The sequence below is a fragment of the Desulforhopalus vacuolatus genome (assembly GCF_016918505.1).
GTDB classification, from domain to species: Bacteria; Desulfobacterota; Desulfobulbia; order Desulfobulbales; family Desulfocapsaceae; genus Desulforhopalus; species Desulforhopalus vacuolatus.
Window position 1 is genome coordinate 1 of the sequence record NZ_JAFFPZ010000008.1, and the last position, 57,671, is coordinate 57,671.

Below are 57,671 nucleotides of genomic sequence, written 5' to 3' on the forward strand. Positions count from 1 at the left end.
GTTCCCACCCGATTTGCATATTGTTGCTCAAAAACCACATTATACTGTTTGGTTTTGTGCTGAATTCACAGCCGATGGTACGAAAATCAATTTCAGGCCGTTTTTTAGCTCCAACCGGGAATAGCTGCTGAAAGATGTTTCCACCAAGGGAGACGCCCAAGAGGCTTACACCCAGGCGCTCGTCGCTGTGTGGAATGAGGAAGACAAAACCGCAAGTCGCGCTTACAGCGCCCTCATGGGTCAGGGCGAGGGACACGCCCAGCAGATCCGCGTTCTCATCGACCACCACTTTATTTCTGTGTTGAAGAACAACAGGGGCAATCTGACCCTCAAGGCGGTCAAGGATAGACTTGCCGCGACCAGCGAGCCGAAGGAGAGCGCGATACTTACCAGCTATCTCGAAGCGGACAAAGAGCAGAAGGCTGCAACCAAAGAAGCGTCAAAGCTTCTCGCTAAGGCCGATAAGCAATACCAGAAGCGACTGGGGGCCGACCCTCTGCCGGAGAACCTTGTCGATTTGCATGCCACGGTTCGTTACCTGAGCCTTCTTGAAGAACAAAGCGCACTCAAGAGCAAGGTCAAGGAAGCGGATGCTGCGCTGGACAAGCTGGCCTATGAAAAATACCCACAGCTCAGCGTGGACGAGATCAAGACCCTGGTGGTGGATGACAAGTGGCTGACCACGCTGGCCATGGCCGTGCAGGGTGAGCTGGATCGCGTCTCGCAGACGCTTACCACCCGCATCCGTCAGCTTGCCGAACGCTACGACACGCCACTACCGAAATTGGTGGACGAAGTGACGGAGTTGTCGGTCCGCGTCGATGAACACCTCAAGCGCATGGGGGCGGTATGGAGCTAAAGCCGGGATATAAGCAGACTGAGGTTGGGGTGATTCCAGCGGATTGGGGCACTTCGGACTTAGAAAGGATTTCGTTGGTGCCAATGCAAAACGGCCTATTTTACGAACCCAATAGAAAAGGCCGTGGAGTTCATCTCGTTAACGTTGGCGACATGTATACAGCGGCACCGATTTCGATTGAAACACTTGATTTGTTTGATGCAACCACATCCCAAATTCAAAACTTTCGCGCACAGGAAGGAGATCTTTTTTTTACTCGTTCTTCTGTGGTGCCAAGTGGTATTGCTTATTGCAATATATTGCCGGACTGCAAGGAGGCAGATGTAGTTTTTGACAGTCATGTAATTCGGGTAAGAGCTAATCCGAACATAATGGATGCTCGTTTCCTTTACTTGAACTGCCTTGGCGTCCATTCGCGGAAATATCTGGTGTCATCTGCTAAGACAGCAACAATGACCACTATAGATCAGGGCGCTCTTAAGAGATGTCCTGTCTTAGTGCCACCACTCCCCGAACAACGTGCCATTGCCACCGCCCTGAGCGATGTGGATGCCCTGCTGGATGGCCTCGACCGGCTGATCGCCAAGAAGCGCGACCTCAAACAGGCCGCCATGCAGCAGCTCCTCACCGGCAAAACCCGCCTGCCGGGGTTTAAGGGGGAGTGGGAGGTGAAACGGTTGGGAGACATGGGGGGCTTTCTCAAGGGGAGTGGCGTCCGAAAAGATGAAGCGCAGAGCGGTGACTTGCCTTGTATCCGATACGGTGAAATTTACACACACCACAACGACTATGTCCTATCTTACAACTCTTGGATATCTTCCTCGGTCGCGTCGACCGCTGTACGCCTGAAGAAAGGCGACATTCTCTTTGCTGGTTCCGGCGAGACGAAGGATGAGATTGGGAAGTGCGTCGCTTTTATCGACGACCGAGAAGCATACGCGGGCGGGGATATTGTTATCCTGCGACCGCATGAAGCCGACCCAATCTTCATGGGTTACTACTGCAACACAACGCCAGTTAGAAAGCAGAAAGCAAGCAGAGGTCAGGGAGATGCGGTGGTTCACATCAGCGCAACCGCACTTTCCAGCGTTGAGGTGAAGGTACCATCCCTCCCCGAACAAACCGCCATCGCCACCATCCTCTCAGATATGGACGCCGAGCTAGCCGCCCTTGAACAGCGCCGCAACAAAACCAAAGACATTAAACAAGCCATGATGCAGGAACTCTTAACCGGAAAGACGAGGCTGACATGAAGATTTCCACCATTCTTGATCACATTGACAGCGGCCATATGGCCTTACCCGAATTCCAACGCGGTTATGTCTGGAACCGCGACCAGGTGCGCGGTTTGTTCGATTCCCTCTATCGTCGTCACCCGGTCGGCGGGCTGCTCGTCTGGACTACCGAATCCAAAACCGCTGCCCATCGCGGTGACGGATCGCTGGCGGGAGGGATTGTTAAGCTGCTGCTCGATGGTCAGCAACGCATGACCACCGTTTACGGCGTGGCGCGCGGTAAGCCGCCGAAGTTTTTCGATGGCAACGCCCAGGCGTTCACCGGCCTGCGTTTCCATCTGGATTCGGAGACTTTCGAGTTCTTTCAACCGGTCAAAATGAAGGACGACCCATTGTGGATCGACGTAACCGAGTTGATGAAAAACGGTCAGGATGGGCACGAAAAGCTTATCGAATCTCTTGCCGAACACCCGGAGATCGGCACCAAAGCGGTCAAATATTCGGGCCGGATCTCTCGGATTTTGGGGATTCTGGAAATCGAACTGCATGCCGAGGAGGTGACTGGCGCGGACAAAACACTGGATGTGGTGGTGAACATCTTCAACCGGGTGAATTCCGGCGGCACCAAGCTCTCCAAAGGTGATCTGGCACTGGCCAAAATCTGCGCCGAATGGCCGGAGGGCCGAGATGCGATGAAAGCCAAACTCAAGGAGTGGGCCGGGGCGGACTTCCATTTCAATCTCGATTGGTTGCTGCGTTCGGTGAATACGGTGCTAACCGGTGAAGCGAAATTCCAGTATCTGCATGAGAAGACCGCGGACGAGATCAAGGATGCCCTGGATCGCACCACCAAACATATCGACACATGTCTCAATCTAATCAGCGGTCGCCTGGGGCTGGATCACGACCAGGTGTTTTTTGGTCGCTTTGGCGTTCCGGTCATGGCGCGATACCTCGACCAGCGAGAATGCAACAAACTTGGTCCGATTAACGAGAAGCAGCGCGACAAGCTGCTTTTCTGGTTTGCCCAGGCCGCAATGTGGGGCCGTTTTTCAGGCTCCACCGAATCCTACATCGACAAGGATCTGGAGGCAATCGTTAGCACTGATGGCAATCTCGACCCCCTGCTTGAGCAGTTGCGCCTATGGAACGGCGGGCTGCGAGCCGAAGCCGGACACTTCACCGCCTGGAGCCGGGGGGCGCGGTTTTACCCGGTGCTTTACCTGTTGACGCGCATGGGTGAGTCGCGGGATTGGGGCACGGGCCTGCCGCTTAAAGCTAACCTGCTGGGCAAGATGAGCCGCCTGGAGGTGCACCACATCTTTCCCAAGGCCCAGCTATACAAGGCCAAGTGCTATAATTTTCAAAAGCCGGAGGTGAACGCCCTGGCGAATTTCTGCTTTTTGACCAAGGACACCAATCTGAAGATCAGCGACCGGCTGCCGGAGGTCTATTTCCCCGAGGTGGAGGCTGCATACCCCGGTGCGTTGGCTTCGCAATGGATTCCCACCGATCCGGCACTGTGGAGTTTGGACCGATACCGTGACTTTTTGGAGGCCCGAAAGGCGTTGTTGGCCGATGAGCTGAATCGCCAGATGGAGGCTTTACTGCATGGGGATACAAGATGGCTTGCCAGCGGAGCCACCCCGAAGATGGAGCCGGCCATTGTGGTGGGCGGAATCAGCAGCGAGGATGAAGAGGCAGAACTGGAAACGCTAAACAACTGGGTGGCATCTTGCGGACTGCCTCGTGGGATTGTGTCGTACGATTATGCCGATGCCGACTCCGGCCGGCAGGTAGCTGTGTTTGATCTGGCGTGGCCCCAGGGGATGCAAGAGGAGTTGAGCCAGCCGGTGGCAGTGTTGCTCAATGAAGAGCCCGCCACGATCGCCCTGGCCAGTCAGGCAGGGTTTCAGTGCTTTACCGACGTTCAGGGATTTCGACAATACGTTGACCGCTACATGACATCAGGAGGATCCAATGCCTGAAAAACCACGTCCCGAGCGGCTGACCCAGAATCGCGTGGCCGCCCTGTTTACCGACACATCCCGGCCGGACTGTCTTGGCTATCAGTATCTGGGTGATTGGAGCAAACGGGACAACAATAGCCCCATCGAAGCGGAATATCTCAGGGCAAACCTCAAGAAACGCGGATATTCGGATGCCCACATCTCTGCCGCCCTGCTACAATTGGAAACCGCAGCCGACACCACAGGCGTCACCCTCTACCAGGCCAACATGCGCACATATAACCTGTTGCGCTACCCGGTGAAGGTGCTTCTGGCACCTGGGCAGCCGCACGAGGATGTACACCTGATCGACTGGGAGCATCCAGAGGAAAACGATTTTGCCCTGGCCGAGGAAGTTACCCTGAAGGGCGGTTATGAGCGCAGGCCGGATCTGGTGCTTTACATCAACGGTATTGCCATCGGCGTGATCGAACTCAAACGCAGCTCGGTGGAAGTGGCCGATGGCGTTCGGCAATTGATCACTAACCAGGAAGAGATATTTAACATCGGCTTCTTCAGTACGGTGCAGCTTGTCTTTGCGGGCAGCGATTCCCAGGGGCTGCGTTACGGCACCACCGGCACCCCAGAACAATTCTTTGTCCAGTGGAAAGATGAGGAAGGCGGCAGCGCAATGAAGCCCGGCACCTTGCTCGACAAACCCCTGGCTCAGATGTGCGGCAAAGAACGATTGCTGGATCTGATCCGCAACTTCATTGTTTACGACGCAGGCCAGAAGAAGGTGCCCAGGCCCCACCAGTATTTCGGCGTTAAAGCTGCCCAGGAAAGAGTCCGACAGCGCGAGGGGGGCGTCATCTGGCATACCCAGGGCAGCGGCAAGAGCATCCTCATGGTGCTGATAGCCAAATGGTTGATGGAACACGATCCTGATGCACGAATCATGGTCATCACGGACCGTGACGAGTTGGACAAGCAGATTGTGGGCGTGATGCGTAACGCCGGGGTTATCGGCGAGGAGGCACCGTCGCCGCGCATTACCTCAAGGTCACAGTTTGTTGAGAAGCTCGGCGCTACCACCCCGCGCTTACTCTGTGCGCTCATCCACAAGTTCGATCTTGACCTTAAGAGTGACCCGCCGCCGATTCATGGACGTTTTTACATCTTTGTCGATGAATGCCACAGGACCCAGGGTGGCGATATGAACAAACAGATGAAGCGGTGGATGCAAGACGCTATCTTCATTGGCTTCACCGGTACCCCGTTACTGCGCAAAGACAAAAAGACCACCCGTGAGGTGTTCGGCACCTACATTCACACCTATAAATTCCATCAGGCCGTAGCCGACAAGGTGGTACTTGATCTTAAGTACGAGGCCCGGGATGTGCCGCAGCGCCTGACCTCAAAGAAAAAAATCGACGAATGGTTCCAAGAAAAAACAAAAAACTTGAATAATTTTCAGAAAGCTATTGTCAGGAAAACATGGGCAACCATGGAAAAGCTGATGAGTGCTGATGCCCGAAAACGGGAGATCATGGCAGAGATTATTGCAGATTTCAGCCTCAAGCCACGCCTGAACAATGATCGGGGGACGGCCATTCTGGTGGCAGCTTCCATTTATGACGCCTGTCACTATTTCCGGCTGTTCCAGAACACTACTTTTGGTCAGTACTGTGGCATCATCACCTCTTACCAGCCGAACCACAACGCGATTTCAAGAGAACCCGCCAACAGCGATGAGCGCTACAAGTTCGATACCTATACCCAACATGTGCTTAAGAACGGCCAGACGACCAAGCAGTATGAGGATGAAACCAAGCGGCGCTTTATTGAAGAGCCTGCCAACTGCAAATTGCTGATTGTGGTCAGCAAGCTGCTGACCGGTTTCGACGCTCCCTCATGCTCCTATATTTATCTCGATAATGAACTGCACGACCACAACCTCTTTCAGGCTATTTGTCGCACCAACCGTCTTGATGGAGACGATAAGGATTATGGACATATCGTCGATTTCAAGGAGCTTTTTGGGGACGTACAGCAGGCCATTGCTGTTTACAGCTCGGACGAGTTGGACATAGATGAAGGTAGCGGTGAGAGCAACAACATCCATCTCAAAGATTGGTTAAAAGAGGGTAAAGCGAAGCTCGACGGTGCCCGCGAAGCTTTGAAATATCTTTGTGAGCCGGTTCCTGCGCCGCGTGAGGTAGAGCAATATCTGCATTACTTCTGCGGCGATGCGGGTGATCCAAATGCGCTGAACGACACTGAGGCTCTGCGTATTTCATTCTACAAATCAGTGGCCACATTTGTTCGGGCATTTGCCGCTATTTCTCAGGATCTCATTGAGGCCGGATACTCCGCTGCCGAGATCACCTCGCTGAACAGAGAGGTTGAATTCTTCGGTGAGATTCGCGCTGCAATCAAGAAGCACTCCGGTGAAGAGCTTGACATCAAGCCTTATGAGGCGGACATGCGCCACCTCATCAACACCTATATCCAGGCCGATCCCGCCGACCCTTTGGGAGATGTGGATAATTATTCGCTGGTTGAGTTGATCATTGAGACCGGCATCCATGACGCCATAGCAAAGAAGCTCAACGAGAAGGGAAAACTCTCAAAGAATGCTGTTGCCGAGGGCATCATCAACAACGTTCGAAAGACGATTATTCGGGATCAATTGACCGACCCTATATTCTACAAAGAAATGTCGAAGCTGCTTGATGACCTTATCAAGCAAAAACACAATGACACGGAATCCTATGAAGAGTTTCTCCGCAAAGCTGAGGCGTTGGTTAAACAAATGGCCAAAGGGCAAGCTGATGAGGGGATCCCTATGGAACTGATTGGCAAACGTGAAGCGATGGTGATCTATAACAACCTGCCTTCGATTTTTGCCGGAGCCTCTACCACCAATGAGGTAAGAGAGCCACTGGCTGATTATGGTAATAGCCGGCTTATTCTGACCCTGGAAATTGACAAGGCCATGCGTGAAAAGGCGCCGGCAGGCTGGAGAGGTGACGACGCACGAGAGAAACAAGTCCTTAATGCGCTCTTCCCGCTCTTGAAGAAGGACAGAAACGCTACCATGGCCTTGTTTGAACTCATTAAAAACATGCCGGGTTACTGATGAGCGAGATTATTCACATAGGTGATCTTTCAATTGCGGTGACGAGGAAGGACATTAAAAACGTCCACCTTTCCGTTCATCCGCCAGAGGGCCGTGTCACGCTATCCGCCCCGACAGAAACACGCCTTGAGGTGGCCCGAGCCTATGCCATTACAAGGCTTAGTTGGATACGTGATCAGCAGGAAAAGCTGCGCAATCAGGCTCGAGAAACACCACGGGAATTCATCGAACGCGAAAGTCATTATCTCTGGGGTCGTCGACGTCTACTGACCGTGATTGAACGCGACACCAAACCCTGCGTAACAGTCGACCATAAACGGATCACCATGAGTGTTCGGCCGGGCAGCAACCATGCTAAACGTGCGTCGATTATCCACGAATGGCATAAGTCTCTCTTGCATGAGTTTATTCCTACCCTGATCAGCAAATGGGAACCAAAGCTCGGCGTGCTGGTGGCAGCCTATTTCCTCCAGCGGATGAAGACCAAATGGGGGAGTTGCAATCACAAAGCGGGGCATATCAGGTTAAACACCGAACTCGTGAAGAAGCCCAAAGATCTGATCGAATACGTTGTTGTGCATGAAATGCTCCACCTGATTGAGCCAACTCATAGTGATCGTTTTATTTCGTTGCTCACTGAGAATTTTCCGACATGGCGGGAAGCCAGGTCTGAACTCAATGAGTTGCCATTATCCGCAGAAGAGTGGAGGGAGTAAATAGATGTGTGCCGATCTACACCATCACATGCACACGGACAGCAAAATGGGAGACCTCTTGAGCAGTTGAAGATTCGGGGGAGTGAAGCCCGGCGGTACGCCCGCAGTCTTCTCGACCACCTGTCGGAATCGAGTTTAGATGGAGCAATTGCCGATCTTCTGGGGGGTAAAAGGTATTCTGGGGAAAAACAAAAAGCAGGAAGGGAATTCAGGATACGTGTGATCGAAAAGATTTAAAAAATATTAAAAGTATATGGGGAGGGACTATGAGCGGATACAAAAAAAGGCTCCTTGACGACCACGGACAGCCCATTGACAGAAGATACAACTACAAAAGACTCAATGATCGAAATATCGACGAGCTTATCGGTCTATGTAAGGGCATTGTTGCAGACAATCGGGTGAATCTTGATGAAACCATCTTTCTGCAAAATTGGATGGAAAAACACTCTACGAATATCAGCGACCCTATAATTAATGCACTCTACTGCCACATTCACAGTGTCCTGGCAGACGGGATTATTGATGAAAAAGAAGAGAAAGAATTATTCAAAATACTCACTGAATTTACAGGAGAATCAACCGTAAACTCTATTGAATCCATTGCGGCGACTCTTCCTCTCGATAGACCTGAACCAAAAGAAATAATTTTCAATAAGAAAATCTTTTGTTTAACCGGAAAATTTTCTTATGCTCCACGGAAAATATGCGAAGAAGAGACCAAAAAACGAGGAGCCAACACAAGCAAAGGTGTAACGCTAAAAACAGATTATCTCGTTATTGGAACTTTTTGCAGCAGAGACTGGTCTCATACCTCGTATGGTCGAAAAATTGAAAAAGCAGTGGGATACAGGGATCAACGTCGCACGGGGATTCAGATCGTGCATGAAGATTATTGGGCTAATTTTTTGACTGTGTGAGGACTAAATGGATGCTACCCAAAATGGGCCTCGCCGCCCTCGTGGAATAGAGATAAAAGGGGACATTGAACCTCAGTTGGACGAAAAATATCACCAGTATTCTAAGTTCTTTAAGAAAAGGGGTTGGCATCTTATCTACACCGGAAGTTTTCTCGGTCTGACCGTTTCTGATGATGTTTCCATGGGTGCTCAGGAAAATATAAGGATTGTTGATATTTCGTCATTCATTGAATACAACGGTTCCCCTGAGGGAGGGGGAAAGTTCTGGGAGACAAAGACTTACTGGGGAGGCAGACGTGTTTATTCCGAGAATTTTGACGAGGTATGGGATCATTTTTTAAAAGAACAGGGGAATTATGATCCCCGCCGCCTGGCGTGGTCATATCTCGACGATGAATATAGGGCGACACAAAGGATGAGAGATGAAAACAGAGCTCTCGAAATTATCGCGAATATTTTGGGAAAGGATGTCAGCGAATTTAGAATTAATTCGGTCGCTCAACATCTTGATGTGTTCGGCATAGACAGCACAAAATTAAAACGTTTTTGCTCCATTTTCGTTAACCTGCAAAAATGGAAAAATATAAAGCTCTATACCGGTAAAAAGAAAGAAGAGACCATCAAAATTACTGATATTGAAGCCTTGGAAAATCATTGGATGCCGATCATCAATTCCTTCATAAAATACAGCGATACCTTCCCACCAGTCAGAAAAAGTCAAATCCTGGAAAGACCACCCATGCTCTTTCAATTTCCCAGAGCAAGTATACACAGCCGTTGAATACAAAATTGGCAGAAAGGAAAAATGTTTATAACCAATAAAGTAGTTCGATTTTGTTTTTTTTGTGGAGAAGCTTATGGGGAAAGTATGTCCTAATTGCGGATATGAAAGGAAGGAAGAAGACACCGCGCCTGACTATGAATGCCCAAAATGAGGAAGAGTTTATGCGAAGTTTAAGGGGCAGTCTAAAAACATTGATACCAGTTATGATGACTCGCCTCATTTTACTGGCCGGAGTGTGAAACCGAATACCGCAGCGGTGTGGAGAGCTGCGTCGAGTGCGGAGTTCCGCTGATCTCCGGTCAGCAGTTTCTCGACCGTAAACACCAATTGACCGCCGAGTTTCAGAGTTGCTTAATGTTAGATGACCCGGCTGACGTACGCAGGAGAAAGGTCAAAGAAAGGCATATTCTAAACCCTTACAGGTTTTCTCCGGTGTAGATTCTCTCCAGCAATATTTTTAATTTCAGGCTATTGTATGACTACGCTGACGATCTTTTTAATAAAATTGCAAACGACGAACACGGTACATTTTTACAAAAAATATGTGAAAGAAAAATCGGATTATATATAAAAGGAGGAAGACAGGCAGGTTTGCTCTACAATTCCGTGTGTTTAGTGTATTTCGTTCATATTCAATGTTCCCATTATCTTGAAGTAATATCACCTCACGACTCAAATGTATTCAAACAATAAAATTACCTTGTTGCATAATGGAAAGGAGTATTTTCCGGCACTCGAGACAGCTTTTGACCGCGCAACTCAGGAAATATACCTGGAGAGTTATATTTTTGAAAATGATCACACCGGACGCCGTATTGCCGCAGCTCTCAGACGAGCCGCTCTGCGCGGGGTAAAAGCCTGTCTGCTGATCGATGGCTTTGGCTCGCAGGATCTACCAAAAACCATGATTGAGTACCTTGAGGATGGCGGAGTTCTGGTGCTGAAGTTCCGACCCAAAATATCACCGTGGACCCTCAAACGTCAGAGATTGCGGCGCCTGCATCGGAAACTTGCAGTCATAGACCGAAACCTCGCCTTCGTCGGCGGGATGAATATTATTGATGACCGGACCGGTCTGGATTCACCTCAATATGATTATGCTGTACGGGTAGAAGGGCCACTGGTCAAGGTTATCCATGCCTCCGCCCATCGGTTGTGGTCGAGGATTGTCTGGTTACGTCGCCTGGGCCTGGTTTCACCCCAGGTGAAAGAAAGGCCGTCTGCTGTACCACAAGCAGCGGGAAATATGCGCTGCAGTTTTCTGATCCGTGATAATTTCCATCATCGTCGCGATATAGAAAACGCGTACTTGAAGGCAATCGGTCTGGCAAAAAGGGAAATTATTCTGGCCAATGCCTATTTTTTACCGGGCTTGAATTTTCGCCATGCACTGGTGGCCGCAGCTCGGCGTGGCGTCCGGGTTGTCCTGCTCCTGCAGGGGAAAACGGATCACCGTCTGGTCTATTATGCGTCCCGTGCTCTCTTCGGCACTCTCCTTGATGCGGGGATTGAGATTTATGAATATCATCAGAGTATCCTGCATGCCAAGGTAGCAGTGATTGATACCTCCTGGGCAACGGTGGGCTCTTCCAATCTCGATCCTTTCAGTCTCCTGCTTGCTCTTGAAGCAAATGTTGTCGTCGACGATCCGGCTTTTAGTGCAACGCTGAAGGCGAGTCTGAGTGAGGCAATTACCATGGGGGCGAGGCGGATATCAGAGGAGACCTGGAGATCACAGCATATTCTTCTGCGTCTGGTGAGCTGGCTCAGCTATGGATTGACACGATTTATGGTCAGTATAGCGGGATATCTTCCGCAAGGCTGGCCGAAAAAACATATAAATACAAAGAGTTAATAGAAATTAAAACGGAAAGGACGAGAAAAGAAAAAGCAGATTATACCATTCCTATTAAGTTATACCCCGTTTTGTCTCCTGTTTATCTATTCATGGTTACAAACGACAAAAGGAACCACGAATAAACACGAATTATTACTGAAAAAAGCATAAGAGAATGCCCTTGTAAACCACGGAAGACACGGAATATGAGAGCGTAAAACGCTCAACCCCGACTTTCGGATGACGACCAGAGTTGATTAATACTCCTGGTACACTGTACGGTTTAACTTCGGATACACACGAATTATTACTCATTCGTAATCACAAAAAAAGATGTCCACGCAGTCGCGCTCTCTGGTCAATACAAAGTGTAAATGGTATTATAGATAAAAGGTGGAAGACAGGCAGGTTTGTCTGAAGGCTGTTTTTTATTTGACAGTTCACAAAATTTATTTAACCCTTTGCAGTAATTCGGAGAAGGAAAAGTGAAAACCACTGTCATGAAATTGCTGCTCTCAGCTGATGTCTTATTTGCTTCAGGTGCTGTTTCGATCAGGTCTGCAGACCCTCAACAGGGAGTTCCGCATCGACAATGTTGGACTATTCAGACCCTGGGGCGTCGTCATGCTTGAAAAAAAAGTAAAAGGATTGACCAGGCTGATCAGCAAAACTTCCTGCCGCATAGCCCTGCCAACCCTTTGCACTCTTCTCCTTTTTGTCATCGCTATTTTTTTCGTTCTCCTGCCGCAGCTTGAGGAGGGCTTCATCGCTAGAAAGCAGGAAATGATCCGGGAACTGGCGGAAACGACCTGGAGCTTGATTGAAAACTATCATGACCGAGAATTATCTGGTGAATTATCCAGAGCCGAAGCTCAGAAGCGGGCGATCCTGCGACTCCGTACTCTTCGCTGGGGGCCAGAGCAAAAAGACTACTTCTGGATCAGTGACATGGAACCACGGCTGGTCATGCAGCCCTACCGCCGCGATTTGGAGGGCAAGGACGTTTCCGGCTTCCAGGATGTAAAACTCAAATACCTTTTAAATAAATCTCTCAAGATGGTGCAGCAACAGGGAGCGGGATATGTTGACTACCGGTGGCAGTGGAAGGATGACCCCACAAGAATAGTTTCGAAGAGGGCGTACGTCAAAGGCTTTGAACCATGGGGATGGTTTATCGCTACCGGCATGTATCTCGATGATGTCCGTGCCGAGATCGCCGAAATTCGGAAAAAACTCACCACCATTTCCCTGGGTATTTTACTGATCGTCATGTTGCTGGATGTTTACTCTATTCGTCAGGCCCTTGCAGCGGAGCGGGAGAGACTAAAGATCTTTCTGGAGCGGGAGAAACTGATGAAGTCTCTGGAGGAGAGCCTGGAAAAACTGAAGAAAAGTCGGGATGACCTGCATGCAAGCCTGGAGGAAACCGTAACTTCGCTGGCATCCACCGCCGAAAAACGGGACCCTTATACCGCCGGTCATCAGGTACGGGTTGACATCCTGGCGTCTGCAATTGGCAGGGAGTTGGGACTCGAGGAGCAGCAGCTTGAGGGGCTGCACATTGCGGCCCTGCTGCACGATATCGGCAAGATTACCCTGCCTTCTGACTATCTGTGTAAACCAAGCAAACTCACCAGAGAGGAGACGGCTGTCATCAGATGTCACCCCCAGGCAGGTTATGAGATATTAAAAGGAATTCACTTCCCGTGGCCGGTGGCGGAAATTGTTTACCAGCACCATGAACACTTGGATGGCTCGGGCTATCCTCGGGGGCTCACCGAGCGGGACATCCTCCTGGAAGCAAAGATTATTACTGTAGCCGATGTGGTGGAAGCCATGTCATCGCATCGTCCTTATCGCGCATCGCTGGGCATAGAAAGTGCCCTTGACGCAATCCGTGCAGGCAGGGGAACCATCTATCACGCTCCAAGCGTCGATGCCTGCCTGTACCTGGTCAATGAGAAAAAAATAGATATTCGTTCTAAAGACTTGAGTGTTTCCCCTGAGGATCAAGAATACGAGGCATCAGAGTCCTGGTGTCGGATGGCATGAATCTACACAGCCGTGTTGACGGCAATTCTCTATATTTACGTTACCAATAATTGCTATTCTCCAGAGAGAGTGTGTTTTTAAAATTATCGAGCAGGACTTTTTCCCCTGTATTATCACTGGTATTGACTATCTCGGCTCATGCCGCTGGCGTAGAGGGTTCTCACGAAAGAGGTATTAAAGATATGAGCACTGATGGTCTGTTATTAATAATTTATGTACTGCTGGCATTGGTCTTTTCATTTCTCTGTTCTGTAGCAGAATCAGTACTTTTAAGTATTACGCCTTCATTTATCGAAGTGCAGAAAGAAAAGCGGCCAAAGCATGCGACTCTTTTGAAACGACTGAGACAAGACAATGTGGACCGATCACTTGCTGCTATTTTGACACTAAACACTATTGCGCATACGGTTGGCGCAATCGGTGCCGGGGCCAAAGCGACAGTCGTATTTGGAAACGCATGGTTTGGCCTCTTTTCGGCTGTCATGACGCTTTTAATACTTTTTCTTTCCGAAATTGTTCCTAAAACCTTAGGAGCCGTCTACTGGACAATACTTGCAGGTCCGATTTCGTATTTTCTAAATATTCTGATTGTGCTCCTTTATCCAATTGTGTGGATTTCTGAGAGACTCACAAAAATTATTTCACATGGAAAAGATATTCACATTTTCAGTAGAGACGAATTCATCGCCATGGCTCAGGTAGGAGTAGAGACGGGGCATATTCGCGATCAGGAATCGATGCTTATCCGAAATATATTTCGATTCGAGTCACTCAAAGTAGACGATATCATGACACCACGTACTGTTATCTCCGCATTACCCGAGGACATGAAGATTATCGATTCGTTGAAACACGTTACCCAAACCCCTTTTTCACGTCTGCCGATCTATACGACGAGTATTGACGATATAACTGGTTTTGTTCTTAAAGAGGATGTTCTGATTAACGCAACTCAGGAGCGATGCTATCAAAAACTCAATTCATTGAAACGTAAAATACTTACTGTCCCGGATTCGGTATCGTTGACAGTATTGTTGGAGCAGTTTCTTAAGGATCGTCAACACATCGCTATAGTTGTCAATGAGCATGGAGGGACAGATGGGCTGGTGACACTGGAGGATTTAATCGAGACGATTATGGGGATGGAAATTATGGATGAAACAGACGATGTTGAAGATATGCGTGCTCTGGCACGGAAACAATGGGATAAACGTGCCAGGGTAATGGGACTTGATGCTGATATCTTTGACCAAATAAAGACCGAACAAATCAATTCAGACGACGCAAAAAACCGCGCGGCTGATTAGCAGGTGAATATTAAAAAAAAGGAGAAAGAAAAAGGGAGACGGGAGGCAGGAAAAAGCAAAATTCGTGTCCATTCGTGGTTACAAACGAAGGCAGGCAGTTCAGATGCCCTGTAAAAAATCCGCAAACAGGGCGTAATGGTTCGGCAGGGTGCGGCGGGCGGGAAGAACAATGTAGAAATCACGTTTCATGGATACGCCGGGAATTTTTACCTGGCGCATTACTCCCGACTGCAGCTCCTGCTCAACGGCGTGGCTGGAGATAATAGTGACACCGAGTCCAACGCGTACCGCTTCTTTGGCGGCGGCACTGGAACCGAGGGTGGCAGCGATATTAAGACGGGCCGGGTTAATACCAGTTTCCTGGAGCTTGCTCTCAAAACTTTTACGGGTACCGGAACCTGATTCGCGTTGAACAAAGGGAGTCGCATACAGCTGCTCCGGAGTGATTTTATCCGGCAGTGTACTGTCTGCAGAAGTGACGAGAAGTAATTCGTCTGTCTCCAGAAAAGAGTACTTCACACGCGAGCTGGTGGTCTGTGCTCCGACAATTCCCAGAATGAGTTCATTGTCCGCCACCTCTTTCACCACCTCCGCAGAATCTGAAACACGGATCTCAAAAGATATCTGGGGATATTTCTTTTTGAACTCTGCGGCTCGTGCAGGAAGCAGCCAGGTTCCGGGAATACTGCTCGCCCCGATGATCAATTCTCCGGCAACGGTTTCTGCGGAGCGGCTGACCCTCTCCTGCAGCATTTCTATATCTGAGAGAATCTTTTTTGCTCCCTCGTAGAGAATTTCAGCTTCCGCCGTAGGAATGATGGTGCGGCCGAGGCGGTCAAACAGCTGTACCCCAAGCTGGTTCTCAAGATTCTGAATATGCTCGCTCACCGTTGGCTGGCTGGTAAAGAGTGACTCCGCAGCTTTGGTAAAGCTGCGGTGACGGAAAACGGCAAGAAAAACTTTGAGATGACGGGTTTCCATGGATATCAGGAGAAAAGCGGAGTGCTCAGGTAGCGTTCTCCGGTATCGGGGAGGATAGTGACAACGTGTTTTCCCCTGTTCTCCGGCCGGGCAGCCACCAGTGCCGCCGCAGCAGCTGCTGCTCCGCTTGAGATACCACAGAGGATACTCTCCTCAGTGGCGAGTCGTTTCGCCATGGCAACAGCCTCTTCAGTGGTAACGGTGATGATCTCGTCGATCAGATCTACATTGAGCAGTTCGGGAATGAAACCTGCGCCAATTCCCTGAATTCCGTGGGGGCCGGGTTTTTTACCGGAGAGAACGGCTGACTCAGCCGGTTCCACGGCAATAATTTTAATATCAGGATTCAGCTCTTTGAGCCTTTCACCAGCACCAGTAAGAGTCCCGCCGGTGCCAACTGCAACCACCAGAAAATCAACCTTTCCATCACTGTCGCGCCAGATCTCTTCAGCGGTTGTCTGGCGGTGTGCCTCGGCATTGGCCGGATTGGCGAACTGGTTCAAAATGATGCTGCCGGGAATCTCTTTCTGCAGTGCCTCTGCCTTGTTGATAGCACCTGTCATTCCATCGGCGGCAGTGGTGAGAACAAGCTCTGCGCCGAGGTGCGTGAGCAGTTTGCGCCGCTCAAGGGACATTGATTCCGGCATGGTGAGGATGAGTTTGTACTGCAGCTGACTGCAGACCAGGGCGAGACCGATTCCGGTATTTCCGCTGGTCGGTTCAATGATGGTTCCGCAGGGGGCGAGGCGTCCCTCTTCAACGGCTGCCCTGACCATGAAAAAAGCCGGGCGGTCTTTTATACTGCCGCCCGGATTCCGTGACTCCTGTTTGGCCAGAACCTCAGCGCCACCGGGAGCGATGGAGGAGAGGTGAAGGAGCGGGGTTGAGCCGATGGTATCAAGAATAGTTTTCATCGTTATGGCCTTTTTTTACTGGAATAAATGAGTTCCGGTTTGCGCACCAGTACCCGGGTTCCGGGGTCGACACTTTCAGTGAGCCAGTTGTTTCCGCCAATGGTTGCACCCTCACCGATAACAGTTTCACCGCCGAGGATGGTCGTATTGGAGTAGATGATGACATTGTCCTCAATAGTCGGGTGACGTTTTGTGTTCTTCATTTTAGCGCCTGCATCCGGTCCGAGAGAGAGAGCTCCCAGGGTTACACCCTGGTAGAGACGAACGTTGTTGCCGATAACACAGGTTTCACCAATAACGACGCCGGTTCCGTGATCTATAAAAAAACCTTCGCCGATGGTTGCGCCAGGGTGAATATCGATTCCGGTGAGGCTGTGGGCGTGTTCTGTCATGATACGCGGAATGGTGGGAACTTCAATCTCATGGAGCACATGGGCGATACGGTAAATCGAGGTTGCCAGCAGGCCGGGATAGCAGAAGATGACCTCGTCAGGACTTTTCGTTGCCGGATCTCCCTTGAGGGTTGCACGGATGTCAGAGGCGAGGATTTCTGCGATTTCCGGCAGAGTGTCAATAAACTTCAATGCCAGCTCATGGCTCAAAATATCGCTGTTCTTACAGGTACGGTTATGCCGTGAGCAGTCGTGACGGATGGTGACATGAATCTGCTCTACTACTTCGTCGTAGAGTTCATTTGTCTCCGAGCCGATATGAAACTCAAGATTGGTGGGGTGGAGCCGTTTCTGGGTGAAAAAACCGGGGAAGAGTATCTTGCGGGTCCTTTCTATAATTTCAATAATCTTTTGCTTACTTGGAATAGGTGTTGAACTGATGTGTTCATAGCAGCTCTTACTGCTCCACGATTCAAGCAGACGTTTCACCACGCCCGGCACCTGATTATGCAGATGATCGGTGGGGCAGTCTTTGGGCTTGCCGTAATTTTCCTTGAACACCGGCAGGTTGTTGTCGTGTTTTATAGCCATCTACTTCTCCCTTCCGGCTCAGGCCGGTTTTTCAATAACATATATACCGTAGGTCGCCCGCAGCGTTTTCAGCCAGTGAATAATTTCTCCGCAGGTGGCAGCAGGGTCCGTTTTAATTGAGATCTCTTCCACAATATTGTAGCCGACATCGCGGGTAAACCTGCGGAAATCGGCAATTGTGATAACCCGGATGTTGGGCGTGTCGTACCAGTGGTAGGGCAGCTCCTCACTCACCGGGGCTTCTCCCTTGAACAGGAGATGGAGACGGTTTCCGTAGTGACTGAAATTTGGGAAACTTACCACTACCCGGCGGCCAATACGGGAGAGTGAGTGCAACAACTGGGCGGGTTCATAAACCTGCTGCAGCGTCTGGCTGAGAATAACGTAATCAAAACTGTTATCCGGGTAGTCATTTACCTCACGATTAAGATCGCCCTGGAGTACAGAAAGGCCGCGGCTGATGCAGTGCGCAGCCTTCTTCTTGCTCATCTCGATCCCTGTGCCACGCACGCCCTTGTGTTCACTGAGCCAGGCAAGGAGATCACCATCACCGCAGCCGAGATCGAGAACGGAACTTCCCACGGGTATCTTCTCGGCAATGGTGCGCAGGTCAAAACGAATTCTGTCAGTAAATTCCTCGTTGGTCATGGTGTTACTCCGGCAAGAAAGCCACGTATCAGTTTGGGCAGAGTTGGTTCTGGAATGAGGAAGGCGTCGTGTCCGCAGTCGGATTCCATCTCCACAAAACTCACGTTCTGACTGGAACGTTTGAGAGTATGCACCAGTTCTCTGGACTGATAGGTGGGATAGAGCCAGTCCGTAGAGTAAGAGATCACCAGATATTTTATTGCCGCCTTGCGGCCGCCGGTGAGAGGACCGCTGGCCGCAAGGCGCTCAGCGGCATTGAAGTAATCCGCCGCACGGGTGATATAGAGCAGCGAGTTGGCGTCGAACCGGTTGACGAACTTGGTCCCCTGGTGGCGCAGATAGCTTTCCACCTGAAAATCGGCGTCGAAACCGAAGCTGAATCCTTTTTTATTCTGCAGACGGCGGCCGAATTTGCGTCGCATGGCGTCGTCAGAGAGGTAGGTGACATGTCCGACCATGCGGGCGATGGCCAGCCCCATTGAGGGGTGTTCGCCCTCGTAATAACTGCCATTATTCCAGTGCGGATCGGCCATGATTGCCTGACGGGCAATTTCATTGAAGGCAATGGCCAGCGCAGAGTGTCGCATCGTCGTCGCGATTGGCACGGCCGCATCTACCATTTCCGGGTAGCGTACACACCACTCAAGCACCTGCATTCCGCCTACAGAACCACCAATAACGGCGCGCAGACGGGTAATGCCGAGGTGGTCAACAAGTATCTTCTGCGCTTTCACCATGTCGCCGATGGTAAGCATTGGAAAATCCAGCGCCCAGGGCTTTTTTGTGGCGGGATTGATGGAGGCCGGCCCTGTGGAGCCCATGCAGGAACCAATAATATTCGGACAGATGACACAATATTTGCTGGTATCAATGGCACGGCCGGGGCCGACAAGGTAATCCCACCAGCCAGGCTTTTCATCTTTTCCGTCAGTGGCGTAGTACCCTGTAACATGAGAGTCTCCGGAGAAGGCATGGGCGATGAGAATGGCATTATCGCCAGCCTCGTTCAACTCACCAATACGCTCCCAGGCCAGGGTTACGGGGGAGAGCGTTGAACCGGAATCCAGCTGCATCGGTTCATCTTCGGCAAAAGTGAAGGACTCTTTTTCAACGATCAGTCGGTTCATTGAGCGTTTTGCTGCTGTTCAGCTGCAGTGATGTCAGCTTTAGTCTGGGCAATTATTTTTTTCAACGGAGTACCATTGTGTACGGTAGCTTCGGGGGCGAAAAGGAGAACTGCCTCCCAGGTCTTTACCGCCTCTTCAGACTGGTGGAGGTCATAGAGCTGGACCGTACCCTTGTTGAAAAATGCAATTGTATGCTGCGGGTCGCGTTGTATCGCCTTATCAAAAGATTCAACAGCCTTTTCCGGTTGCCCGGAACGGCGGTACATAACGCCAAGGTCTGTGAGAATGTTGGCGTCAACCCTGCCGAGAGAAATGGTGTGGGTATAGGCGTCAATAGCTTTGGCGGGGGCATTGACGTCAAAATAAAGGTTGCCGAGTTGCAGCCAGGCCGAAGCATTCGCTGGTTCGGAAGCAACAATTTTCACCAGCTCGCTGACAGCAGGGGGATTTGTCGATTGAAGACCGGCAGCGCTGACGGGCATGGTATCGCCGGAGCTGTTGGTTTTCCATACAGCAAATCCTGCTCCGCTGAGAAATCCGAGTACGAAGATAATGATTGCGTAAATGATGAGGGAGGTCTTTTTCTTTGCGTTTTGCATAGCGGGTATCCGTTTGAAAAACTCTAAATGTGTAAGTACATGATAATAGAGGTGTGCAGAAGGGTTCTGCAGTTGAAAAAAAACGGGTTTCGGAGTTTAATTTCCTCTTGTATCAACATAACAATTTCCACACAGTAAACTTGGCCGGTTCTTTTTGCAATATCGCGGATGCGGAATCTTGTAGATATCATGGTTCCCGGTGGCTGTCATTACCTGGCCCTCAGTTGTGGGAGTCTGATGCTTTCTCCATTACTGAGGTAAATCTGAAAAGTACCGGCGGATATCAAGTGATAATCTGTGCTGGTGCCGTTGATTTGAAGAGTACGCGGGTGAATCAGACAGCAACAGATTTTGTATTATTGCTGGTAAAATACAAAAAAGTTATGGATACCTGTGGACGCCTCCGGCGTCTCTCAGCAAGATCAAGGCAAATATGGAGGACGCCATGGCTCCAACAAAGGCATTTCTAGAAGCGGAAAATGAAATTGAAGAAAATCGGCCTGAGGCTGGCAGCAGGGAGAATGTAGAGAGACTCAAGAAAAGTGTCCTCCATCACCTGCTGAGTTTTCAGGGCCGTGATCCCGAGCGAAGTGGTGAAGAGGATGTCTACCGTGCTCTGGCTTATACCATGCGTGATCTGATGGTTGAGAAGTGGATAGAGACCCAGAAAGCGTTCTACGCAAAGGAGCAAAAGCGTGTCTATTATCTCTCGCTTGAGTTTCTGATCGGCCGCTCCCTGCGCACTGCAGTGACTAATCTTGGGCTCTATCAGGATGTGCAGAAGGCTGTGACAGAACTTGGCTTTAAATTCGACGACCTGCGGAATGAGGAAGAGGATGCCGCCCTCGGAAACGGTGGTCTCGGTCGTCTTGCGGCCTGTTTTATGGACTCCATTGCCACTCTGCAGGTTCCGGGCTTCGGCTACGGGATTCGTTATGAATACGGCCTGTTCTATCAGAAGCTGATAGACGGTTATCAACGTGAAATTCCTGACAACTGGCTGGAAAACGGTTCCCCCTGGGAGTTTGACCGCTCCGTGCCGCGTTTTCCCGTGCAGTTTTTCGGTGATGTTCTCAGCTATCAGGATGATGACGGCAGTTACCGTGCCAAATGGATAAATACGCAGAAAGTTATGGCCCGCGCCAGTGATATTCTCGTCCCGGGGTATAAAAATGATTTTGTCCTTAACCTGCGTTTATGGTCCGCCCACTCCTCACGAGATCTCAATCTGGCTGAATTCAGCAGGGGAGACTATATTGGAGCGGTGCAGGAGAAGGTTCACTCTGAGACCATCTCCAAGGTGCTCTATCCACCGGACCATAACTATGCGGGACAGGAACTGCGCCTCAAGCAGCAGTATTTCTTCGTGGCTGCCACTTTTCAGGATATCATGCGCCGTTTCACGAAGCGCTGCGTAAATTTTGACCAGTTTCCGGATGAGGTTGCAGTACAGCTCAACGATACCCATCCCTCCATCGCCATTCCCGAATTGATGCGTCTGCTGCTCGACATTGAAGGCCTCTCCTGGGAGCAGGCGTGGAAGATTACCGTCAACACCTTCGCCTACACCAACCACACCTTGATGCCTGAGGCTCTGGAAAGGTGGAGTGTTGACATGATGGGCCGTGTTCTGCCCCGTCACCTGCAGATTATCTATGAAATCAACGTCCGTTTTCTCAAAGAGGTTTCCGAGCGTTATCCCGATGATACTGCACGGTTGAAGAAACTTTCTATCATTGAAGAGGGTAATCCGCAAATGGTGCGCATGGCGCATCTCGCCATAATCGGCAGTCACAGCGTCAACGGCGTAGCCAAGCTGCACTCCGAATTGCTCAAAGAGCGGCTTTTCCCTGAGTTTAACGAGTTTTTTCCCGGCCGTTTCAATAACAAGACCAATGGAATTACTCCCCGTCGCTGGCTGCTTGATGTAAATCACGAGCTCTCTCTGCTGATCAGCGAGAAGATTGGTTCCGACTGGGTAACCAATCTTGACCAGCTCCGCGGTCTTGAGGTCTATGCCGACGATCCTGGCTTTGGCGAAGCCTGGAAGCAAGTGAAGCTTTACAAGAAGAAACAACTTGCCAGGTATATCTACGATGAGGTTGGGGTAAAGGTTGACCCGACTGCGATGTTTGATATTCAGGTGAAACGGATTCACGAGTATAAACGTCAGCTTCTTGCGGGTATCCATCTTGTGCATCTCTATCAGCGGATTGTTCGCGGTGAGGCAGAAGGGCAGGCGCCGCGGGTGGCAATCTTTGCGGGTAAAGCCGCACCATCCTACTGGCGGGCGAAGTTAATCATCAAATTCATCAACTCCATCGGAGATGTGATCAACAGTGATCCGCGTGTTGGCGATCGCTTGAAGGTGGTTTTCCTTCCCAATTACAACGTTTCCCAGGCGGAGATTATCATGCCGGCAGCTGACCTTTCCGAACAGATCTCCACCGCCGGAACGGAGGCCTCAGGTACCGGGAACATGAAGTTTTCTCTCAACGGGGCGCTGACTATCGGCACGCTCGACGGCGCCAATATTGAGATTCGAGAAGAAGTGGGGGATGAGAATATCTTTATCTTTGGCATGACTGCTGAAGAAGTAGCGTTTGAGAAGAAAAACCCCAGCCGCACGCCGGAACAGGTCTGCAGCAAGAATAAAGGGATCTCAGACGTTATCAACTGCATCCGCGAGGGTGCTTTCAGTAATGGGGATACAGAACTTTTCAAACCTCTTGTCGATTCGTTGATGGATCCCCATGATCCCTATCTCCTTATGCTCGATTTTGAGTCTTATCTCGAGTGTCAGAAAAAGGTGAGCACGGCGTTCCTCAAGCAGCGGGTGTGGACGAAGATGTCTATTCTGAATGTGGCGCGAATGGGCAAGTTTTCTGCCGACCGTACCATCCGTGAATATGCTGAGGATATCTGGAAGGTTAAAACGAAGTGATGGATATTCAAGATACCCATCACTCAATTTTCGGTTTTATGATACGTATTGTTTTTTTCTTTTTCTTGATGCTTTTTCCTGCGGCGAATACCCTTGCAACGGAGCAGGTCCGGAGTGTTGATTATTTTCTCAAGCATTCGCAGGAGGCACGACTTACCCTGTTGCACTGCGCTGTTGATGCTACGAGAATAACACTCAGCATGGGTGTGACCAGTCGTGCAAAAATCTCCGGATATGTCAGGCACTACCTGATGCAGGAGAAAACGTGCAGGAATGCGGCAGGTGCTTTTTATGACCTGAAGAGGGAAGGGGAGGTTGAATCTCTCGGTGTTGAAGAAATTTATGTCGGGCTGGATGCCGGGTATGGTTATCTGCAGAAACCTCAGGAAGCGCGGGCGAAGATGCTGCAGTGTATTGTCGATGCCAACCGCATGGCGGTGGATGAACATCAGCAGGATCTCGCAGCGATAAAGAAAAGAGCGGAAATGATCTTTTTTACCCGTGAACGGTGCATTTCGGCAGCATCAGCCGTCAGTTACTTTGAATCTACGGGGAAGATTAAAAAAATCCGTCTTGAAGAGATTGTCGAGACAATAAAGAAGAGTCGGATACAGCAGTAGTGCAGTTGACAACAGAGAATAAAAAAAAGGGATTACGGATGTTCCGTAATCCCTTCGAATTTCTGGAGGCGACGATCGGAGTCGAACCGATGAATAACGGTTTTGCAGACCGTTGCCTTAACCACTTGGCCACGTCGCCATCATTGAAACGATTTATTTACCATAATAAGAAAATTTGACAAGGAAAAATTTGCAATGGGTGAAAATATAGAGTCTCTTGTGCGCCGCAATAAGGTTCGTCTTGCGGAGCTTGAAGAGGTGTTGCATTACCGTTTTACCAATCTGCGTATTCTGCAGCGAGCGTTGATTCATTCTTCTTTCGCCTTTGAGAATGATGTGCAGGGACATGATAATGAACGCCTTGAATATCTGGGCGATGCCGTTTTTGACCTCATTGTCGGGCACTTGCTGATGCGCAGTTATCCTGAGATGCATGAGGGAGAACTTACCCGTTTGCGTGCTTCAATGGTGAATGAACATTCCTTTGCTTCTCTCGCGCGGCGGATTAATCTCGGCAGTTTCCTTGAACTCGGCAAAGGCGAGGATATGAATCAGGGAAGACAGAAGCCCCGCATCCTTTCCTGTGCCTGGGAGGCGGTAGCCGGTGCAATTTTTATTGATTCCGACTATGCAGCCGTAGTGGAGGCGCTGGAGCGTTTCTTTCTGCTGGATCTCAATACGAAAAAAGAGGAGATGTTCATCGCGGATTCCAAGAGTCGTCTGCAGGAAGATTTGCAGGAGAGATTCAGTGAGGCACCAACCTATCTTCTTGATGAGGAAGACGGGCCGTCACACGCGCGGGTTTTCACTGTTTCTGTTTGTTTTCACGACGATGTGATTGGCAGGGGAACGGCCGGTTCCAAAAAAGAAGCGGAACAGCGGGCCGCCCATGATGCCCTCACAACAAAATTGTGGCTGCAATAACCGCAAACGGAGCAGAATGGTGAAAGATCTTCTCGTTATCCCCATCTTTATTCCCCATCAGGGATGCCCGCACGTCTGTATCTTTTGTAATCAGACGCGCATCTCCGGCAGCTCGCGCTTACTGATTACTCCTGAGGCTGTGCAGCACGAAGTAAGACGCTGGCTGGTACGGGAAAACGCTCATGGAAACCTGCACAGTGAGGTGCAGGTGGCATTCTTCGGCGGTTCTTTTACCTGCCTGCCTGTCGAGACGCAGCAGGGACTCCTCGCGGCCGTTCAACCTTTTATTGCCAGAGGGGAGGTCAATTCAATCCGTTGTTCCACCAGACCGGACTGCATCGATTCACAGCGCCTCGCCGTGTTGAAGCAGGCTGGAGTGAGCACGGTGGAACTCGGGGTGCAGTCGATGGATGACGAAGTCCTGCGCAGGGCTCGCCGGGGCCACAATGCCGAGGATACCCGGTGTGCAATCACTTTGCTCAAGGAGACCGGGTTTACCACGGGGGTTCAGATCATGCCTGGTTTGCCCGGTGAGACCTTCGAGAGTTTCATGGAGGGAGTGAAGGAACTTACGGAACTCGGGCCAGATATTGCCCGCATATATCCGCTGCTGGTGGTGGAAGATTCTGGTCTTGTCAGCCCCTGGCTGCTTGGCGACTATCAGCCACTCAGTCTTGATACTGCGCTGGACTGGTGCAGTGTTGCCCTGTCATTTTTTGAAAAGGCCGATGTTCGGGTTATCCGTATTGGACTGCAGCCTGCACCCTCCCTTGAAGGCAGTATTCTCGCTGGTCCCTGGCATCCCGCCTTTGGCGCAATGGTGGAATCCCGCCGCTGGTTTTACTATTTAGAAAATTGTCTGAAGCCACTGAAGGAAGGTGAATGGATGGATGTAACTGTCTCCCACCGTGATATCTCCTCAGTCATTGGTATAAACAAAGAGAACAGAAAGCGGCTTGATGCCCTTGGCTATGCGGGACGTTACCGCATCACGGCTGACCGCTCTGTTGCGAAAGGAAGTTTTTATGCTGTCTGTAAACAATCTTGATGTTCGTTTCGGGGACAAAGTCCTCTTCAAAGATCTCTCCATCCAGGTCTACCGCGGTAACCGTATTGGCCTCGTGGGGGTAAACGGCGCCGGAAAATCGACGCTGCTGAAAACCATGGCGGGGCTGGAACATACGGAAGACGGCGTGGTGAGCCAGTCCCGTCATTTTACCATCGGTTATCTCGCTCAGGAATCAGCGGAACTTTTCGCTGAGCACTCATTGAAAAAGGATGCGGAGAGTGCCTTTGCTCACCTGATTGATCTGCAGACGGAACTTGATGATATTCACGAAGAGATGGCGCGTGGCGGGGATCCGCATTCCCCGGAATTTACGGAGATGGTTGAGCGCCAGGGAGAGATTATGTATCGCCTTGAAGGAAGCGATATTTACACCCTTGACGGTAAAATTGAGCGGGTCCTGCTCGGCCTTGGTTTCTCTCGTGAGGATATGGAAAAACCGGTCTGCTCTTTCTCCGGTGGCTGGCAAATGCGGCTCAAACTGGCGAAAATTCTCCTTGCAGAACCCTCGCTGCTGCTCCTCGATGAGCCGACTAACCACCTTGACCTTGTATCACTGACCTGGGTAGAAAAATTTCTCAAGAACTACAGCGGCTCCCTTGTGCTGATCTCCCATGACCGGATGTTTCTCGACAAGACCACTGAGATTACCTGGGAGCTGGGCTTCGGGAAAATTAACGTATATAAGGGCAACTACAGCTGGTATCTCAATGAGCGGGAGGAACGTCGGGCAATTGAGCGCGGCGCATGGAATAATCAGCAGGCGAAGATCAAGCAGACGATGAAGTTTGTGGATCGCTTTCGTTCCAAAGCCACCAAAGCACGCCAGGTACAAAGCCGGGTGAAGCAACTGGAGAAGATGGAACGAGTGGAGCTTACGGAAGAAGAGAGCTCAATCCATTTTCATTTTCCACCAGCCCCGCCTTCTGGACGGGATGTCCTGATAGTGGAGGGGTTGAGTAAGAGTTTTGGCGGAAAAAAGGTCTTTTCCAATGTCAATCTCCTCTTCAGCCGTGGTGATAAAATAGCTGTGGTCGGGGTGAACGGCGCCGGAAAATCAACGCTGCTGAAGATCCTTGCCGGTCAGATCAAGTCAGACAGCGGGGACCTTCGTTTCGGTGCCAATGTCCGTATGACCTATTTTGGACAGCATCAGGCGCAGGAACTCAGCCCGCAACTCACTGTCCTTGATACCATGGCGCTTGCCGGGGAAGATCTTACCATCACCGCCCAGCGTTCACTTCTCGGTGCATTTCTTTTCAGGGGAGAAGCGGTGGAGAAAAAGGTCGCGGTTCTCTCTGGCGGAGAGAAAAGTCGTCTCGCTCTGGCGAAGATGATTGCCATTCCGGCCAACTGCATGCTGCTTGATGAACCTACCAACCACCTCGACATGAGTTCGCAGGATGTACTTCAAGAGGCGATGAATCAGTATGATGGCACCATCATCGTCGTCAGCCATAACCGCTATTTTCTTGATGGCTTTGTCAATAAGGTGCTTGAGGTGCGGGACGGTCACATTACGATGCATGAGGGAACTGTGGCGGAATACCTGCGCTGGAAGGAAGAGCAGGAGACTGCAGGAGCACAGGCGGAGAAGGATAAAGCCGGACAGAGCAGCAGCGGAGGAGACAAGTCTGCCGCTGGCAGTCGTAATGACCGCCGCGAGCAGAAGCGGGAAGAGGCGAAACAACGTCAGGAACGCAGTCGCCGTATCGGAAAATGGAGCAAACAGCTTGAAGAAGCTGAGGAAAAGGTTGAAAAGTTGGAAAAGGAGAAGGAGGAGCTCGAAATCCTCATGGCCGACCCGAAGCTTTACAATGATCAGAAAAAATGGAACGGGGTGAGCAGGCAGTATGATGAATGTAAACTCCGCCTCAACCGTAATTACAGTCGCTGGGAACAGGCACAGGGGGAAATTGATAACATCGATTCCGAACTCGGTCTGAAATTAAATCAGGCTGAATAGACCCTGTTCCCGCGCATCTTTTCCGTGTGGTATTGAAAAAAAAGGAAAAAACATGAAATTGTTTACCCGGCTTGCTCCTGTGGCTCTGGCCCTCTTTCTTGCAGTATCTGCCGGAGCTCAATGCCTCTCTCCGGAGGAAGTAACGAAGAGCCTTGGGCTTGGATCTCAGGAGGGCAGGGTCGTCACCAGTTTTCCGGTGAGGGATCTGAAGAATATGTGTGGTTATGTGGTGCAGAAAAGTGATGGGTACCAGATATTTTACAGCAACGGACAATACTTTATTTTCGGGCGATTGATCGATTTCAATCGCAGTGTGGAGGTTGGAGAGGCTTTTCTGAAGAGTATGCAGACCTTGCCTGAGGCTGAACGCGTTCACTTGAAAACGTTTGCTGATTATACCATTGGTCACGGTATAAACGAGGTCATCCTTCTCACGGATCCCGAATGCCCCTACTGTCATCAGCTGGAGAAAGCTGTCACCGGGCTGGAAAGTACGGTTACCTTCTACGTTATCCTCTACCCTCTTGATCAGCACCCCGCCGGGCAGGGTGCAACCCGTCGACTGATGTGCAGGAAAAGTACATTGAATACCCTTGCCGACTATTCTGCCATGGCGGAAAAATTGACTGCGGAACCCGGTATTATCGATGAACCCGGTTGTACTGTCTATGAAAAAAAGAGGGCTCCCATAGCTGAATTTTTCAAAAAAAATAACGTGCAGCCAGCTTTTCCCACCCTGATATTCAGTAATGGATATCACATCAGTGGAGCACTGCCGAGGGAGGTTTTCCTCAAAGCGATTGAGCAGAACAGCAAATGAATTTGACGGAGGCAGGTTTTCAGCAATACAGCTTCTGGAAATGTAAAACCTGCTCGGATTTATATTGCATGAGAAAGATGAAATCGTTAGGCTGGAAGGTGTGTTTTGATGCGGACTCTCCCTTTGGAGCGTTCTTCTGAAGAAAATGTTTTCAGCAAAAGGGATATCTTATTATGCCTTGTTATACAGGTAGACCGGAGTCGCTGATTGCCGTTGATGTGGATGACTGTCTTCCAGGCACAGGTTTTACCGTAATGCTGGATAAAGGAATGGCTGCATGATGAGAGCCTTCACTTTGCACCTGAAGTAGAAAAACGCCCTGAAAACATTGTTTTCAGGGCGTTTTTTGTTTGCGGCCATACTCCGTATTGATCCTGCGGAGCGCCCGATGTCGCATAACCCCGCTGTCCCCGAGGAGCAAATATGTTTACAGTAATCGGTGAGCGGATCAATACCACGCTCAAAAAGGTTCAAGCTGCTGTCGCGGAAAAGAATACAGACTATATTGTCGATGATGTTCATGCTCAGCAGGCAGCTGGAGCAACCTATATCGACGTCAATGCCGGAGCCCGCATCGGACATGAAGATGAGGATATGCGCTGGCTGCTGAAGGTAATTCAACCCGTTACGAAGCTTCCCCTGTGTCTTGACAGTGCTGATCCCGCTATTCTTGAGAAGGCTTTCGAGCTGGTGGAACAGGCGCCAATGATCAACTCTATCAGCCTGGAGAAGGAGCGCTTTACACCAATGATGAAGTTTCTCAAGGGGAAGAAATGCCGCATTATTGCCCTCTGTATGGATGACAGCGGTATGCCGAAAACCGTGGACGAAATTGTTCAACGCGCCGCTCTTCTGGTGAAGGAGCTTGAGGGTGCAGGTTTCGAGCGGGATGACATCTTTATTGATCCGTTGATGCAGCCAATGAGTGTGGATGTCAAATTCGGCACCATGGCAATGAATGCAATCCAGCGGATTACGAATGAACTGGAGGGGGTACATACCACTGGTGGGCTCTCCAATATCAGCTACGGTTTGCCCCAGCGACGCTTTATCAACCGTACCTTCCTCTCCATGCTTATCACTTCCGGTTTTGATTCGGCGATTCTTGATCCCCTTGATAAGAATATCATGGCGACAGTGAAAACGGCAGAGATGCTGGTCGGCAATGATAAATTCTGCATGAATTATATTAAAGGAGTCCGGGAAGAAAAAATTGTTGCCTGAAAAAACTCCGGGAAAGTGCCATTTTCACTTTCTATGGGCGAATTGAAAGGCAGGGGGCTGAGAGACAGGAGTTTGTAACCACGAACGGATAAACAGGATGCAAAACGGGGCACAACTTAATAGGAATGGTATAAAATGATCTCATTATAGAAATGTCTGTTGTGCTGGAGACGCCCCAATTGGTCGTCTCTACGGAAATCTTTTGCTTTTTCCCGTCTCCCGTCTCCTTTCTCCCGTTTCCCTTTTCCCATCCCCCTGCCTTTGAATCCACCAATACAAGGAGGAAATGGTATTACAGGGGTACCTTGAAGGCCTCCTATGCCTGCATTCGCTGGTCCACCGTACCTTTCTTGAAAAAGAGGATAAAGAGCAGGATGCCGTAGCACACCACCGCCGCTACGGCGGCCGGCGGATAGAAATAGCCGAGCGGACAGAGCAGCAGCACTGTGACCCAGTGGAGGAGAATCACCCGGCTGGAGTGGAGCTGGATGGGAAAATCCTGAGAGCGGCTGATTACTGCGAGGCCGCTCAGGTTCCAGCCATAGAGCGCAGTAAAGGCGTGGAGGCGGATCAGCGGAATGGCGTAACGTGATTCGTAATATGGTGAAAATTCAAGAAAAATATACATGATCCCGGTGATTGAAGTGATAATCAGAAAGAAGATGCCGGAGAGAAGAAAAGCCTTCTGCTGCAGTCGGGTCCCCTCCCTCCAGAAGAGATAGAGAATCAGGGAGACGGAGAAGAAGAGAAAGAGGGAGATGAAAACCTGTGGGAGAAACCAGCCGCAGAGCATAAAGAGAAAAAAGATGATGACTCCGAGATTGATTGCCCAGAAGGAGAACTCTTTGAAAAGTGGGGCTGGCCCGGGCAGATGGTTTTTCATTATTGAGAAGATCACCGACAGGCTGATCAGCGAGACGGGAAAGGAATAGCCGAGGAAGAAGGTATTCAGTGTCAGCATGCGCAGGTCAAGCCAGTGGGTGAATTCACTGTTGAGAATGGCAAAACTGGAGAGGATCAGTCCGAGGCTGAGGCATAGCAGGGAGGCCTGGTGAAACTTGCGGGTAATGGGCTCTGTCATGGTAAAGAGTGCTTTCGGCAGGATGGAACCGAAAGAATCGATACGGATGGATTCTACAATCAGTGCAAGCAACGGGGGAAGGAACAGGGCAAGCGTGTAGCACTTGAAAAAAGCAGCTGCAGCAAAAACGATGGAGAGAAGGAAAAAGGCACGCACCCGCATGCTTACGGTGTTCTTGCCCTCAGTGTAATAGAGGATAATGGAGCCGCCACTGACAAGGTTGAAGAGAAAAATATGCAGCCTTTCAAAGTTTATTTTTGCTGGATCTGCAAGATGATGAAAGAAGCCGAAGGCAAGGGCCATTGTCATGACGACCCAGAGGGTTATTTTAAATGGGGTGCTCATGTTACTCTAAGGAAAAGGTTCAGGAGTTATTTCCAGCGGCCGTACATCGCCCGAAGGGCTGATTCCAGCTCAGGGTGACGAAAGGTAAAACCGGATTCGACAAGTTTCTCGCAGGAGACCCGACATCCCGAAAGCAGCATCTCGTCTGCCAGTTCCCCGAAGGTCATCCTGAGAAGAGGTGCAGGGAGCGGAAAGAGCAGGGGGCGGCCTGTAACACGGGCGAAGGTGCGCAGAAATTCGCGGTTGCTGACCGGCTTTGGGGCAACCACGTTAACCGGTCCGCTGAGCCCTGGACAGGTGAGAGCGTGGAGCAGGGAAGCAGCCATGTCATCTATACTCACCCAGCTGAGTATCTGATCTCCTTTACCGAGTGCGCGAATGCATCCGCAGAAACTGGCATCAGCAATTCTCTGCAGTGCGCCACCCTTTGGGGTGAGACCAACGCCGAAACGCATCATTACGGTGCGCATCCCCGCCGCTTCAGCAGCCAGGGCCTCCTTTTCCCAGTCGTGGCAGACGCGGGAGATGAAATCTGCACCAAAGGGATGCGTTTCATCTGCAGAGATGGCTCCGCAATTACCATAGCAGCCGGTGGCGGAGGCGGAGATGAAAACCGGCGGGCGCTGCTGGAGACAACCCAGGCGTTCCACCAGCAGGCGTGTCCCGCGTACGCGGCTTTCGAGTACCCGTCGCTTCTTCTTCTCTGTCCAGCGGTGCAGGCCAATATATTCTCCGGCGAGATGAATTACGCCATCGAAGAGTGGTGCACCGCTCAAATCAAGGTCGTTATTGTCAATATCCCAGCGAATTTCTCGTCGTGCCGGATTTGCCCTGTGCCGTACCAGCCGCCACACCTCATGACCTCCGGTGGTGAGCAGAGGTAACAGTTCCCTGCCCAGTACGCCACCAGCGCCACTGATGAGAATACGCAGCGGGCGGCCACTGCAACGCTGGTGCAGTAGAATATCGTTGCGCAGCTGCTCCTCGCGGTGACGGAACATGCGATCCAGACTGTGCTGTATGGTCCGGCGCAGAGGTCCGATCATGATTCGTTGCAGGGGCAGCCGATATTCAACCCGATCTTCAAGGCGACAGCCGTCGCCACTCTCTGAAAAGAAATGCTGGTGAGACCAGCTGCTAAAGGGGCCGCGCTGCTGGATGTCGTGAAAACTGTGGCCGGGGTTGTTTTCAAGGTGCAGGGCGTGGAATTCCAGGGGAAAAAGCTTGAAGGGACCGGAGTGAAAGCGCAGATGCACTCTCGCTCCGGCCTCTACGCCGCCGCTCTTCTCCAGCACCTCTACTTTTTCCCATGGCGGGAGCAGGCGTTCCAGTGCGCCCTCTCTGCTGTGCCAGTCGTAGAGTTCCTGTGCAGAGCAGGGATATTCGGAAGTATGGGTGAAGAGCAGCGGTGGATGAGTCATAGGAATCCCTGAAGGTTATTTGATTTTCCGTCTCGGTATTTTTCTCAATTTTTTTTCAGCGAGGGCTTTCCGCCCAACTTCGTAACGTTTCTCCGCCTGCTCAATAAACAGCGTATGGATAGAGACCTCTCCATCGGGTTTATTGCTGTGAAGCTGTTTACAGGTCCCGTCCGACTGCATCTCCCAGACATTGCGGGTATTGCTCAACTGGATATCAATAATATTACGCAGTTTCTCCTTATTGGCAGGAGTTTCAATGGGAACACAGACCTCCACCCGACTCTCCAGATTCCGCTTCATCAGGTCGGCACTGCCAATAAAATATTCCTCATCGCCGTTGTTCTTAAAGTAGTAGATACGCGAATGTTCAAGAAACTGGCCGACAATAGAAACAACCCGAATATGTTCAGACAAGCCCTTTATTCCGGGGCGCAGGCGACAGGTGTCGCGGCAGATGATGTCTACATGCACTCCTGCCTGTGATGCGTGGTAAAGGGCGGCAACTATATCTGCATCTTCCAAAGCGTTGGTCTTCAGCTGAATGAGTGCTTCCGCTCCCTGTTTGTGATGCTCAATCTCCCTCTCAATTTTCTCCAGCAACGCTTTTTTCAGCAGTTTTGGTGAGGGCAGAATTTTCTGATACTGCCGCATCGGCGTATAGCCGCTGGTGAGGTAGTTGAAGAGTTCGGTGAGGTCCTGCCCTATCTCCGGACGGCAGGTGAGCAGGCCGATGTCGCAGTAGCCGCGGGCAGTGCCGGAGTGATAGTTCCCGGTGCCGATGTGGGCATAGCGCTTGAGCCCATCGTAATCCTTGCGCAGTACAAAGATCAGCTTCGAGTGCGTTTTCAGGCCGAGAACACCGTATGTGACATGGATTCCCGCCTCCTCCATGAAATTGGCCCAGCGGATGTTGGCCGATTCGTCAAAGCGTGCCATCAACTCCACAACTACCGCCACCTGTTTGCCGTTCTGGGCGGCATCAATGAGGTATTTAATGATGTTGGAGTGCTTGGCAGTGCGGTAGAGAGTCATTTTTATTCCGAGGACCTTGGGGTCAGTACTGGCTTCCTCCAGAAAACGCTCCACAGAGGAGTTGAACGACTCATAGGGATGCTGCAGCAGTACATCTCCATGACGGCGAAGGGTGTGGAAAATGTTTGGATCATCGCCAAGCAGCTCCGGGTTATCCACCGGATGATGGGGCGGAAAGTGGAGCGCGGGATTATCAATGAGGGCAATCTGCATCAGGGCGCTCATGCCGAGGATTCCCTCAATCTCATAGACATCCTCTTCTTCATCGATATCAAGCTCGGCAGCAAGTTTCCCCTTGTGCAGGGGAAGAATCCCCTTGTCGACCTCAAGGCGCACCGTCTCAGCAAATTTACGGTCCCGAAGAGAGGATTCAATCATCGACAGCAGGTCATTGGCCTGTTCTTCGTGGCGCTCGGTGATGGCGTTACGCGTGACCCGAAATGCTTCAATGGTCTCGATAACGACGCCAGGCAGAAGGTGCTCAATATTGTTGGCCACCAGGTCTTCAAGAAGAATATAGGTCTGGCCGCGCCCCACCTGGATAAAACGTGGCAGGTCTGCACTGGTGGGAATCTTGATACGATTGAGATGGCTTTGATCTCCCCCGGGGGCACGCACCGACACCAGCAGATTAATGGAGAGATTGGAGACAAAGGGAAAAGGGTGCGCCGGATCCATCCCCTGGGGGGTAAGCAGGGGATAAATCTCCTGCAGGAAAAGGTCATCAATGGCGTCCCGGTGAGCCTTGCTCAGTTCGCTGTAGTGCGTGATGACAATCCGCTTGCCCGCGAGCAGTTTAATGAGTTTTTTTTCCAGGGTGAGTTTTTGTATCTGAATATCGCCCACGACTTCGCGACAGGCATCAATCTGCTCCTGAGGCAGTCGTCCATCCACCGAGAGGTTGGTGACGTTGGCCCCGACCTGCTGTTTCAGCCCACCGATACGCTTCATGAAAAACTCATCAATATTGGAACCAACTACAGCAAGTAAGAAAACTCTCTCCAGAAGGGGATTACGCTCGTCTCTGACTTCCTGGAGGACACGTTTGTTAAATTCAAGCCAGGTCAACTCCCGGTTGAGATACCATTCGGGGGAACTGAGGTCGAATTTTTTGACGGGTTTTCCGGTAACAGCTGGTTCAGGTTTTGTTTCCATACGAACTCCTGCGTTGGATCATTTTTTCGGGATTCAGCTTTCACATAATCGATTTGCGTACAAATCTTACTCATTCTGCCATGTACTTATAATATACTCTGCATTGTTTAAATTATGTTAAAAGTTATGAGAAAGACAGTGGGCATATCTTGCCCTGTTGAAGAGGGAATGATACTGTAACGCCATGAACGCATAACCACCTGTTACAGAGAAAAGGCCGTTATGGCGAAAGAAAAGAAGAAAAGTATATTACTCCGGCTTGATCCCGGAGTGCTCAAAGAAGTGACACTGACTGCAGTTGAACAGAAAAGGAGCATTCAGTCCATCGTGAAAAAAATGATCAGGTAATACATTGAAAAGTAGCACACATAAAGAGAATTTCCTCATGGAAGCAAAGACCGCGAGACCGTTCGTCTTCATGGCCGATCTCACTGTTACCCGAGGCCGATTGCAGAAAAAAATCCCGGCTGGCTCCATCTTTTCCCTGGTGATGGAGAAGGGAGGGAAGTTGTCCGGGTACCTTGTCGATACATTTGAAAATCTCCTGCTGAAGGCGGGAAAGATTCTCTTTGATGTTAATGACACCCTTGTGCTTGTTGACCTGCGAAGCGGGGACACTGTGGAGCAGGGTATTACCGGCGCATGGCGGTTTGCTGATCAGCTTCCTGATGGTCCTGTGACTGAAAAGTTACGTAAAATAACTACGACGCGTGCTTTTCTGCCGGTGGGAAAAGTAAAGTTTCGGCTCGACAGCGGCCTGCTGCTTGATGATGAGGAGAAAACTCTTGCCCGCTTCCGGCAGACTGTGCTCAAGTCCGGGGAAAAACATCTGACCCTTGGCGTTACCGCCATGCTGCGCGGTTATGCCCATGAACATCAAATGCTGGTAGAGATTCTGCAGAAATCGGGAGTGCAGAGCTGTGACAATTTTGAAGACCTTTATCGGCAGCTTGGCATTCGTGACAGCAGCTATACCAGCAAACCCGGGCTTGTTTTCGCTGCCAGCAGTACCGTAAAAAATGCAGCGGTGATTATTATCCGCACGCTCCTTGCTGTTGCCCGGCAGAATGAGGCGGGGGCAGCCGCCGATATCGACAGTGAATTCCTCCACGACTACCGTGTCAGTCTGCGCAAGGTTCGCTCAGTGCTTTCTCTCTTTAAAGGAGCTTTCTCCAGAAAGGAGACTGAGGCCCTTCAAAAAAGTTTTGCTGAATTGATGCGGCCAACCAGTCGACTGCGCGATCTTGATGTTTATCTGATGAGGACAGAAGAATATATGGCGATGGTTCCAGAATCTGCCAGAGAGGGCGTGGGGATTCTCTTCAGCTTTCTCGAAGATGAACGTGAACTCGCCCTGCGGACAGTAGTTGCCTGCCTGCGCAGTGAAGACTACAGGATTCAGATGGAGGCGCTTACCCGTAAATTCAGCAGAGCGAATAATCTGAAAAACGGCCTGGACAGCAGCCGCAGAGCTCATGAAGTCGGCAGCAGTCTCATCTATAAGCGCTATCGCAAGGTGTGCCGGATCGCCTCTGAAATGGACAAATCTACGCCGTCTTCCGAGGTCCATCAACTGCGAATTCACTGTAAAAAGCTGCGTTATCTGATGGAGTTTTTTGCGCCGTTTTTTCCCGAAGAGGCAATTGGTCTGCTGGTACGAAATCTGAAAAAGATGCAGGATAACCTCGGTAACTTCAACGACTACTCCGTACAGCAGCACTTCCTGCAGAAAATTCTCAAGGAGAAAATGGATGCTTTCGCAGATTATGAACTGACTGTTTCAAACAGCATTGGCGCGTTGACAGCCATGCTGCATCAGAAACAGCTTGCAGAACGGCAGAAGGTGAAAAACAACTTTATTCAGTTCAACAGTGTGGAAACGAGAAATCTGTTCAAACAGCTTTTTTCCAGTAAAAAAGGAGACGCACAATGAAAATACTGGCCTGTTACTCTAATAAAGGAGGTGTTGGAAAAACCGCTTCCTCGGTCAACCTTGCCTATGCCTGTGCGATGAGCGGCCGCAAGACTCTGCTCTGTGATCTTGACCCGCAGGGGGCTTCCGGCTTCTATTTTCGAGTAAAACCCTCTAAAAAACTGCAGGATCTTTCCTTTTTTAAAGATCAGGAAAAGTTCCTGGATTCGATTCGGGCATCAGATTTTGAAAATCTTGAGTTGCTGCCAGCCAACATGTCATTTAAGGATTTTGATATCTTTCTTGACAGAATGAAAAAGAGCTCTTCCCGACTCAAGAAAGCTCTGAAGGTGACTCGCAGTGAGTATGACGTGGTGATTCTTGACTGTCCGCCCAATATCTCCATGCTCTCAGAAAACGTTTTTCGGGCCGCCGACCTCATTGTGGTACCGGTAATTCCTACTACTCTCTCGGCACGTACCCTTGAGCAGCTCTACGCCTTTTTTAAAGAGCAGGGCTTTTCGCAAAAAAAATTGCTGCCCTTCTTTTCCATGGTGCAGATGAATAAAAAACTGCACCGGGAAACTATCGAGGCACTGCGAAAAGAGTATAAAATGCTTAAGCCTCAGGTGCCATTTTCAACAGATGTTGAGAGGATGGGCGTAAATCGGGCGCCGGTGGCAACATTTGCCCCGAAAAGCGCGGCGAGTGATGCCTGCCAGGCGGTGTGGAAAGAGCTGGAGACGTATCTTTGAAGGAGGTGCGGAAACATCGGGAGTTCAGTCGGGGTTCCGCTGCATGAATTTCCCTCTGCCCCGGCAGACCACTCTGCCATCGATACAGATCTCGGCGCGGAGCAGATAGAGCGGCGGCAGAGTTTCTTTGATTCTCGCATGGATTTCCAGCTCTGCTTCACAGGGTACCGGTTCAAGAAAGCGTATATTCAACTCTCCGGTAAGTGCTTTGATACCCTGATGGAGAAGACATTTGGCCATGGCCGTGTCAAGAAGGGAAGAGAGCACCCCCCCATGGAAGATCCCGTCGTAGCCCTGGCATCTCGTGTTGCCGAGAAAGGTCGTGCGGACACCACCCCGGCCATCCTCTTTAAAATCGAGAGAGAACAAAAAAGGATTTTCTAAATCACAGCCTGGACAATTGATCTTTTTCTCGGATTGTTTTTTAAGCCTGCCTGAGTTTAATTCTGACACGTTTTTCATCTCACGCCTTTTTCACAGCATTTCTGCCGCTGGTTTTATCTTCATAAAGAGCAGTATCCACCCGTTGCAGAAGTTTTCCCACACTTCCCTGAAAAATTGTTACTCCGAAACTGGCTGTTCTCGGACAGCCTGCCGTGAACTGATGGAACTGAACTGCAATCGCACATATTCTGCCAGTGTCACTGCCCCATTGCTGCGAGTCTGAGGCACAGGAGAAAATTGAGTGGATCGGCAGGGGAATATCTTTCAGTCTGTTTCTGTTCATCGATATTACGGATAAGGATGTTTTTTTTTCTCTCTGAATTGTCAAGAATATTTTTATCACTCTGTGGGATCTTTGACCAGTTTTTATCTGCAGCTGGAGAGAAAAGACAGGGGCCATCACCTTTATGGGACCCTTATATAACTTAATTTTGCTGAATTCACCGTGTGCAGGGTTTTTACCGATACGTTATATTTGGTACCTTGAACTGCAGGCAGCAGGACAAAACCTTTATCTGCACGCTCTCTGAATATGTATTCTCTGCATGATGGAAATTGCAAAACGAGCGTCTGGCGGGTAATCTGCCTGTTTCTGCCAGAGAGCGGTCGGCAGTGTGCAAAGCGGACAAGTGGAACTCTCGTCTGCCCATTACTCTTTTTCTTTTTTCCCGGAGGCTTTTTATGAAACGCTGGATTTGTGGTGTCTGTGGCTATGTACATGAAGGTGAGACTCCCCCCGAGAACTGCCCACTTTGCAATGCTCCCGCCAGTGATTTCACTGAAGAGGCCCTGGCGAAATCACAGCAGGAAGAAGTCCCTTCAGAGGCTGCGATCAAAGTTGAGCAGTCTCCTGACTCTGAAATTTCGCCCCCTGAGGTAAAGGAAGGCTCGGGAGAACAGAAAACAACCGAAAAATGGCTCTGTCCTGTGTGCGGCTATGTCCATGACGGGCTTGAGCCTCCTGAGACCTGTCCAGTCTGTCATGTAGAAGGCGAAAGGTTTGTTGCTTCAGCCAAAGGTCCAGTTGCAGAGACGCAGAGTAACACCGAATCAAAGGGCTCGAAACGCTGGCGTTGCACTGTCTGCCAGTATGAGTGTACCAGTGATTTTCCCCCGGAGAAATGTCCAGTCTGTGGTGCTTCCCGGGAGGCATTTGTGGAAATTGATGCCGAAGGGAACGTCATTGGTGTAGAGCCGGTACAGGAAGAAGAGAAAAAGGGTGGCTTTTACGATGCTCTCTGTCGTTTTTTCGTGAAAAATCATATCCATCCCATATCTGCACATTTCCCCAATGGAATTATGCCTGCGGCAGTGCTTTTCCTGCTTATTGGTCTCTTCTCTGGTTCAGCGGTTCTTGAGGATGCGGCATGGTATAATCTGGTGGTTATACTCGTCTCTCTGCCGCTGGTTCTCTTTGCCGGATTTATTGAATGGAAACGCTCTTATCGTGGTGCGAAGACATGGATTTTTATCACGAAGATTACCTGCGGAATTGTCGTCCTCCTCTCAGTGTCAGGTCTTGTTATCTGGCCTCTCGTAAAGGAAAGTGAAGAGTGGGGGAGTGTTGTCCTCTTCGGATTGGAACTGCCGGCACACCAGCTTTACGTTGCTCTTGCCTGTATCGGACTGTGTGCTGTGGCAATTGCCGGTCACCTCGGTGGTAAACTGGTGTATGGTGCAAGGCAAAGACGGTAAGGTCTCTTTCACAGCAGGGTACCTTGAATAACCAGTATGAACAGGAGTAGTAATGATTGAACTCAACGTTGGTCTTGGGGAACGCAGTTATCCCATTTTAATTGATCAGGGGGGATTGTCCCGGGTTGGCGCAGACCTTGCGCAGAGAAAGATTGCGAAACGTTATGCCATTATCTCCGATGATAATGTTGCTTCACTTTACGGTGCGCAGTTGATTGCGTCTCTGAAGGCCGCAGGACTGGAGTGTGAACTCTTCACCTTTGTTGCAGGTGAAGAAAGAAAAACCCTTTTCACCCTTGGTGAACTTGCTTCATCAATGGCACGCGCCGGATTTGATCGTAAAGATGCTATTATCGGCTTCGGTGGCGGCGTACCGGGAGATATTGCCGGATACCTTGCAGCCTCATGGATGCGCGGTATTCCCTTTGTGCAGATTCCTACGACTCTCCTCTCTCAGGTGGATAGTTCAGTCGGCGGGAAAACCGGCGTGGATCTGCCAGAGGGAAAAAATCTCATGGGTGCTTTCTATCAGCCAAAGGCAGTCTATATAGACTGTGACGTCCTTGTCACTCTGCCTCGAAAGGAACTTCTCGGCGGACTGGCAGAGGTGATAAAATACGGAGTAATTCGCGACGAGAGCTTTTTTTCCTGGCTGAAGGAGAACCGTGAGGCAATCCTCACGCTGCAACCCGCCGTGGTGGAAAAAATGGTTGCCCGCTGCTGCGAAATCAAGGCAGATGTCGTTGCCCGAGACGAGAAAGAGGGCGGCCTGCGCAAGATTCTCAACTATGGTCATACTATCGGCCACGCTGTAGAAGGTGCTTCTCACTTTACCCTTATTCACGGTCTTGCTGTTTCCATCGGCATGGTCGCGGCGGCCCGCCTTGCCGTGCTGAAAGGCATGCTTACGGAGAAACAGTGTGCTGCCATTATTGAACTGCTCAAGGAGTATGGCATGCCTGTCGAGGTACCGGTAGAGCTTTGCCGGCCGACTATCAGGAAGTATCTTCTCAGCGATAAAAAGGCGGAGGCCGGAAGAGTCTTTTTTATCCTTCCCACTGCTGTCGGAGATACTGAGATTACCGATCAGGTTACAGATGCACAAATTGACAAGGTACTTGGCTGACAGATATGAAAGACGAAAAATTTATGTACATTGCCCTGCAGCAGGCGGAGGAGGCTGGCAACAGGAGGGAGTTTCCCGTGGGGTGCATTATTACCCTCGGGGACGAGATCGTTGCGGAGGGAAGACGCTCCTGCAGTGGTGGGAACGGCCAGACCAATGAGCTTGATCATGCTGAGATTACGGCTCTGCGCAACCTCTCTGTGGGGGGGGGGAAGTATGACGCTTCGCAACTGACTGTCTACTCCACCCTTGAACCCTGCCTGATGTGCTACTCCACTCTGCTGGTCAACGGTTTCCTGCATATTGTCTATGCCTGCGAAGATGTCATGGGAGGAGGAACCAATCTCCCCCTTGATAAGCTTGCTCCCCTCTACCGGGATCTGCAGCCGGAAATCAGGGGGGGCGTATTACGCAATGAAAGTCTCCGTCTTTTTCAACGTTTTTTTCTGGACCCGGCCTGTTGCTATCTCCAGGACACGCTGTTCGCCCGTCACATTCTTTCTCAGAAAGTATAACTTCAATGAATACTGAAATTTCAAAAACAATCCATTTCCAGCCCGGGGAGCGCAACGTTTTCCTGCATCTTCTCACTGCCTGCAATCTTTCCTGCAAACACTGTTATATCAACAAAGAGCAGCATGGAAGCATGCAGTTGACCCGTGACCAGATTGAAAGCTGGCTGCAACTCTTTGCCGATGAATCAAAGAAAACCAATGTTATTCTGCTTGGCGGAGAACCGACCATGCACCCTGATCTGCCTGAGGCAATCAGTATTGCCAAAAAGCTTGGTTATCAGGTGACGGTAGACTCCAACGGCTTTCTCTTTCATGATCTGCTCCACCGAACCACTCCTGAGGAGCTTGATTTTCTCAGCTTCAGTCTGGACGGACCGGAGCCGGAGATAAATGATGCGATTCGAGGGGAAGGTGTCTATGAGGTCTGCACCGCGAATATCCGCCGGGCGATTGAGGCGGGTTTCCATGTCAGTGTAATTTATACGGTGAGCCGCAAAAATATCTCCCATCTGCATCGCATGGGAGCCCTGCTGGAATCACTCGGAGTGAAGAAATTTTTTATCCAGGTTCTCGGTCTGCGTGGAAAATCCGCCGAATCAGACAGCGAAGAGACCTCACAGGTGAGCCGGGAGGAGTGGCTGTCCATTGTTCCCGGAGTGGCTGCTGATATCGCTGCGCGGGGAATTCATGTCACCTGGCCGAAGGTTTTCTTGAATGAAGATGAGACGTTTCAATGTGCGGGGAATGTAGCGGAAAATTATTTTGTTTTCCCCAACGGAAGGGTGTATCAGTGCCCTCTCTGTGAGGATTATCCCATTCACAGTTTTGAGATAAAAAATGGTCAGTTGCAGAAAATGGGGGAGTTGCGTGAGGACTCCTTCTTCAAGCTGAACATTGCCGAGGGATGTGTAATGAACAAGTTGCTGCAGCCCGATACGATTGAATATACCGACGAGGGAACGCCGCGCTATCGTATTTCCTGCTGTCTGCTGAAACAGGAAATTGGTGGCTGAGTAAAGGGATCCTGAAGTCAGAAGCAACGTGGTGTAACAAAGCCCGCAGGCGCACAAATCAGTGTGCTGCGGGTTTTTTCTTTCTGTTGAACACACGACAGGCAAAGATTCCTGCCTCAAAGAGACCGTAGAGGGGCAGGGCGAGCAGGGCAGTGGCCATGAAATCGCCGGCAGTGAGAAGGAAGGCAAGAAAAAGGACAACTCCAGACATAGAGAGACGGGCTTTCTGAAAAGATGCCATGGAAAAAAGAGCAGTGCGATCGGCCATGACCATCAGGAAGGGAATTTCAAAGGCAATGCCGCAGGTGAGTACCATGCGGGCAACAAAGCTGAAGTACTCACCAAGCTTCGGCAGTGGCTGCAGTCCCTCACTGGCGTAACTCATGAAGTAATGAAGCAGCATCGGCAAGACGACAAAAAAAGCAAAAAGTGTACCGGCCGCAAAAAGCAGGGTGGACTGAAGAGTGATGAGTATTGTAATTTTCTTCTCACTCTCTTTCAGGCCGGGAGAAATGAATGCCCACAGCTGATAAATGGTCATCGGCATGCTGAGAACAATTCCACCAAGCAGCGCTACCTTGAGATAGGTGATAAAAGCCTCGGGAAGGCTGGTATATACCAGCCGATGAACCAGTGGTGAGGCATTGAGAAGGGGGCCGGCGCACGCTTTGGCCAGCTGTTCGGAAAAAATCCAGCAGATACCACTGCAGAGTGCAATACTGAGAATGATACGGATGGTCCGTTTGCGCAGCTCAAGATGATGGGGGCGGAAAAACGCGAGACTCTTTTCGAGAACCGGCAGGCCCTGTTGCAGATTAAGATTCAACTTTTTTCTCTGGTGCTGAAGTCGCTTCAGGGGAGATGGCTGCTGGAGCAGTTGTCGTTTCGGCTGCGGTTTCGGTTGAAATATTTTCAGGAAGATCTGAATTCATTGCTGCTTTTTCCTGCCGATCCTTCTCTTCCTGCTTCTGCACTTCATCATGCAGATCGCGCAATGTGCCGACCGGAGGTTTTACATCCGAGAGTGCCGCCTTCATTCCCTCCCCCCCCTCCGTCAGCTGTTTTTGAAAATTACGTGCCGCCTCCTCGAGGTCGGGTTTAATGTCCTTGATTATCTGGCCAGGGGATCCTTCTTCAGTAAAGCTTGTTTTAAGATCGGCGGCGGTCTTTTTCAGGTCAGAAAGGCCTGCAGCAAGTTTTTTCGCCAGTTCCGGCAACTTGTCCGGGCCAACAACAATCAGTGCAACGGCGAGGATGACGAGCATCTCCGGCATTCCAATACCAAACATGGGGTACCTGTAATTCTAAGGGGATGAAAAGTAGAACAGCGCAAGGCTATGCCGTTTCCAGGGAAGTTTTGTTCTTGAGGACCTCAAATCGGGAAAACTTTACGGTATCCCATTGAAACTGTCAACGAAAGGGTCATTCTGTCTCTTTTTTCTTAAGAATGTGAAGCAGAGATAAGTAGAGTGGATTATTTGACATTACTGCCTCGTTTGACTATATTTGTGCGGTTCTGTTTCAGGTTTTTTGAATTTTTTCAGGGTTGAAGTTCGAATACAGCCCATATAAGGAGATACGAAATGGCAAATGTGGTAGTGGCGGGAGCCCAATGGGGTGATGAAGGAAAGGGGAAAATCGTCGACCTTCTCACGAAATATGCCGACTGTGTAGTTCGTTTCCAGGGCGGCAATAACGCGGGGCACACGCTTGTCATTGACGGAAAACAATATATTTTTCATCTGATTCCTTCTGGAATCCTTTATGACAACAAGACCTGCATGATCGGAAATGGGGTTGTTCTTGACCCGGCCGTTCTGCTGCAGGAAATGGATGAGCTGAAAGAACAGGGACTTACTGTTACACCAAAAAGGCTGATGATCAGTATGAACGCGCATCTTCTTATGCCCTATCATGCTTTGATTGATCAGGCTGGCGAGGCTGTACTCTCTTCCGACAAGAAGATTGGTACTACCGGTCGGGGAATCGGTCCCTGTTATGAAGACAAGGTTGCCCGTACCGGGATCAGAGCCGGAGACCTCCTTGATGAAACCCTGTTGCGCGAGAAATTGAAACGCAGTGTTAAGGAGAAGAATTTTCTCCTTGAAAAGCTTTATGGCCAGAAATGTGTCGATTATGATGAGATGCTGCGCCATGTAATGACCTGCGGTGAAAAACTGATGCCTTATCTTGGTGATGTTTCCATCGCTCTTGATACAGCTCGCAAGGCAGGTAAAAATATTCTTTTTGAGGGTGCTCAGGGAACGCATCTTGATGTCGATCACGGTACCTATCCTTTTGTGACCTCTTCCAATACTGTCGCGTCCAACGCCTGTACCGGCAGTGGATTTGGTGTTACACACATTGATGCTGTTGTTGGTATTACCAAGGCCTATACCACCCGTGTCGGTGCTGGCCCCTTTCCCACCGAACTCCAGGATTCCGTTGGTGAAGAGCTGCAAAACAACGGGCACGAGTTTGGTGCAACCACCGGGCGTCCCCGTCGTTGTGGCTGGCTTGACGGCGTTGTGATTTCTGATTCGGTTCGTCTCAATGGTCTTACCGGGCTGGCCATCACCAAACTCGACGTTCTCAGCGGCATGAAGGAACTCAAGGTTGGTACATCTTACGATCTCGCCGGGAAAAAACTTGCGTCCATGCCAACCAATATCCGTCAACTTGCAGCCGTTCAGCCCGTATATGAATCACTCGAAGGGTGGAAAGAAGATATTACCTCTGCAACTTCGCTGGACCAGTTGCCACAAGCAGCCCGGAATTATTTGAAAAGGATGGAAGAAGTCGCCGGGATCCCTGCTGATATCGTTTCTGTCGGTCCGGACCGAAGTCAGACACTGCTTTTGCACAACCCTTTTGAAATCAAAGCAAAATAAGGAAAATTTATGGCTCGTATTACCTGTGAAGACTGCCTGAAGGCAGTCGGTGATAATAACCGTTTTAATCTGGTTGATCTCACTGTTAAACGTATTCATCAGCATCGTCAGGGAGAACCCTTCCTCAGCGAAGGGAAAAATCAGGAGATTGTCATGACGCTGCGGGAAATCGCTAATGGTAATGTCAGTTTCAATAATATTGATGATCTTCCCAACCATTTTGAGGGAAAGAACGAAGAAGAGGACTCTGCCAGGGGAGAAGTACATTCCTGAAATATGATTTCAGGTGTGACGATATATAATGAATGTTGATTACTACGAAATACTTTCTGTAAGCCGGACAGCGAGTGGTGCGGAAATTAAAAAATCCTACCGCAAACTGGCCATGAAATTCCATCCCGATAGAAACCCCGGAAATAAAGAGGCGGAGGAAAAGTTTAAATCCTGCACCGAAGCCTACGAGGTACTGAGCGATGAAAAGAAAAAACAAATATATGATACGTACGGGCATGATGGCCTGAAAAACAGCGGCTACCGCGGGCCCGGTAATGCGGAAGATATTTTCTCCGGGTTCGGCGATATTTTTGGCGATCTTTTCGGTGGCAGAAGTCAGACCCGGAGAAACGGTCCTTTGCCCGGAAGTGACCTGCGCTATGACGTAGATATTTCCTTTATGGAAGCTGTTCATGGTGTCAGTAAAGAGGTGAAACTGCGCAAGCGGGAGACCTGCCATACCTGCAATGGTACCGGAAGTCGTCCAGGAAGCAAGCCGAAAACCTGCTCCATGTGTAATGGTCGTGGCCAGGTAATTCGTTCACAGGGTTTCTTTCAGGTGAGTACGACCTGCCCGCAGTGTCACGGTGAGGGAGTGCGAATTACTGACCCCTGTATCGACTGCAACGGCACAGGCCTTGTTGAGAAAGCGAAAACTGTTTCTTTGAAAATTCCCGCAGGTGTTGACAGCGGGGCCCGCATGAGATTGAGCGGCGAAGGAGAGGGGGGGCGCAGGGGCGGACAGTCTGGTGATCTCTACGTTATTATTCATGTCGCTGAACATGAATTTTTCAAACGTGAGGAAGAGACCATCTATTGCAAATTTCCGGTCTCCATGGTGAAAGCGACTCTCGGCGCAACAGTTGATGTCCCGACGATTTACGGGAGTAAAGAGCTGGAGATTCCTGCCGGAAGTCAAAGTGGAGAACAATTCGTCTTCAAGGAATGTGGGGTGCCCAGTCTGCGCGGTCATCGCAGGGGCGACATGATTGTCTCCCTCCAGGTAATGACTCCTTCAAAGCTCAATGAGGAACAGAAGGAAAAATTGCGCGAATTTGCCGAAATCACCAACGAAAATATCAAAGAGGTCGAAAATGAAGGCTTCTTCAAAAAAATCTTCAACGAAGTCCTTGGCATGAATAAAAAGGATAAAGAGAAGAAGAAGGAGGCTGGGAAATAATGGCTGAGTTAACCCACTTTGACAGTGAAGGAAAGGCACAGATGGTTGATGTCGGCGGCAAGCAGGATACCGTCCGGGAGGCAATCGCTGCCGGATGGATTCAGCTCTCTGTTGAGGGTTTTAAAAAAGTTAAGGAAGGTTCTGTTTCCAAAGGTGATGTGCTTGGAGTTGCTCGTATTGCCGGTATAATGGCTGCAAAAAAAGTTGATGAGCTCATTCCACTCTGCCATCCACTTTTGATTCACAAGGCAAACATCGAGTTTTCCCTTCGTGAGGAGGACCTCTCCATTGATATTGAAGCTGTTGTCGGTATTTCCGGTAAAACCGGGGTGGAAATGGAGGCGTTGACAGCCGTGTCTGTGGCTGCACTTACTATTTATGACATGTGCAAAGCTGTCGATAAGAATATGACAATTGGAGATATTCGACTCTTAAAAAAGAGTGGCGGAAAGAGTGGCGTTTATGTTCGGTCCCCTGGGGGGTCCTGACACCGCGCTGATACTGGAGGTTTTGCTGAGAGGATAGACTATGATTGCAGAAGAGCTTGAGTTTTTCAGGAAGCAGCTGTTAACAACCAGAGACGAGATGCTCCTTGAGGTGAATAAAACCCTGAACGAGATGACTGAGACCAGCAATGTTCCAGATCCCAATGATCGGGCTACCCTGGAATCAGGTCGCAGTTTTGAGTTGCGTATTCGTGACCGGGAGCAGAAGCTGGTAAAAAAGATTGACGAGGCAATCAGTCGTATTGATGATGGAACCTTCGGAATCTGTGAGGCATGCGGGGAAGAAATTGGCATGAAGCGTCTTGAAGCCCGTCCGGTGACAACACTTTGCATCAATTGTAAAACATCTCAGGAAACCATTGAGAAGGCGACCGGCCATTAATCCGGGGGGCAGAAACACCAGTGAAGGACGTTCAAAACTTTATTGACACCCGTAACATCAATATAAAAAAAGTTGGTGTAAAAACGGTCTCTTATCCGATCTCGCTGAGAGACCGTTCTCGTGTGCGACAACATACAGTTGCCACCGCAAACATGTATGCGAACCTGCAGCACAACTGCAAAGGTACACATATGAGTCGATTTGTAGAAGTACTCAATAAATACCATGGAGATTTTGACACCAGCAGAATTCCGGAGATCCTTAAGGCCATGAAGGATCGCCTTGGAGCTGAAGCCTCTCATCTCGACCTTACATTTCCCTATTTTACCACTGGTGTGGTTTCCCCCTGTACCGAGAGGGAAAAAGATTATCCACAGAAAAAATATTACTGCACTCTCCACGGTTCTCTTGAGAAAGATGCTGATGTCCGTCTTACCGTCCAGGTGCCGATCTCTTTCACCTTCGGATCGGAACACGCGGTCTCATGCCGGTGGGGTGTTGCAGATGTTGCCGTTGCGTTTCGTAATTTTTATTGGCTCGAAGATATCATTGCCCTCGCCGAGGCAGGTATTGATGAAGCCTCAAAGGCAGTGCAAAGCAGTCATGAACCTAAATTGACGGCCGAATTGCTCTGCCGTGCTATCTGCTCGCAACTCCGGCCTGTACGAGAATTGCGCAGCTACACTGTTACAGTTCACAACCTTTCTGATGCTTGTGCAACCTTTGCGTCTGCCAGAGGCTGAGATCCTGAGAAAATTAACCGTTTCCCCTGTACGGGAATTTGAAGAGAGCTTACAATGCCTGATTTACTTTTTGAGATTGGTACCGAAGAAATTCCCGCTGGATATATTGCTCCGGCCTGCCGTCAGCTTGAGAATAACTTTCGCAGGATGGCACAGGAAATGACCCTGGGACACGGTAAGATCAGAGTCCTGGCCACCCCTCGCCGTCTTGCACTGATCGTTGCCGATCTTATCGAAAAACAGGCTGATATTGAAGAAGAGCTCCTCGGGCCCTCGAAAAAAGTGGCTTATGACACAGAAGGGAATCTCAGTAAGGCCGGGGCGGGATTCGCCCGTTCGAAAGGTGCCAACCCCACCGAGCTGCAGGTCATTGAGACTGCAAAGGGTGAATATCTCATGCTCAAGCGAACGGTGAAAGGGCGTGAAACCATTGAACTCCTGCCGGATATTCTTGATGCGCTGATAAATACTCTTTCCTTTCCCAAATCAATGCACTGGGGATTAAAACGTCTCTCCTTTGCCCGTCCTCTGCAGTGGATCGTCGCCCTTTTTGGTGAGAATATCGTCACGTTTACCCATGAAGGTATCGAAAGTTCCAATACCAGCATGGGCCACCGTTTTCATGCCAATACCTCCTTCCCCGTGACCAGTGCCGTGACCTATGAAACGCAGCTCGCGGAGAAAGACGTTGTTGTCGACCCGGGGAAAAGGCGAGAAATGGTTCTTACTGAAATTCGTCAGGCTGTTGCTGAAAACAGCACTTTTTCCAATGGCCATGTCCAGATTGATGAGGAACTTCTTGATACGGTAACGAATCTGGTGGAGACTCCGTCAGGGGTGTGCGGAACCTTTGATAAGAAATTCCTGCGGCTTGTCCCCGATGTTCTGATTACCTCAATGCGGGTGAACCAAAAGTATTTCCCTGTTGTCGATGAGAAAGGGGGCCTCCTGCCTGGATTTGTGGCGGTAAATAATACTCGCGTAAACAATGTTGATGTAACCCGCAGGGGACATCAACGTGTGCTCCGGGCGCGGTTGGAAGATGCGTTGTTCTTTTATGACAGTGACCGGGAGTCGAAACTTTCCGATCACATTGATCAACTCTCTGGAATTATTTTTCAGGCGAAACTGGGAACCATGCTGGAGAAAAAGAATCGGCTGGTAAAATTGTCCCGGCTCCTTGCTGAAAAAATCAATTCTGCCCTTGTCTCTGATTGCTGCAGGGCTGCTGAACTCTGCAAGGCAGACCTGCTTTCTGACATGGTCGGGGAGTTTCCGTCTCTCCAGGGGGTAATGGGGGCTGATTATGCCGAACATGACGGAGAACCCGCTGGTGTTGCCCTTGCCATTCGCGAGCATTATATGCCAAAACGTGCCGGAGCGGACATTCCCTCTTCAGATACGGGGGCAATCCTTGGTCTTGCCGACCGGTTTGACACTATTGCCGGCTGTTTTGGCATTGGCCAGATTCCCACCGGCAGTGCCGATCCCTTTGCTCTGCGCAGGCAGTCTCTTGCGGTTATTCGCATCATTAATGAGAAGGGATATCGGATTTCACTGGAGGAAATAATCGCCAAGGCGCTTTCTCTCTATGGGAATAAGGTTGATGCCTCCTCTACAACGATTGATAAGACAACGGCTTTTATCCGCGACCGTTTTATCAATGACGCAGTGAAAGAGGGGAATAATGCTGAAGCTGTTGAGGCTGCTGCTTCCGTGGCTTTTGACGATATCGTTGACTGTCGTGAGCGAATGGATGCGCTCTCGGCAATTCGCAGTGATGAGTCATTTGCCGTTCTTGCAGCATCGTACAAACGTATCCGTAATATTATCGGCAAAAACAGCAGCAGCGATGTGAATACAGCACTCTTGACCGAGAAAGAAGAGAAGGAACTCTATTCTTTCTATGAGGAAGCTGCCGTTGAGATGAAAAAGCATATTGCTGTCAGGGACTACACCACTGCCCTGAAGGCAATGCTGATCATGAAGGAGCCTGTAGACCACTTCTTTGATGTTGTCATGGTCATGGCTGAGGATAAGGCTGTGCGGGCGAATCGACTTAACCTGCTCACAGGTATCGGTGATTTAATTCTTCTGGTTGGAGATATCTCGAAGTTTCAGAAATAAGCGCATCAGGCTGAAGCGGGAAAACGGAAAAAGGCGGTCATGAGAAATTCTCATGACCGCCTTTTTCTTTTTTTATACTCCCTTTTTTGCCTCTTTTCTCCAAAACAATCTGCCTGAACTCAGCTGGCACCATAACTGTGCAGACCGGAGAGCCAGAAGTTGACTCCAAAGTACGTAAACATGACCACGGCAAGTCCTGCCATGGAGAGAGTTGCAATCTTCATTCCGCTCCATCCACGGGTGAATCTGGCATGGAGAATGATGGCATAGAAGAACCAGGTGATCAGTGACCAGACCTCTTTACTGTCCCAGCTCCAGTACGTACCCCAGGCGGAGTTTGCCCACACTGAACCGCTGATTATCCCGGCAGTAAGCCAGATAAAACCGAAAACCATCGTTTTGTGATTCAGCTCATCGAGGATATTGAGTTCGGGAAGCCTGTCGACGAGGATTCCTTTACTGCGCAGGAGATAGAGGAGACCGAAGGCTGCGGTCATGGCAAAGGCTGCATAACCTATAAAACAGGTGATGACATGAGATACCAGCCAGTTGGACTGCAGCGCAGGCACGAGGGGAGTAATTGCCGTCTGGACGGTTCCGGAATTGGAAGCCCATGCCAGAGCAATTGTGGCGAGTGCAAGGTTGAGTGTACCGCTGATCCGCGTTTTGAAATGCCATTCTACAAGGAGTTGCAGTAAAATAATGGTCCACGCAAAAAAGACGATTGATTCATACATGTTGGTGAGTGGGGCGTGGCCGATGCCGATCTGGTAGGACTCTATCCAGCGCAGACCAATTCCGGTGGTTTGAATCAGCAGAGCGATGGCAGTTATCGTCGTGGCAACACGGCCGAGTTTATTATACATCAGATTGATACCGTAAAGCAGTGTAGCAAAGAGAGAGGTAAATGTGGATATTCCAATAAGCGTTGAACTGTCCATGGGATGCTCCTTAGCGCCATAAGAGAAAATCTGAAAAATTTTTTAAAGGGTACCCTGATGTTATCTGGTTTGCGCCTGAATCTTTTCGACAAGATTTTTCAGTTCATCTGTGAAAGGAATTTTATTTTTGCTGGCACTTCCTGCCAATACGAGAAATTTCTTTTTGTCGGTGTTGTCCTGCAGGAGCCAGATGCGGCGATGGGACATGAAAAAAGCCATATAAAGCCCCGCCAGCATCATCAGGCAGCCAAGATAGACCAGCGGGACACCGGGGTCTTTTGCAACCTGTAAACCGGTACTGAAACGCTGTTTAACAGTAATTTTGAAGACCTTGCCATCAACTGTAACTGTAGTGGGGACATTGTTGTCAAGCCAGCCTTCCCAGGGATCTGCATCCCCAGTCTTGAACCAGAATTTTTCCTGCTTCACCTTATTCTGGAACCGCAGTACACGTAAAATCCCAAAAGACATGCCATTCCAATGTATTGGCTGCTGGTAGTCTGCAATAAAATGCTCGGTAATGGTTTTCTTCTTTCCTGTATTCTCAACGTCTTGTGAGAAGGTGATAACAAAAGAGTTTGGTACAGGTTGATACGATGCCTGGTAAAAAGTCGTCCCCTCATATTTAAGCGGACCGTTCACCTCAATCATTTGCGTTGTCAGTTCCTTCTGATCCTGAACCAGAGAGATGCTGCTCTCATACTCTTTCGCCATTCCGTTGTTGTAATATTTTATATCAAAATAATTGCAGTGAATATCGTAAGGAAGTTGAAGGGGAAAATTCCCTTTCTGAGTGTACGCGGTATGGACACTTTCCAGCTCAGGGACCCAGACGGTTGCCTTGAAACCACCGAGCCAGCCGATGAAGGCACCTGAAAAGATAACAAGAATAGAGATATGAACAATATAGACACCAAGTCGTCCCCAGCGTCCTTTCTGCGCAAAAAAGATGGTTCGTTCTTCTTCTCTGCGGACTTCTCCCTTCCAGCCATGTTTGTTGAGAATTTTAACAGTGGTGTCGAAATGAACGGAAGTCTTGAAATGAACTGCCCCCTGTTTTGCGGCGATGCGGTCGGAGTGAAGTTTGAAATTATCCTGATGAATCAGCCTCCATGTCAGAGGGAAACGGTCAAGAGTACAGACAATCAGATTCAGTGCAAGGATTGACAGCAGGGAGAGATACCACCACGAGCTGTACATATCGTCCAGATCAAGGATCCGGGTGAAGGTAGTGGCACTTTCAGCAAATTTGTTGATGAATTCATTGTGTCCCGGACCTGAAAAAAACGAGGCGATGCTGTTCCCAAAAAATCGGTAATAGTAATCTGGGGCCTCTCCCTGGGGAATGAGTGTGCCAATAACAGACGTAATTGCAAGGGCAATGAGCGTCGTGAGGGCAAGGTGAACTGATGAGAAGAAATGCCAGACAGGATTGTTTTTTTTCATTGGTTCCAGTAAGGGAGGCTGTGAAATTAACGTTGAACAGATGTCTGCAGGTAACTGTAGAGGACGTGGAGATGAAAAGAATTGATGTAAATCAAAGTAGAATGACTCTACAGCGCCGCCACAATATAACTTTTTCCTTATCTTGGCAAATCAAAGTAAGCGTGAATGAATACCTGTCCAGACGTTTTTTCGGTAGAAACACCTCTGTGCCGGTGAAAAATCTTGCCTTACCTGTCAAAACGCTGTAAGTAAAGAAGTTCCTTCAACAATTAACCACTTATAAGTCGCTTTTGTGGGCATTGCATGCCTTCAAGCTGGCAGAGGAGAAATCAAATGGCCAAAGTATGTGAAATCTGTGGCAAAGGTCCTAGAACTGGAAACAATGTTTCCCATGCTCACAACAAAAACCGTCGTCGCTGGCTTCCAAATCTGAAATCTGTTCGCATGGCAGATGCCGGTGGAAACAAAAAAAGAATGCGGGTCTGTACTCGCTGCATTCGCTCTGGTGCGGTTGTTAAAGCGGCGTAATGCCGTTGTTGCAGTTGTATTGGTAAAGAGTTGAAGGCGAAAGGGTTTGTTCCTTTCGCCTTTTTTTATAGGCTTAAGAAACGGAGGTCACCATGGGTAGTGATGAAGTTCAATTTATTCCCTGCGAAGAAGCTATGGCGATGGTTAGTGCCATCCAGGAAGAAGAAGATGTCGAACAGCCCGATCATCGTATTTTAACAGTATACGGGGAAAATGAGAAGGAACTCTGCTGGTTTGATTTTGATGAGGTTATGAACGATATCGGAAATGTTCCGGAAGAGGACAAAAAAGAAGCCGTAAATCGTTATATCCTTGAGCGAATTCCGTCATGGGTGAAGACTTTGTAAATGGTACCTCGAAGAATCTTGCATTTTTACCGCAGGTATAACTTTGATGTTCCTTGAAAAAGCTGTTCCTGAATGCAGAAGGCCCCCGGTGTTTAAAACACCGGGGGCCTTCTGTATTCAGAGAAGTCTTTTACTCGCTTTTAAGCCAGCTGCTTAACGGTATGCCAGCTATCTGACAATCAGCGTAAAGTTCGCAGGGAAAATTTTTGTACAGTACACGCCCCTGCAGAAAGACAGAAACTGCGGTATCCGATGAAACCACGATAATAATCGATTCCGGGTGGTGAGCCGTAAAGCGCAGAGCTGAATTGTAACGCGCACCACGGGCGCGGTCTTCTTCTGGTACACGAAGACCATCAAGGAGACAGGCAAAACCGTAAAGTTTGAGATCTGCTTTTATATGCAGAGCCCCGTCAACTTTAGCAAGTGCTATCGCCAGATCAAGATTTTTCGGATCGCGCAGATCAATCGGCGTCTCCAGGGATTGCCCGGCAAGGATTTCTGGTTCAGGAGCAAGGTCGACAACGATACTGCAGCCAAATGCACAGTCCTCGGCCTCTCTTACGAGGGCGGCAACTATACAGAATATATCATGATTCTGGTCAGAGGAGAAGTTGAAGTCGAGCAGAGCCTCTTCTACTTCAAAGAGTTTCGCCTTAAAGGTGCTGGAGCTGTAACGTCCGTCACGAAAGCTGCAGATCAACTCTCCTGCCACAGAGAGGAATCCCTGGCGGCCGAGATATTCAGCAGAGAGATCAAAACAGTCCGAAGGAGGATGAGCAACACCGAGGATACTGGTACCATCGGAAATCAGAGAGTTCCCGCTCTTTTCTACAGATTGCAGGAGTTTGCGTACATGCTTGTAGTTCCCGAGTTGTGGGAGATCTGGTCCAGCAAATCGTGACAGAAAGCGGACACGAGTCATCTCACGGGGATTGATAAAAGTGAGAATACCAAAAGGGCGGTGCCCCTCTTCATTCGTGCGTGAAACACCGAGAATAGTTTCAAGAATCGGCGAAATGTAGGGAGAAAGATCAAGGCCGAAGACGTCAAGCGCTATGTCAGCAAGGCATTCCCGTATGGCATGCGAAGCGTATTCCCGTAAAAATTCACCGGAGATGCCGGTGTAGAGAGCAGGGCCATTCTGCAAATCGTGAGAAAGACGGAGAATCGCGTGGCGGAGCCAGTATTTAGTAGGCAGAATCGAACAGAGATTGGGATGGTGGTCGGTAAACCACATCTGGTAAAAAAAGGTTGCAGAGTTTCCCCCCTGGCAGATAATGCCATCAAGCTGGGGATCATTCTGGGGTTGAATGTTCTCATAAAGTTTTCCCGTTTTACACTCGTCTCCCTCGCAAAAAAAGGAATTCACAACGTTATAAAAGGAGCTCAGCTTGAGTTCATACCCTCGCAGAAGGTTTTGCGGATCAATGATAGAGAGATGATCGCCAGGTTTGAGGGCGTAAATAATAGCAACCCGACTGGGCCCGGAGAAGCGGGAAAGTCCTTCTCGAACACCGCTGAGGGTTTCGTGAATGCAGCGGTGGGCAAATTCGTCGTTAGTCACGGCGTAATTTTCGCTGGAAAATAATGAGGAATCAAGGTTTTCGTCCGATGCGAAAACCCCGATTCAAACAAGGCTGTCTTCAAAAGAAACAAGTATTTTATTAAGATTCTTTTCGACATTATGCTATCTTAATCTGCAAATCCAACGACTGCAACAGGAAGCACGGATTTTACCAGCGGCGGTTCTCCCGACGACGGTTATCCCATGAGTGGCTGTAATAGGAATTTCTCCGCTTATCACGTGGCGCATAATATCCGGCCCCCCGTATCGGCACATACCTCACCGGTCGATGTCTTTCCTGGTACCGTTCCGGAATCGGCCGAACAGGTGTGTAGTGGTGCTGAGATTCCCGGCTGTTTCCTATGGCGAATCCGATGACTGAGCCTGCCGCAGTCCCCACAATGGTTGACTCGGTGTTCCTTCCGATGGCCTGACCGGCAAGGGCTCCGATGCCGCCACCGATGAGCATGCCGTTCAGGGTGCGGGGACCGGCGAAGGCGTTTGTGGAAAGAATAGAAAAAAGTGCTGTGGTGAGTAGAAAAAAAGTTGTGCGGTTCATATCTCCTCCCTTTGTAATGAATAACAACAAGGTGCCCGATAACAAACACGGGGTCGTCAGTACTGGGGAAGAACGTACAGCGGGAAGGGAGATTGTACAGCGGACGTTGGGGGACATCGGGGCGACATTGTCAGAAAAACGAGATGATAACCGTCATCAGGGGTTCACCCGCTGTTCGATAAACTGGCCGCTGGCACGGTCCTGATATTTGATCGTGGCACTGGGAAGAGAACGGGGAGGGGCGGCAAACTGTACTGTAAACGTCCTGCGGCCGGGACCACTTTTTTTCAACAGCCAGGTCACGGAGCGCCTGTTTATCTTGTGTGCCGGTGGAGTTGTTCCGGTTACCCGGGTGTCGGGTGAAAGGTACTGCTCAACGATGAGAGTTCCCGTGGGCTGGCTCAAATTAACTACAAGCGTGGAACGGGTGCTCGAAGCTGACTGAAAAGAGGCATTTACTGCGAGGGCTGTCCCGGGGGCTGTCAAAAACAGAATGAAGAGGAGTTTCACAATCTTATTTTTCATTGGATGTCTCCCTGCTGTCCTTTTTTTGTAGAATAACGAGTTTGTGCTGACTGTTATCCCAGCGATAGCCAACTCCAAGCCAGATATCTTCAATACGGTCTATTCCTTTTTCAAATCCTGGCACGTTGCTGTAACGGTCATATACCAGAATAATTTCACGGTCGTCGATTACATGATCCTGATTTTCATCGGCCCAGTGGTACTGACCAAGTGTAATGGACTGCTGCCCGGCGGTGGTGTTTTCACTGCTGCCGCGTGTTGCCCAGCTGCCATGCAGAGAGATAACCGTTCCCAATTCTCCATGCGGCGTAAGTATATAGCTGCAGGTGTCGGAGTCGGACACACTCTCGAGCCATCTGATTTCCCCACCTTCTGATGTTCCCGCAGTCTCTGGAAAAACGTTGCTGATGGTTGTTTCCGGAGCGATATTCTCTTTCAGAATCAGAGTGACAGGCTCTTTATTCTGCGGAACTATGGTGATACGTACCGGCAGTGATCCCTCTGGTAATGACCATGCAGGTGCCAGACGGGTTATTTCTGGTGTTTTGGTGGTGGGACTGAGGGTGAATTTAAAGAGTAACAGAAGGAGAAGAACAAGGCTGGCGAGCACTGCGGCGAAAAACAGCTTTTTGCGTTGATTGCGTCCAGAAGTTGTCATTATCTGTAGAGCAATCTTCTCTCCAGTCTCTTTGACGGGAGGTTGCGACGATGTCTCTGAAGCAGGTCTCTCTGCCGGGACAGGTTCCTCTTCCGGCAGTAACAGCTGCTTAAGGGGGACACCGAGTGTTTCGGCGAGTTTTATGCAGTTTTCACGCTTAATGGAAGGATAACGGCCATTTTCCCACCGGGAGATAGTATCCGTGGTCACCGAGACTGCGGTGGCAACATAAAGCTGGGTAAGTCCCTGCTGTTCGCGCAGTTTTTTGATGGTTGGGCCGTCGATCTTCACCATTGCCATGGGACTGAAGATCTGAGAATTCTCTTCACTCATCTGAACAGCCCTGAATTATGCCCACTCAAAGCGGACGGTATTGCCAAGGGGGTCGACTTTCACAACCCGGATCTGAACTGTATCACCGGGATGTACACCTCCAATCGACGGAAGGTCCAGATCCATCAGAATACTGGTAAGCAGCAGATGAGAACGCTTGGGGCCTGCCTGAATAACGAGGGCATCGAGTTTCTCACCGACTCGTTCGGACAGCCAGCGGAGCAGCCAGAAGCGCTGTCTTTGCAGGCGGACATTATTGGCAGCACTGAGAGTCCGGGCAAGTACGGAGGTAAAATCACGGCACATCTCTTCGGTAAAACAGGGTTCCCGATGGCGGACAATACTGTTGAGCTGATGCTGCATAACAAGGTCAAGCAGACGGCGGATGGGAGATGTTACGGTAGAGTATTGATTGACACCAAGACCGGAGTGCGGTTTCGGGGAGGTGGAAAGCTCGCCCCGGGGAAGCTGCCGCCGTTGGAGAGTGTTTTGATAGAGATCATCATCTTCGCCATGAACAATACGGTTCTTCAGCAGAGGCTGGGAACGATAGA

54 protein-coding genes and 1 tRNA gene (1 of these 55 running past the window's edge) are annotated in these 57,671 nt (G+C 49.9%); 34 read left to right on the top strand and 21 right to left on the bottom strand.

The window, feature by feature from the left end:
- Window positions 1–187 precede the first annotated feature (187 nt).
- The 10 genes from JWG39_RS06825 to JWG39_RS06870 all read left to right on the top strand — a co-directional run bounded on the left by JWG39_RS06825 (window position 188) and on the right by JWG39_RS06870 (window position 14,801).
- Window positions 188–859: a hypothetical protein gene (locus JWG39_RS06825; RefSeq protein ID WP_205218638.1), complete on the top strand. Its 672-nt coding sequence runs from the start codon at window positions 188–190 to the stop codon at window positions 857–859.
- A 77-nt stretch (window positions 860–936) separates the two neighbouring features.
- Window positions 937–2,112 carry a restriction endonuclease subunit S gene (locus tag JWG39_RS06830; protein WP_205218639.1) on the top strand — a complete coding sequence of 392 codons (1,176 nt, stop codon included), beginning with the start codon at window positions 937–939 and terminating at the stop codon, window positions 2,110–2,112.
- Complete coding sequence (locus JWG39_RS06835) at window positions 2,109–4,082, top strand: GmrSD restriction endonuclease domain-containing protein (protein WP_205218640.1); 1,974 nt, start codon at window positions 2,109–2,111, stop codon at window positions 4,080–4,082. The genes JWG39_RS06830 and JWG39_RS06835 overlap by 4 nt, the downstream gene beginning before the upstream one ends.
- Window positions 4,075–7,185, top strand: coding sequence for a type I restriction endonuclease subunit R (locus tag JWG39_RS06840; protein WP_205218641.1), 3,111 nt, complete (start codon window positions 4,075–4,077; stop codon window positions 7,183–7,185). The genes JWG39_RS06835 and JWG39_RS06840 overlap by 8 nt, the downstream gene beginning before the upstream one ends.
- Window positions 7,185–7,901 (top strand): M48 family metallopeptidase, encoded by a 717-nt coding sequence (locus JWG39_RS06845; protein WP_205218642.1) that lies wholly within the window; start codon window positions 7,185–7,187, stop codon window positions 7,899–7,901. The genes JWG39_RS06840 and JWG39_RS06845 overlap by 1 nt, the downstream gene beginning before the upstream one ends.
- Before the next feature lie 266 nt (window positions 7,902–8,167).
- Window positions 8,168–8,821: a BRCT domain-containing protein gene (locus JWG39_RS06850; RefSeq protein ID WP_205218643.1), complete on the top strand. Its 654-nt coding sequence runs from the start codon at window positions 8,168–8,170 to the stop codon at window positions 8,819–8,821.
- Between the two features lie 7 nt (window positions 8,822–8,828).
- On the top strand, window positions 8,829–9,602 hold the full coding sequence (locus JWG39_RS06855; protein WP_205218644.1) for a hypothetical protein: 774 nt from the start codon (window positions 8,829–8,831) through the stop codon (window positions 9,600–9,602).
- A gap of 679 nt (window positions 9,603–10,281) precedes the next feature.
- Window positions 10,282–11,460: a cardiolipin synthase ClsB gene (gene clsB / locus JWG39_RS06860; RefSeq protein ID WP_205218645.1), complete on the top strand. Its 1,179-nt coding sequence runs from the start codon at window positions 10,282–10,284 to the stop codon at window positions 11,458–11,460.
- 606 nt (window positions 11,461–12,066) lie between these two features.
- A complete protein-coding gene (locus tag JWG39_RS06865; protein WP_205218646.1) occupies window positions 12,067–13,494 on the top strand; it encodes a cache domain-containing protein in 1,428 nt (475 codons plus the stop codon).
- A gap of 182 nt (window positions 13,495–13,676) precedes the next feature.
- Window positions 13,677–14,801 (top strand): hemolysin family protein, encoded by a 1,125-nt coding sequence (locus JWG39_RS06870; protein ID WP_205218647.1) that lies wholly within the window; start codon window positions 13,677–13,679, stop codon window positions 14,799–14,801.
- A gap of 99 nt (window positions 14,802–14,900) precedes the next feature.
- Here JWG39_RS06870 and JWG39_RS06875 read toward each other — a convergent pair whose 3' ends face one another.
- Genes JWG39_RS06875 through JWG39_RS06900 form a run of 6 tightly spaced genes read right to left on the bottom strand, consistent with a single transcriptional unit; the run spans window position 14,901 to window position 20,053 of the window.
- Window positions 14,901–15,782 (bottom strand): selenium metabolism-associated LysR family transcriptional regulator, encoded by an 882-nt coding sequence (locus tag JWG39_RS06875; RefSeq protein ID WP_205218648.1) that lies wholly within the window; start codon window positions 15,780–15,782, stop codon window positions 14,901–14,903.
- A gap of 5 nt (window positions 15,783–15,787) precedes the next feature.
- Complete coding sequence (cysK, locus tag JWG39_RS06880; protein ID WP_205218649.1) at window positions 15,788–16,696, bottom strand: cysteine synthase A; 909 nt, start codon at window positions 16,694–16,696, stop codon at window positions 15,788–15,790.
- Window positions 16,697–16,698: 2 nt separating this feature from the next.
- Entirely contained in the window at window positions 16,699–17,679 is a 981-nt protein-coding gene (locus JWG39_RS06885; RefSeq protein WP_205218650.1) for a serine O-acetyltransferase, read from the bottom strand.
- Window positions 17,680–17,697: 18 nt separating this feature from the next.
- Complete coding sequence (metW, locus tag JWG39_RS06890) at window positions 17,698–18,327, bottom strand: methionine biosynthesis protein MetW (protein ID WP_205218651.1); 630 nt, start codon at window positions 18,325–18,327, stop codon at window positions 17,698–17,700.
- On the bottom strand, window positions 18,324–19,454 hold the full coding sequence (gene metX, locus JWG39_RS06895; RefSeq protein ID WP_205218652.1) for a homoserine O-acetyltransferase MetX: 1,131 nt from the start codon (window positions 19,452–19,454) through the stop codon (window positions 18,324–18,326). The genes metW and metX overlap by 4 nt, the downstream gene beginning before the upstream one ends.
- Window positions 19,451–20,053: a tetratricopeptide repeat protein gene (locus JWG39_RS06900; RefSeq protein WP_205218653.1), complete on the bottom strand. Its 603-nt coding sequence runs from the start codon at window positions 20,051–20,053 to the stop codon at window positions 19,451–19,453. The genes metX and JWG39_RS06900 overlap by 4 nt, the downstream gene beginning before the upstream one ends.
- A gap of 445 nt (window positions 20,054–20,498) precedes the next feature.
- Here JWG39_RS06900 and JWG39_RS06905 point away from each other — a divergent pair, with 445 nt between their 5' ends.
- Both JWG39_RS06905 and JWG39_RS06910 read left to right on the top strand, forming a co-directional pair.
- Complete coding sequence (locus JWG39_RS06905; RefSeq protein WP_205218654.1) at window positions 20,499–22,997, top strand: glycogen/starch/alpha-glucan phosphorylase; 2,499 nt, start codon at window positions 20,499–20,501, stop codon at window positions 22,995–22,997.
- Window positions 22,997–23,617, top strand: coding sequence for a hypothetical protein (locus JWG39_RS06910; RefSeq protein ID WP_205218655.1), 621 nt, complete (start codon window positions 22,997–22,999; stop codon window positions 23,615–23,617). The genes JWG39_RS06905 and JWG39_RS06910 overlap by 1 nt, the downstream gene beginning before the upstream one ends.
- 63 nt (window positions 23,618–23,680) lie before the next feature.
- Here JWG39_RS06910 and JWG39_RS06915 read toward each other — a convergent pair.
- Window positions 23,681–23,756: transfer RNA gene (locus JWG39_RS06915), tRNA-Cys, on the bottom strand.
- Window positions 23,757–23,812: 56 nt separating this feature from the next.
- Here JWG39_RS06915 and rnc point away from each other — a divergent pair.
- From rnc to JWG39_RS06940, 5 genes are all read left to right on the top strand, one after another.
- A complete protein-coding gene (gene rnc / locus JWG39_RS06920; RefSeq protein ID WP_205218656.1) occupies window positions 23,813–24,541 on the top strand; it encodes a ribonuclease III in 729 nt (242 codons plus the stop codon).
- A gap of 16 nt (window positions 24,542–24,557) precedes the next feature.
- On the top strand, window positions 24,558–25,589 hold the full coding sequence (locus JWG39_RS06925; protein ID WP_205218657.1) for an elongator complex protein 3: 1,032 nt from the start codon (window positions 24,558–24,560) through the stop codon (window positions 25,587–25,589).
- A complete protein-coding gene (gene abc-f, locus JWG39_RS06930) occupies window positions 25,567–27,573 on the top strand; it encodes a ribosomal protection-like ABC-F family protein (protein ID WP_205218658.1) in 2,007 nt (668 codons plus the stop codon). Before JWG39_RS06925 ends, abc-f begins: the two co-directional genes overlap by 23 nt.
- 52 nt (window positions 27,574–27,625) lie before the next feature.
- Window positions 27,626–28,393 (top strand): thioredoxin fold domain-containing protein, encoded by a 768-nt coding sequence (locus JWG39_RS06935; protein ID WP_205218659.1) that lies wholly within the window; start codon window positions 27,626–27,628, stop codon window positions 28,391–28,393.
- Window positions 28,394–28,816: 423 nt separating this feature from the next.
- Window positions 28,817–29,617, top strand: coding sequence for a dihydropteroate synthase (locus JWG39_RS06940; protein ID WP_205218660.1), 801 nt, complete (start codon window positions 28,817–28,819; stop codon window positions 29,615–29,617).
- Window positions 29,618–29,933: 316 nt separating this feature from the next.
- Here JWG39_RS06940 and JWG39_RS06945 read toward each other — a convergent pair whose 3' ends face one another.
- The 3 genes from JWG39_RS06945 to ppk1 are packed head-to-tail and all read right to left on the bottom strand — an operon-like array spanning window position 29,934 to window position 34,651.
- Window positions 29,934–31,043, bottom strand: a complete 1,110-nt coding sequence (locus tag JWG39_RS06945) for a hypothetical protein (RefSeq protein WP_205218661.1) — start codon at window positions 31,041–31,043, stop codon at window positions 29,934–29,936.
- A gap of 26 nt (window positions 31,044–31,069) precedes the next feature.
- Window positions 31,070–32,464, bottom strand: coding sequence for a TIGR01777 family oxidoreductase (locus JWG39_RS06950; protein WP_205218662.1), 1,395 nt, complete (start codon window positions 32,462–32,464; stop codon window positions 31,070–31,072).
- Between the two features lie 15 nt (window positions 32,465–32,479).
- Window positions 32,480–34,651: a polyphosphate kinase 1 gene (gene ppk1, locus JWG39_RS06955; protein WP_205218663.1), complete on the bottom strand. Its 2,172-nt coding sequence runs from the start codon at window positions 34,649–34,651 to the stop codon at window positions 32,480–32,482.
- 222 nt (window positions 34,652–34,873) lie between these two features.
- On the opposite strand from ppk1, the gene JWG39_RS16750 reads away from it, so the two are divergent.
- From JWG39_RS16750 to JWG39_RS06965, 3 genes are read left to right on the top strand one after another with little or no spacing between them, the layout of a single operon-like run.
- Complete coding sequence (locus JWG39_RS16750) at window positions 34,874–34,999, top strand: hypothetical protein (protein ID WP_275888975.1); 126 nt, start codon at window positions 34,874–34,876, stop codon at window positions 34,997–34,999.
- A gap of 37 nt (window positions 35,000–35,036) precedes the next feature.
- Window positions 35,037–36,584, top strand: coding sequence for a CHAD domain-containing protein (locus JWG39_RS06960; protein WP_205218664.1), 1,548 nt, complete (start codon window positions 35,037–35,039; stop codon window positions 36,582–36,584).
- A complete protein-coding gene (locus JWG39_RS06965) occupies window positions 36,581–37,318 on the top strand; it encodes a ParA family protein (protein ID WP_205218665.1) in 738 nt (245 codons plus the stop codon). The genes JWG39_RS06960 and JWG39_RS06965 overlap by 4 nt, the downstream gene beginning before the upstream one ends.
- Before the next feature lie 24 nt (window positions 37,319–37,342).
- Here the strand turns inward: JWG39_RS06965 and JWG39_RS16755 are convergent, their stop codons facing one another.
- Both JWG39_RS16755 and JWG39_RS06975 read right to left on the bottom strand, forming a co-directional pair.
- Window positions 37,343–37,771, bottom strand: coding sequence for a hotdog domain-containing protein (locus JWG39_RS16755; RefSeq protein WP_205218666.1), 429 nt, complete (start codon window positions 37,769–37,771; stop codon window positions 37,343–37,345).
- Between the two features lie 10 nt (window positions 37,772–37,781).
- On the bottom strand, window positions 37,782–38,045 hold the full coding sequence (locus tag JWG39_RS06975; protein ID WP_205218667.1) for a hypothetical protein: 264 nt from the start codon (window positions 38,043–38,045) through the stop codon (window positions 37,782–37,784).
- 398 nt (window positions 38,046–38,443) lie between these two features.
- Between JWG39_RS06975 and JWG39_RS06980 the strand changes: the two genes are divergently transcribed.
- From JWG39_RS06980 to JWG39_RS06995, 4 genes are read left to right on the top strand one after another with little or no spacing between them, the layout of a single operon-like run.
- The gene (locus JWG39_RS06980; protein WP_205218668.1) at window positions 38,444–39,457 is read left to right on the top strand and encodes a rubredoxin-like domain-containing protein; all 1,014 of its coding nucleotides are present in this window, start codon (window positions 38,444–38,446) and stop codon (window positions 39,455–39,457) included.
- A 52-nt stretch (window positions 39,458–39,509) separates the two neighbouring features.
- The gene (aroB, locus tag JWG39_RS06985) at window positions 39,510–40,583 is read left to right on the top strand and encodes a 3-dehydroquinate synthase (protein ID WP_205218669.1); all 1,074 of its coding nucleotides are present in this window, start codon (window positions 39,510–39,512) and stop codon (window positions 40,581–40,583) included.
- A gap of 5 nt (window positions 40,584–40,588) precedes the next feature.
- A complete protein-coding gene (locus JWG39_RS06990) occupies window positions 40,589–41,098 on the top strand; it encodes a nucleoside deaminase (protein ID WP_205218670.1) in 510 nt (169 codons plus the stop codon).
- A gap of 5 nt (window positions 41,099–41,103) precedes the next feature.
- Window positions 41,104–42,111: a radical SAM protein gene (locus tag JWG39_RS06995; RefSeq protein ID WP_205218671.1), complete on the top strand. Its 1,008-nt coding sequence runs from the start codon at window positions 41,104–41,106 to the stop codon at window positions 42,109–42,111.
- A 58-nt stretch (window positions 42,112–42,169) separates the two neighbouring features.
- Here JWG39_RS06995 and tatC read toward each other — a convergent pair whose 3' ends face one another.
- Together tatC and JWG39_RS07005 are read right to left on the bottom strand one after the other, a co-directional pair.
- Window positions 42,170–42,937 (bottom strand): twin-arginine translocase subunit TatC, encoded by a 768-nt coding sequence (tatC, locus tag JWG39_RS07000; protein ID WP_240192031.1) that lies wholly within the window; start codon window positions 42,935–42,937, stop codon window positions 42,170–42,172.
- Window positions 42,927–43,400, bottom strand: coding sequence for a twin-arginine translocase TatA/TatE family subunit (locus tag JWG39_RS07005; RefSeq protein WP_205218672.1), 474 nt, complete (start codon window positions 43,398–43,400; stop codon window positions 42,927–42,929). Before JWG39_RS07005 ends, tatC begins: the two co-directional genes overlap by 11 nt.
- Before the next feature lie 294 nt (window positions 43,401–43,694).
- Here JWG39_RS07005 and JWG39_RS07010 point away from each other — a divergent pair, with 294 nt between their 5' ends.
- From JWG39_RS07010 to glyS, 7 genes are read left to right on the top strand one after another with little or no spacing between them, the layout of a single operon-like run.
- Window positions 43,695–45,002 carry an adenylosuccinate synthase gene (locus JWG39_RS07010; RefSeq protein WP_205218673.1) on the top strand — a complete coding sequence of 436 codons (1,308 nt, stop codon included), beginning with the start codon at window positions 43,695–43,697 and terminating at the stop codon, window positions 45,000–45,002.
- Window positions 45,003–45,011: 9 nt separating this feature from the next.
- Window positions 45,012–45,275 carry a DNA-directed RNA polymerase subunit omega gene (gene rpoZ, locus JWG39_RS07015; protein WP_205218674.1) on the top strand — a complete coding sequence of 88 codons (264 nt, stop codon included), beginning with the start codon at window positions 45,012–45,014 and terminating at the stop codon, window positions 45,273–45,275.
- A gap of 28 nt (window positions 45,276–45,303) precedes the next feature.
- Window positions 45,304–46,455, top strand: coding sequence for a molecular chaperone DnaJ (gene dnaJ, locus JWG39_RS07020; protein WP_205218675.1), 1,152 nt, complete (start codon window positions 45,304–45,306; stop codon window positions 46,453–46,455).
- Complete coding sequence (moaC, locus tag JWG39_RS07025; RefSeq protein WP_205218676.1) at window positions 46,455–46,943, top strand: cyclic pyranopterin monophosphate synthase MoaC; 489 nt, start codon at window positions 46,455–46,457, stop codon at window positions 46,941–46,943. The genes dnaJ and moaC overlap by 1 nt, the downstream gene beginning before the upstream one ends.
- Window positions 46,944–46,983: 40 nt before the next feature.
- On the top strand, window positions 46,984–47,343 hold the full coding sequence (gene dksA, locus JWG39_RS07030; protein WP_205218677.1) for an RNA polymerase-binding protein DksA: 360 nt from the start codon (window positions 46,984–46,986) through the stop codon (window positions 47,341–47,343).
- A gap of 20 nt (window positions 47,344–47,363) precedes the next feature.
- On the top strand, window positions 47,364–48,086 hold the full coding sequence (locus JWG39_RS07035; RefSeq protein WP_205218678.1) for a GTP cyclohydrolase, FolE2/MptA family: 723 nt from the start codon (window positions 47,364–47,366) through the stop codon (window positions 48,084–48,086).
- Between the two features lie 54 nt (window positions 48,087–48,140).
- Window positions 48,141–50,213, top strand: a complete 2,073-nt coding sequence (glyS, locus tag JWG39_RS07040) for a glycine--tRNA ligase subunit beta (protein WP_205218679.1) — start codon at window positions 48,141–48,143, stop codon at window positions 50,211–50,213.
- 119 nt (window positions 50,214–50,332) lie between these two features.
- Here glyS and ccsB read toward each other — a convergent pair whose 3' ends face one another.
- Both ccsB and resB read right to left on the bottom strand, forming a co-directional pair.
- Window positions 50,333–51,154 carry a c-type cytochrome biogenesis protein CcsB gene (ccsB, locus tag JWG39_RS07045; protein WP_205218680.1) on the bottom strand — a complete coding sequence of 274 codons (822 nt, stop codon included), beginning with the start codon at window positions 51,152–51,154 and terminating at the stop codon, window positions 50,333–50,335.
- 60 nt (window positions 51,155–51,214) lie between these two features.
- Window positions 51,215–52,600, bottom strand: coding sequence for a cytochrome c biogenesis protein ResB (resB, locus tag JWG39_RS07050; protein ID WP_205218681.1), 1,386 nt, complete (start codon window positions 52,598–52,600; stop codon window positions 51,215–51,217).
- 71 nt (window positions 52,601–52,671) lie between these two features.
- Between resB and JWG39_RS07055 the strand changes: the two genes are divergently transcribed.
- From JWG39_RS07055 to JWG39_RS07065, 3 genes are all read left to right on the top strand, one after another.
- Window positions 52,672–52,848, top strand: a complete 177-nt coding sequence (locus JWG39_RS07055; RefSeq protein ID WP_205218682.1) for a hypothetical protein — start codon at window positions 52,672–52,674, stop codon at window positions 52,846–52,848.
- Window positions 52,849–52,933: 85 nt separating this feature from the next.
- Window positions 52,934–53,128: a 50S ribosomal protein L28 gene (gene rpmB, locus JWG39_RS07060; RefSeq protein ID WP_205218683.1), complete on the top strand. Its 195-nt coding sequence runs from the start codon at window positions 52,934–52,936 to the stop codon at window positions 53,126–53,128.
- A 92-nt stretch (window positions 53,129–53,220) separates the two neighbouring features.
- Entirely contained in the window at window positions 53,221–53,475 is a 255-nt protein-coding gene (locus tag JWG39_RS07065) for a hypothetical protein (protein ID WP_205218684.1), read from the top strand.
- Window positions 53,476–53,605: 130 nt separating this feature from the next.
- On the opposite strand, the gene JWG39_RS16925 is transcribed toward JWG39_RS07065, so the two are convergent.
- The 5 genes from JWG39_RS16925 to JWG39_RS07090 all read right to left on the bottom strand — a co-directional run.
- Window positions 53,606–55,042: a diadenylate cyclase gene (locus JWG39_RS16925; protein ID WP_205218685.1), complete on the bottom strand. Its 1,437-nt coding sequence runs from the start codon at window positions 55,040–55,042 to the stop codon at window positions 53,606–53,608.
- A 169-nt stretch (window positions 55,043–55,211) separates the two neighbouring features.
- Entirely contained in the window at window positions 55,212–55,601 is a 390-nt protein-coding gene (locus tag JWG39_RS07075) for a YMGG-like glycine zipper-containing protein (protein WP_205218686.1), read from the bottom strand.
- 156 nt (window positions 55,602–55,757) lie between these two features.
- A complete protein-coding gene (locus JWG39_RS07080; protein ID WP_205218687.1) occupies window positions 55,758–56,126 on the bottom strand; it encodes a hypothetical protein in 369 nt (122 codons plus the stop codon).
- Complete coding sequence (locus JWG39_RS07085; RefSeq protein WP_205218688.1) at window positions 56,116–57,117, bottom strand: helix-turn-helix transcriptional regulator; 1,002 nt, start codon at window positions 57,115–57,117, stop codon at window positions 56,116–56,118. Before JWG39_RS07085 ends, JWG39_RS07080 begins: the two co-directional genes overlap by 11 nt.
- A 15-nt stretch (window positions 57,118–57,132) precedes the next feature.
- Window positions 57,133–57,671 carry the 3' end of an RNB domain-containing ribonuclease gene (locus JWG39_RS07090; protein WP_205218689.1) on the bottom strand. The gene runs 1,459 nt beyond the window's last position, so only the last 539 of its 1,998 coding nucleotides appear in the window; its start codon lies off the right edge, out of view; its stop codon occupies window positions 57,133–57,135.

Coding starts and splice junctions, on each gene's coding strand:
- JWG39_RS06990 (WP_205218670.1), top strand. CDS start 40,589: ATGAAAGACGAAAAATTTATGTACATTGCCCTGCAGCAGGCGGAGGAG.
- JWG39_RS06875 (WP_205218648.1), bottom strand. CDS start 15,782: ATGGAAACCCGTCATCTCAAAGTTTTTCTTGCCGTTTTCCGTCACCGC.
- JWG39_RS06960 (WP_205218664.1), top strand. CDS start 35,037: ATGGAAGCAAAGACCGCGAGACCGTTCGTCTTCATGGCCGATCTCACT.
- JWG39_RS07005 (WP_205218672.1), bottom strand. CDS start 43,400: ATGTTTGGTATTGGAATGCCGGAGATGCTCGTCATCCTCGCCGTTGCA.
- JWG39_RS06845 (WP_205218642.1), top strand. CDS start 7,185: ATGAGCGAGATTATTCACATAGGTGATCTTTCAATTGCGGTGACGAGG.
- dksA (WP_205218677.1), top strand. CDS start 46,984: ATGATTGCAGAAGAGCTTGAGTTTTTCAGGAAGCAGCTGTTAACAACC.
- JWG39_RS06865 (WP_205218646.1), top strand. CDS start 12,067: ATGCTTGAAAAAAAAGTAAAAGGATTGACCAGGCTGATCAGCAAAACT.
- JWG39_RS07055 (WP_205218682.1), top strand. CDS start 52,672: ATGAAAAGAATTGATGTAAATCAAAGTAGAATGACTCTACAGCGCCGC.
- JWG39_RS06850 (WP_205218643.1), top strand. CDS start 8,168: ATGAGCGGATACAAAAAAAGGCTCCTTGACGACCACGGACAGCCCATT.
- aroB (WP_205218669.1), top strand. CDS start 39,510: ATGATTGAACTCAACGTTGGTCTTGGGGAACGCAGTTATCCCATTTTA.
- ppk1 (WP_205218663.1), bottom strand. CDS start 34,651: ATGGAAACAAAACCTGAACCAGCTGTTACCGGAAAACCCGTCAAAAAA.
- JWG39_RS06835 (WP_205218640.1), top strand. CDS start 2,109: ATGAAGATTTCCACCATTCTTGATCACATTGACAGCGGCCATATGGCC.
- JWG39_RS06980 (WP_205218668.1), top strand. CDS start 38,444: ATGAAACGCTGGATTTGTGGTGTCTGTGGCTATGTACATGAAGGTGAG.
- JWG39_RS06950 (WP_205218662.1), bottom strand. CDS start 32,464: ATGACTCATCCACCGCTGCTCTTCACCCATACTTCCGAATATCCCTGC.
- abc-f (WP_205218658.1), top strand. CDS start 25,567: ATGCTGTCTGTAAACAATCTTGATGTTCGTTTCGGGGACAAAGTCCTC.
- rpmB (WP_205218683.1), top strand. CDS start 52,934: ATGGCCAAAGTATGTGAAATCTGTGGCAAAGGTCCTAGAACTGGAAAC.
- rpoZ (WP_205218674.1), top strand. CDS start 45,012: ATGGCTCGTATTACCTGTGAAGACTGCCTGAAGGCAGTCGGTGATAAT.
- JWG39_RS07010 (WP_205218673.1), top strand. CDS start 43,695: ATGGCAAATGTGGTAGTGGCGGGAGCCCAATGGGGTGATGAAGGAAAG.
- JWG39_RS06945 (WP_205218661.1), bottom strand. CDS start 31,043: ATGAGCACCCCATTTAAAATAACCCTCTGGGTCGTCATGACAATGGCC.
- resB (WP_205218681.1), bottom strand. CDS start 52,600: ATGAAAAAAAACAATCCTGTCTGGCATTTCTTCTCATCAGTTCACCTT.
- JWG39_RS06905 (WP_205218654.1), top strand. CDS start 20,499: ATGGCTCCAACAAAGGCATTTCTAGAAGCGGAAAATGAAATTGAAGAA.
- JWG39_RS06855 (WP_205218644.1), top strand. CDS start 8,829: ATGGATGCTACCCAAAATGGGCCTCGCCGCCCTCGTGGAATAGAGATA.
- JWG39_RS06995 (WP_205218671.1), top strand. CDS start 41,104: ATGAATACTGAAATTTCAAAAACAATCCATTTCCAGCCCGGGGAGCGC.
- JWG39_RS06870 (WP_205218647.1), top strand. CDS start 13,677: ATGAGCACTGATGGTCTGTTATTAATAATTTATGTACTGCTGGCATTG.
- JWG39_RS07075 (WP_205218686.1), bottom strand. CDS start 55,601: ATGAACCGCACAACTTTTTTTCTACTCACCACAGCACTTTTTTCTATT.
- JWG39_RS07085 (WP_205218688.1), bottom strand. CDS start 57,117: ATGAGTGAAGAGAATTCTCAGATCTTCAGTCCCATGGCAATGGTGAAG.
- rnc (WP_205218656.1), top strand. CDS start 23,813: ATGGGTGAAAATATAGAGTCTCTTGTGCGCCGCAATAAGGTTCGTCTT.
- JWG39_RS16750 (WP_275888975.1), top strand. CDS start 34,874: ATGGCGAAAGAAAAGAAGAAAAGTATATTACTCCGGCTTGATCCCGGA.
- JWG39_RS06900 (WP_205218653.1), bottom strand. CDS start 20,053: ATGCAAAACGCAAAGAAAAAGACCTCCCTCATCATTTACGCAATCATT.
- JWG39_RS07080 (WP_205218687.1), bottom strand. CDS start 56,126: ATGAAAAATAAGATTGTGAAACTCCTCTTCATTCTGTTTTTGACAGCC.
- JWG39_RS06975 (WP_205218667.1), bottom strand. CDS start 38,045: ATGAACAGAAACAGACTGAAAGATATTCCCCTGCCGATCCACTCAATT.
- moaC (WP_205218676.1), top strand. CDS start 46,455: ATGGCTGAGTTAACCCACTTTGACAGTGAAGGAAAGGCACAGATGGTT.
- JWG39_RS06925 (WP_205218657.1), top strand. CDS start 24,558: ATGGTGAAAGATCTTCTCGTTATCCCCATCTTTATTCCCCATCAGGGA.
- ccsB (WP_205218680.1), bottom strand. CDS start 51,154: ATGGACAGTTCAACGCTTATTGGAATATCCACATTTACCTCTCTCTTT.
- cysK (WP_205218649.1), bottom strand. CDS start 16,696: ATGAAAACTATTCTTGATACCATCGGCTCAACCCCGCTCCTTCACCTC.
- JWG39_RS06935 (WP_205218659.1), top strand. CDS start 27,626: ATGAAATTGTTTACCCGGCTTGCTCCTGTGGCTCTGGCCCTCTTTCTT.
- clsB (WP_205218645.1), top strand. CDS start 10,282: ATGTATTCAAACAATAAAATTACCTTGTTGCATAATGGAAAGGAGTAT.
- metX (WP_205218652.1), bottom strand. CDS start 19,454: ATGAACCGACTGATCGTTGAAAAAGAGTCCTTCACTTTTGCCGAAGAT.
- JWG39_RS06885 (WP_205218650.1), bottom strand. CDS start 17,679: ATGGCTATAAAACACGACAACAACCTGCCGGTGTTCAAGGAAAATTAC.
- metW (WP_205218651.1), bottom strand. CDS start 18,327: ATGACCAACGAGGAATTTACTGACAGAATTCGTTTTGACCTGCGCACC.
- JWG39_RS06965 (WP_205218665.1), top strand. CDS start 36,581: ATGAAAATACTGGCCTGTTACTCTAATAAAGGAGGTGTTGGAAAAACC.
- dnaJ (WP_205218675.1), top strand. CDS start 45,304: ATGAATGTTGATTACTACGAAATACTTTCTGTAAGCCGGACAGCGAGT.
- glyS (WP_205218679.1), top strand. CDS start 48,141: ATGCCTGATTTACTTTTTGAGATTGGTACCGAAGAAATTCCCGCTGGA.
- JWG39_RS06840 (WP_205218641.1), top strand. CDS start 4,075: ATGCCTGAAAAACCACGTCCCGAGCGGCTGACCCAGAATCGCGTGGCC.
- JWG39_RS07065 (WP_205218684.1), top strand. CDS start 53,221: ATGGGTAGTGATGAAGTTCAATTTATTCCCTGCGAAGAAGCTATGGCG.
- JWG39_RS06910 (WP_205218655.1), top strand. CDS start 22,997: ATGGATATTCAAGATACCCATCACTCAATTTTCGGTTTTATGATACGT.
- JWG39_RS06940 (WP_205218660.1), top strand. CDS start 28,817: ATGTTTACAGTAATCGGTGAGCGGATCAATACCACGCTCAAAAAGGTT.